The organism is Plantactinospora sp. A48 (assembly GCF_055793945.1).
On sequence record NZ_JBTIXF010000027.1, the window covers coordinates 1 to 57671 of the forward strand.

42 protein-coding genes are annotated in these 57671 nt (G+C 71.0%); 13 read left to right on the forward strand and 29 right to left on the reverse strand.

The genetic code is table 11. The features are described from left to right. The 9 genes from ACXN5W_RS15895 to ACXN5W_RS15935 all read right to left on the reverse strand — a co-directional run. A partial coding sequence (locus ACXN5W_RS15895; protein WP_473159061.1) for a non-reducing end alpha-L-arabinofuranosidase family hydrolase occupies window positions 1–1400 on the reverse strand: 1400 nt, incomplete at its 3' end. 393 nt (window positions 1401–1793) lie between these two features. After that, window positions 1794–3254: an RICIN domain-containing protein gene (locus tag ACXN5W_RS15900; protein ID WP_473159062.1), complete on the reverse strand. Its 1461-nt coding sequence runs from the start codon at window positions 3252–3254 to the stop codon at window positions 1794–1796. A 145-nt stretch (window positions 3255–3399) separates the two neighbouring features. Continuing rightward, the gene (gene iolB / locus ACXN5W_RS15905) at window positions 3400–4224 is read right to left on the reverse strand and encodes a 5-deoxy-glucuronate isomerase (RefSeq protein WP_473159063.1); all 825 of its coding nucleotides are present in this window, start codon (window positions 4222–4224) and stop codon (window positions 3400–3402) included. Between the two features lie 48 nt (window positions 4225–4272). Beyond that, a complete protein-coding gene (locus ACXN5W_RS15910; protein WP_473159064.1) occupies window positions 4273–5454 on the reverse strand; it encodes a glycoside hydrolase family 88 protein in 1182 nt (393 codons plus the stop codon). 163 nt (window positions 5455–5617) lie between these two features. After that, complete coding sequence (locus tag ACXN5W_RS15915) at window positions 5618–6313, reverse strand: hypothetical protein (protein WP_473159065.1); 696 nt, start codon at window positions 6311–6313, stop codon at window positions 5618–5620. A 4-nt stretch (window positions 6314–6317) separates the two neighbouring features. After that, complete coding sequence (locus ACXN5W_RS15920) at window positions 6318–7229, reverse strand: carbohydrate ABC transporter permease (RefSeq protein ID WP_473159066.1); 912 nt, start codon at window positions 7227–7229, stop codon at window positions 6318–6320. After that, complete coding sequence (locus ACXN5W_RS15925; RefSeq protein WP_473159067.1) at window positions 7226–8125, reverse strand: carbohydrate ABC transporter permease; 900 nt, start codon at window positions 8123–8125, stop codon at window positions 7226–7228. The genes ACXN5W_RS15920 and ACXN5W_RS15925 overlap by 4 nt, the downstream gene beginning before the upstream one ends. Further along, a complete protein-coding gene (locus ACXN5W_RS15930) occupies window positions 8122–9423 on the reverse strand; it encodes an ABC transporter substrate-binding protein (protein WP_473159068.1) in 1302 nt (433 codons plus the stop codon). Before ACXN5W_RS15930 ends, ACXN5W_RS15925 begins: the two co-directional genes overlap by 4 nt. Continuing rightward, window positions 9420–11480, reverse strand: a complete 2061-nt coding sequence (locus ACXN5W_RS15935) for a DUF2264 domain-containing protein (protein ID WP_473159069.1) — start codon at window positions 11478–11480, stop codon at window positions 9420–9422. The genes ACXN5W_RS15930 and ACXN5W_RS15935 overlap by 4 nt, the downstream gene beginning before the upstream one ends. A 384-nt stretch (window positions 11481–11864) precedes the next feature. Here ACXN5W_RS15935 and ACXN5W_RS15940 point away from each other — a divergent pair, with 384 nt between their 5' ends. Next, on the forward strand, window positions 11865–12983 hold the full coding sequence (locus ACXN5W_RS15940; protein ID WP_473159123.1) for a LacI family DNA-binding transcriptional regulator: 1119 nt from the start codon (window positions 11865–11867) through the stop codon (window positions 12981–12983). 24 nt (window positions 12984–13007) lie between these two features. Here the strand turns inward: ACXN5W_RS15940 and ACXN5W_RS15945 are convergent, their stop codons facing one another. Together ACXN5W_RS15945 and ACXN5W_RS15950 are read right to left on the reverse strand one after the other, a co-directional pair. Next, a complete protein-coding gene (locus ACXN5W_RS15945; RefSeq protein ID WP_473159070.1) occupies window positions 13008–13700 on the reverse strand; it encodes a type 1 glutamine amidotransferase domain-containing protein in 693 nt (230 codons plus the stop codon). Window positions 13701–13866: 166 nt separating this feature from the next. Continuing rightward, entirely contained in the window at window positions 13867–14358 is a 492-nt protein-coding gene (locus tag ACXN5W_RS15950) for a MarR family winged helix-turn-helix transcriptional regulator (RefSeq protein WP_473159071.1), read from the reverse strand. Between the two features lie 138 nt (window positions 14359–14496). Between ACXN5W_RS15950 and ACXN5W_RS15955 the strand changes: the two genes are divergently transcribed. From ACXN5W_RS15955 to ACXN5W_RS15965, 3 genes are all read left to right on the forward strand, one after another. Further along, a complete protein-coding gene (locus ACXN5W_RS15955; RefSeq protein ID WP_473159072.1) occupies window positions 14497–15546 on the forward strand; it encodes an LLM class flavin-dependent oxidoreductase in 1050 nt (349 codons plus the stop codon). Beyond that, window positions 15539–16573, forward strand: coding sequence for an LLM class flavin-dependent oxidoreductase (locus ACXN5W_RS15960; protein WP_473159073.1), 1035 nt, complete (start codon window positions 15539–15541; stop codon window positions 16571–16573). Before ACXN5W_RS15955 ends, ACXN5W_RS15960 begins: the two co-directional genes overlap by 8 nt. A 76-nt stretch (window positions 16574–16649) precedes the next feature. Further along, window positions 16650–17360 (forward strand): NADPH-dependent F420 reductase, encoded by a 711-nt coding sequence (locus ACXN5W_RS15965; protein WP_473159074.1) that lies wholly within the window; start codon window positions 16650–16652, stop codon window positions 17358–17360. Between the two features lie 70 nt (window positions 17361–17430). Here ACXN5W_RS15965 and ACXN5W_RS15970 read toward each other — a convergent pair whose 3' ends face one another. Then, entirely contained in the window at window positions 17431–18747 is a 1317-nt protein-coding gene (locus ACXN5W_RS15970; RefSeq protein WP_473159075.1) for a cellulose binding domain-containing protein, read from the reverse strand. A 215-nt stretch (window positions 18748–18962) separates the two neighbouring features. On the opposite strand from ACXN5W_RS15970, the gene ACXN5W_RS15975 reads away from it, so the two are divergent. Then, complete coding sequence (locus tag ACXN5W_RS15975; protein ID WP_473159076.1) at window positions 18963–21113, forward strand: amylo-alpha-1,6-glucosidase; 2151 nt, start codon at window positions 18963–18965, stop codon at window positions 21111–21113. A 118-nt stretch (window positions 21114–21231) separates the two neighbouring features. On the opposite strand, the gene ACXN5W_RS15980 is transcribed toward ACXN5W_RS15975, so the two are convergent. Together ACXN5W_RS15980 and ACXN5W_RS15985 are read right to left on the reverse strand one after the other, a co-directional pair. Beyond that, window positions 21232–21960 (reverse strand): tetratricopeptide repeat protein, encoded by a 729-nt coding sequence (locus tag ACXN5W_RS15980; RefSeq protein WP_473159077.1) that lies wholly within the window; start codon window positions 21958–21960, stop codon window positions 21232–21234. A gap of 184 nt (window positions 21961–22144) precedes the next feature. Next, window positions 22145–25333 carry an amino acid adenylation domain-containing protein gene (locus ACXN5W_RS15985; protein ID WP_473159078.1) on the reverse strand — a complete coding sequence of 1063 codons (3189 nt, stop codon included), beginning with the start codon at window positions 25331–25333 and terminating at the stop codon, window positions 22145–22147. A 366-nt stretch (window positions 25334–25699) separates the two neighbouring features. Here ACXN5W_RS15985 and ACXN5W_RS15990 point away from each other — a divergent pair, with 366 nt between their 5' ends. Beyond that, on the forward strand, window positions 25700–26842 hold the full coding sequence (locus ACXN5W_RS15990) for a helix-turn-helix domain-containing protein (RefSeq protein WP_473159079.1): 1143 nt from the start codon (window positions 25700–25702) through the stop codon (window positions 26840–26842). Here ACXN5W_RS15990 and ACXN5W_RS15995 read toward each other — a convergent pair whose 3' ends face one another. Both ACXN5W_RS15995 and ACXN5W_RS16000 read right to left on the reverse strand, forming a co-directional pair. Then, the gene (locus tag ACXN5W_RS15995) at window positions 26843–29116 is read right to left on the reverse strand and encodes an ATP-binding protein (RefSeq protein ID WP_473159080.1); all 2274 of its coding nucleotides are present in this window, start codon (window positions 29114–29116) and stop codon (window positions 26843–26845) included. Between the two features lie 78 nt (window positions 29117–29194). Further along, a complete protein-coding gene (locus ACXN5W_RS16000) occupies window positions 29195–29728 on the reverse strand; it encodes an RICIN domain-containing protein (protein ID WP_473159081.1) in 534 nt (177 codons plus the stop codon). A 169-nt stretch (window positions 29729–29897) separates the two neighbouring features. Between ACXN5W_RS16000 and ACXN5W_RS16005 the strand changes: the two genes are divergently transcribed. Continuing rightward, complete coding sequence (locus ACXN5W_RS16005) at window positions 29898–30530, forward strand: TIGR03085 family metal-binding protein (RefSeq protein WP_473159124.1); 633 nt, start codon at window positions 29898–29900, stop codon at window positions 30528–30530. Between the two features lie 25 nt (window positions 30531–30555). On the opposite strand, the gene ACXN5W_RS16010 is transcribed toward ACXN5W_RS16005, so the two are convergent. Beyond that, window positions 30556–31542: a zinc-dependent alcohol dehydrogenase family protein gene (locus tag ACXN5W_RS16010; protein WP_473159082.1), complete on the reverse strand. Its 987-nt coding sequence runs from the start codon at window positions 31540–31542 to the stop codon at window positions 30556–30558. Window positions 31543–31718: 176 nt separating this feature from the next. Between ACXN5W_RS16010 and ACXN5W_RS16015 the strand changes: the two genes are divergently transcribed. After that, window positions 31719–32903, forward strand: coding sequence for a low temperature requirement protein A (locus tag ACXN5W_RS16015; RefSeq protein WP_473159083.1), 1185 nt, complete (start codon window positions 31719–31721; stop codon window positions 32901–32903). Between the two features lie 3 nt (window positions 32904–32906). Here ACXN5W_RS16015 and ACXN5W_RS16020 read toward each other — a convergent pair whose 3' ends face one another. The 4 genes from ACXN5W_RS16020 to trpB all read right to left on the reverse strand — a co-directional run bounded on the left by ACXN5W_RS16020 (window position 32907) and on the right by trpB (window position 36945). After that, entirely contained in the window at window positions 32907–34094 is a 1188-nt protein-coding gene (locus ACXN5W_RS16020; RefSeq protein ID WP_473159084.1) for a low temperature requirement protein A, read from the reverse strand. Window positions 34095–34209: 115 nt separating this feature from the next. Then, the gene (locus ACXN5W_RS16025) at window positions 34210–34959 is read right to left on the reverse strand and encodes a GntR family transcriptional regulator (RefSeq protein WP_473159085.1); all 750 of its coding nucleotides are present in this window, start codon (window positions 34957–34959) and stop codon (window positions 34210–34212) included. A gap of 34 nt (window positions 34960–34993) precedes the next feature. Further along, window positions 34994–35791 (reverse strand): tryptophan synthase subunit alpha, encoded by a 798-nt coding sequence (gene trpA, locus ACXN5W_RS16030; RefSeq protein ID WP_473159086.1) that lies wholly within the window; start codon window positions 35789–35791, stop codon window positions 34994–34996. Then, window positions 35788–36945 (reverse strand): tryptophan synthase subunit beta, encoded by a 1158-nt coding sequence (gene trpB / locus ACXN5W_RS16035; RefSeq protein WP_473159125.1) that lies wholly within the window; start codon window positions 36943–36945, stop codon window positions 35788–35790. The genes trpA and trpB overlap by 4 nt, the downstream gene beginning before the upstream one ends. A 387-nt stretch (window positions 36946–37332) precedes the next feature. Between trpB and ACXN5W_RS16040 the strand changes: the two genes are divergently transcribed. Then, entirely contained in the window at window positions 37333–38295 is a 963-nt protein-coding gene (locus ACXN5W_RS16040) for a glycosyltransferase family protein (protein ID WP_473159087.1), read from the forward strand. Window positions 38296–38371: 76 nt separating this feature from the next. Here the strand turns inward: ACXN5W_RS16040 and ACXN5W_RS16045 are convergent, their stop codons facing one another. Beyond that, the gene (locus ACXN5W_RS16045) at window positions 38372–39247 is read right to left on the reverse strand and encodes an alpha/beta fold hydrolase (RefSeq protein WP_473159088.1); all 876 of its coding nucleotides are present in this window, start codon (window positions 39245–39247) and stop codon (window positions 38372–38374) included. A gap of 218 nt (window positions 39248–39465) precedes the next feature. On the opposite strand from ACXN5W_RS16045, the gene ACXN5W_RS16050 reads away from it, so the two are divergent. Beyond that, on the forward strand, window positions 39466–42621 hold the full coding sequence (locus ACXN5W_RS16050; protein WP_473159089.1) for a glycoside hydrolase family 2 TIM barrel-domain containing protein: 3156 nt from the start codon (window positions 39466–39468) through the stop codon (window positions 42619–42621). Between the two features lie 31 nt (window positions 42622–42652). Here ACXN5W_RS16050 and ACXN5W_RS16055 read toward each other — a convergent pair whose 3' ends face one another. Together ACXN5W_RS16055 and ACXN5W_RS16060 are read right to left on the reverse strand one after the other, a co-directional pair. Then, window positions 42653–44653, reverse strand: a complete 2001-nt coding sequence (locus tag ACXN5W_RS16055) for a beta-galactosidase (RefSeq protein ID WP_473159090.1) — start codon at window positions 44651–44653, stop codon at window positions 42653–42655. A gap of 5 nt (window positions 44654–44658) precedes the next feature. Continuing rightward, a complete protein-coding gene (locus tag ACXN5W_RS16060; protein ID WP_473159091.1) occupies window positions 44659–47616 on the reverse strand; it encodes a glycoside hydrolase family 3 C-terminal domain-containing protein in 2958 nt (985 codons plus the stop codon). Window positions 47617–48027: 411 nt separating this feature from the next. On the opposite strand from ACXN5W_RS16060, the gene ACXN5W_RS16065 reads away from it, so the two are divergent. The 3 genes from ACXN5W_RS16065 (at window position 48028) to ACXN5W_RS16075 (ending at window position 51757) form a co-directional block, all read left to right on the forward strand. After that, entirely contained in the window at window positions 48028–49722 is a 1695-nt protein-coding gene (locus ACXN5W_RS16065; protein WP_473159092.1) for a type 2 periplasmic-binding domain-containing protein, read from the forward strand. A gap of 68 nt (window positions 49723–49790) precedes the next feature. Then, window positions 49791–50813: an ABC transporter permease gene (locus tag ACXN5W_RS16070; RefSeq protein ID WP_473159093.1), complete on the forward strand. Its 1023-nt coding sequence runs from the start codon at window positions 49791–49793 to the stop codon at window positions 50811–50813. Beyond that, entirely contained in the window at window positions 50810–51757 is a 948-nt protein-coding gene (locus ACXN5W_RS16075) for a carbohydrate ABC transporter permease (protein WP_473159094.1), read from the forward strand. The genes ACXN5W_RS16070 and ACXN5W_RS16075 overlap by 4 nt, the downstream gene beginning before the upstream one ends. Window positions 51758–51803: 46 nt before the next feature. Here the strand turns inward: ACXN5W_RS16075 and ACXN5W_RS16080 are convergent, their stop codons facing one another. The 5 genes from ACXN5W_RS16080 to ACXN5W_RS16100 form a co-directional block, all read right to left on the reverse strand. Then, window positions 51804–52949 (reverse strand): RNA polymerase sigma factor, encoded by a 1146-nt coding sequence (locus ACXN5W_RS16080; RefSeq protein WP_473159095.1) that lies wholly within the window; start codon window positions 52947–52949, stop codon window positions 51804–51806. Then, the gene (locus tag ACXN5W_RS16085; protein WP_473159096.1) at window positions 52946–53350 is read right to left on the reverse strand and encodes a YciI family protein; all 405 of its coding nucleotides are present in this window, start codon (window positions 53348–53350) and stop codon (window positions 52946–52948) included. The genes ACXN5W_RS16080 and ACXN5W_RS16085 overlap by 4 nt, the downstream gene beginning before the upstream one ends. Before the next feature lie 115 nt (window positions 53351–53465). After that, window positions 53466–54605 carry an FAD-dependent oxidoreductase gene (locus ACXN5W_RS16090; RefSeq protein WP_473159097.1) on the reverse strand — a complete coding sequence of 380 codons (1140 nt, stop codon included), beginning with the start codon at window positions 54603–54605 and terminating at the stop codon, window positions 53466–53468. A gap of 166 nt (window positions 54606–54771) precedes the next feature. After that, the gene (locus ACXN5W_RS16095; RefSeq protein ID WP_473159098.1) at window positions 54772–55455 is read right to left on the reverse strand and encodes a TetR/AcrR family transcriptional regulator; all 684 of its coding nucleotides are present in this window, start codon (window positions 55453–55455) and stop codon (window positions 54772–54774) included. Between the two features lie 131 nt (window positions 55456–55586). Next, window positions 55587–57401: a DUF1996 domain-containing protein gene (locus tag ACXN5W_RS16100; protein ID WP_473159099.1), complete on the reverse strand. Its 1815-nt coding sequence runs from the start codon at window positions 57399–57401 to the stop codon at window positions 55587–55589. Between the last annotated feature and the right edge of the window lie 270 nt (window positions 57402–57671).

Consider the following 57671-nt stretch of genomic DNA (forward strand, 5'->3'; position numbering starts at 1 on the left):
TCGGGGTTGTTGCGGACCAGGTCACCGTGGCTGATGTCGTTGGTCCAGGTGGCCCCGCTGTTGGCCTTGCCGGCGAACGGGTTGCTCTCGCTGGCGGCGTTCGGGGTCCAGGTGCCACCCAGGCTGCTGGCGGTGAAGGACCGGAAGTAGCGGCCCTGCGCGCCCATCGACTCGACCAGCATGAGGTACTGGCTCTGGCCCGCGATCTTGTAGACCTGAACCCCTTCGAACAGGTTGGCCTGGGTGTCGCTCATGATCGTGGTGTAGTTGGAGCCGAAGTTGCCCGGGAAGTTGCCGATCGGCATGCTGGCCCGGTAGATCTTGCCGTTGTCGCCGGCGAAGAACAGGTACATGTTCTGGTCGTCACCGATCACCGTCTGGTCGATCGGAGCGGCCCCGGAGAGGCTGCCGGTGAACAGGGTCTGCGCCGCGGACCAGCCGTTGGGGTTGGTGGGGTCGCTGGAGGTCTTGTACATGAACGGCGACGGACCCCACTGGTACGCGAGCACCCAGATGTTCTTCGGGGCGAAGTAGAACAGCGTCGGTGCCACGGTGCCCTGGGACATCCCGGTCTGGGTGGCCGAGGCCATGTCCGACCAGTTGGTGAACGGGCTGAACGCCATCGACCCCCACGACGACCCGAAGTCGTGCGTGGTGGCGTAGACGATGTGCTTGCCGTTGTAGACCACGTTGGTGAAGTCCTTCAACGACACCCAACCCGACTTCGGGTTCGCCAGCGGACCCGTGGAGGACCACCGGTACGACGACGGCAGGCTGCAACCACCCGGCGGGGTGGTCGGCGGCGTGGTCGGGGTGCCCCCGCCGTCGACGCGGACGAGCTGCCACTGCTGGTTGCTACCACTGCTGTCGGTCCGCTGCACCACGGCGGCGCCGTCGGCGGTCGAGGCGCCCTGCACCTCCACCGCCTTGTTGCTGTTGCGGTTGATCAGCTTGACGTAGCCGCTGTCGGAGTCGGCCAGCCGGAACTGCTGGTTGGTGCCGCCGTTGTCGGACCACTGGATCACGGCGGCGCCGTCGGCGGTGGACCTGCCGTTGACGTCGGCGACCTTGCTGGAGTGCCGCGCGCGCAGCCGGTAGTAGCCGCCGCCGGAGTCCACGAACTGGAACTGCTGGTTGTTGGCGTTGCTGCGGGTCCACTGGATGAGCGTGGCGCCGTCGGCGGTGGACGCACCGTTGACGTCGAGGGCCTTGCCGCTGTTGCGGTTGAGCAACACGTACCACGCGCTCGTGTCCACCGTCGCGGCGGCGGCGGGCGAGGAGACCACCGCGGCGCCGATACCGCCAACCGCCAGCGCCGTCACGCCTGCGACGACGACCCGGGGCACCCATTTACGCCGCCGTGGCGGTGCGATCGATGGAGACCTATCAAGGGCGGACATGATCCTCCTTCGTTGACCGAGAGCCGAGCGGGCTACCCGAAGGTGGGCACACCGCCGCGCATGACCGGACACCGCACGACACCTGTTAGCGCTAACAGGATGCGCGCGGGTCCTGGAGCACGCCTGATTCCAGACCCAACGTGGCAGGTCTGCCCGATGAGTCACAAACATCGTCGTCCTTGACCATCGACTGTGAGCGATAACATGCCGTACGTCAAGACGTAATGTTCGGCCTCGACCAACGGTGGGCAGCGCCCGGACGGCGTCGTGCCTGGCAGTCGCCGGGACGGCGCCGGGACGGCAGCCTCAATCGTCGGGGATCGATGGACACCATGGCCCGGCGAACCGCCCCGCCATCGCGGAAGGGCGGTCCGCCGGGCCGGCCGGTGTCGCTCAGCCAGCGGCGACGATCTTCCACTGCTGGTTGATGCTGTTGGTGTCGCCGTACTGGACCAGGGCGGCGCCGTTGCTGCTGTTGCCGGCCCCGTCCAGGAAGAGGCCGGTGGCGCGGTTCTTGATCCGTACGTTGTTGGCGTCGGTCAGGACCGTCCACTGCTGGTTGTTGCTGCTCGAACTCGCGTACTGGCCCACCGCCGAACCGTTGGCGGTACGGCCCATGCCGTCCAGGTAGAGCCCGGTGGCGCGGTTCTTGATCCGCACGTAGGTGCCGTAGTTCTCGATCACCCACTGCTCGTTCGAACTGCCCGGGTTGCTGCCCTGGGCGACGTTCGAGCCGTTGCTGCTGCTACCAAGGCCGTCGACGTACCGGCTGGTGGCCGCGTTGCGGATCGACGTGTACGTGCCACCGCCGGTGCCGATCCCCCAGGCGTACTGCAACCGGCTCAGCCCCGAGGCGTTCGGCAGCGTGAGCTGGATGCTCGCCCCGCTTCCGGTCTTGTTGGTCATGCTGTACCAGTCACCGTCCCGCAGCCCGGGCCAGTAGACGCTGCCGATTCCCAGGCTGCGCAGCTGGCTGCTCACCCCCCGGATGTAGTCGGCGAAGAACGACCCGCTCGGGATGCTGTAGTCGATCGGGTCGTAGGTGACCCCGTTCTTGCTTCCCCGGGTCATCGGGCCGCCCCACTCGGTGACGACCGTGCGGCTGGCGTACGCCCCGATGTAGCCGTTGAGGTGGTTCGCCCAGGACGTCTCGTCCTCGTAGCCCGCGAAGAACGAGTAGTCGTGGATGGCGATCAGGGTTCCGTCCAGCCGGGAGTCCCGGCCGACCGGCGCGGCGCTCTGGGCGAGGCCGGACCCGTCGAGGATGACCCGCTCACGCGGCACGCTCGGGTACCGGTTCAGCCAGTCGTTGTACATGTTGGCCAGGTCGGTGGTGCTGTAGCCGGCCGGCTCGTTGATGACCTCGAAGTAGGCGTTGGGATTGCCGGCGTACTTCGCGACGATCTTGTCCCACATCTGGTAGAAGGCGCTGGTGTTCGGCGGCCGGCCGCCCGTGTAGGCCCAGTACGCCAGGAACACGTTGCCCTTGGTCAGCGCGGTGTCGATGGCCCCGGTGTAGGTGTTCCAGTAGTTGGCCACGGTCGGCTCGTTGACCGGCATCCGGACCGTGTTGGCGCCGGTGAGCGAGTACATCTGACCGATCACCCGGTCCGCCACGGTCGCGGCCGACGAGTACGTGTCGGAGGCGCTGAGCCCGGACACATAGAGCGTTCCGTTGACGAAGTTGTCCCGCTGGTCGGCCCAGTTGATCCCGCGGAACTGACTGGTGGCCGCCGCCTGCGCCGGGCTCGCACCGACGGTGACCACGCCCGCGACGAGGGTGACCAGGAGCGCGGTCAACGCTCCGCCCAGTCGGCGTAGGCCACCGGCCGGGACACGACTTGTTGGTCTCATCGAGACCCCTTTCCGGTTGATGCTGCTGAACTTTCGGTTCCGCCGGCGGCCGGGGCGTCTCCGCGCCCCGTGGCCGCCGCACCGCCAGCCGGGCGCCACGTCGTGCCCCGGTGTCCTGTCCCAGGTGCGTCCACGGTCGGTGCGCTCAGTGCCCGAGGTCACGCAGCATGGGTACGGTTCGTCCGACCCAGGCGAGGTCGGTGTCCTCGTGGGCGCCCTGGGTGCGCTGCCCCCCGGCGAGTGCCCACAGGTAGTAGGTGGTGTAACCGGGCGCGCTGACGACCGTGTGGTAGCCCTCCGGCATCAGCTGCATGCCGTGGTCGCGCGCGGTGAAGTTCTCCTCGTAGCCCTCGTCGGTGTACATCCGGCAGATGCCGAAGCCGTCGCTGGGATTGATCCGGAAGTAGTAGAGCTCCTCGTGCGCCGCCTCGGCCGGCAGGTTGTCGATCTTGTGCCGGTGCGGCGGGTAGGTGCTCCAGTTGCCGGACGGGGTGAACGTCTCGCCGACGATGAGCCGTTGCGCGGGCAGGTCGGGCTGGGCGATCTCGGTGAGGATCTGGTGGTAGTTCCGGGAGAAGTTGGCCGCGCCCCACCGGCCGGCAGCGACCCTCGCGGGTTCGATGACGTACGGCTCGACGGCGAGGTCGCTCGGAGCGCTCGGCAGCGCGATCTCCACGGCCGTCAACGCCTCGACCGTGACCGTGGCGCCGGCGGGGACATAGACCGAGTGTGGTCGGCCGGCGAAGACGTTGGGCCGACCGCCGACATCGGTGAACTTGTGGTCATCGATGGTGAAGGTGGCGGTACCACCGAGGATGACGGCGAGGATCTCCCGGTCGGCCGACTCGCCGGACCACGACTGACCGGCCTCCAACCTCAGGAGGCCGAAGTCGAGCAGCCGGCAGGGGTTGACCGGCAGGGCGTTGTGGCCCGGCTCGGCCGGGATGTAGCAGTGGAAGCGGTAGTCCATCTTGTCTCTGTCTCCTCCTCGTCGCTGATGGCTTGACTGCAACGGCGGCTACCAGGGGCTGATCCAGCCCGGGCGGACCGTACGGGTGAGGGCTTCCAGGTAGAAGTAGTCGCCCCACAGGGTGCCCTCGTCGACGCCGACGCCCTTGGGCTTGTCGTAGACGCCGTGCAGGATGAGCGCGTTCGATCCCGGGTCGCCCGCCGTCGAGTAGCCGTCGATCAGCGAGCCGAGGATGCGGCCGGCGGCGGTCCGGTACCGCTCCCCCTCGGGGCCGCCGCACGCCTCGGCCAGTTCGAGCAGACCACTCGCGGCGATGGCCGCCGCGGAACTGTCCCGTTCCTCGCCGCTGCCGTCGCCGAACTCCAGATCCCAGTAGACGACCTGGTCCGCTGGCAGGCAGCCGAGAAAATGGTCGGCACAGCGTCGCGCGGCCGCCAGCAGCGAAGGGTCGCCGGTGTGCCGGTGGTTGAGCGCGAAACCGTAGATGCCCCAGGCCTGACCACGGGCCCAGCACGAGTCGTCGGCCCGGCCCTGCTCGGTCTCGCCGCGCAGCGGCTCGCCGGTGACCGGGTCCCAGTAGAAGGTGTGGAAGGTGGTGTCGTCCGGGCGGATCATGCGGTCGCGCAGCTGCCCGGCGTGCCGGATGGCGGCGTCCGCGTAGCGCGGGTCGCCGCTGGTCCGGCTGGCCCAGAACAGCAGCGGCGTGTTCATCAGGCTGTCGATGATGGTGCGGCCACGCTGACGCGGGTCGTCCAGGTCGCCCCACGCCTGGATGATGCCGGCGGGTTCGAGCACCCGGGACATGAGGTGGTCCGCCGCCGCCAGCGCGGTCCGGCCGGCGGTCTGGTCCCCGCTGTGCCGCCAGGGTACGAGGCAGGCAAGGGTGTAGAGGAAACCGAGGTCGTGGGTGTCGAGGTCGATACGGCGTTCGATCCGTTCGGCGAAGCTGCGGACATGCGCGCTGGCGGCCCGGTGGAAGACCTCGTCGCCGGTCAGGTCGAAGGCGAGCCACACCATGCCCGGCCAGAAGCTGGTGGTCCAGCCCCGGTTGGTGCCGGCCGGCCACCCGTCCGCCGCGGGTCGCAGGCGGTACCGGTTGCGCACGGTTGTGTCGCCCGGATACCGGTCGCCGAACTCGGCCATGTTGGCCGCGATGGTGTCCAACGCGGCGCTCACCGCCCGGTCGGTGTCCTCGGCATCAGGACCGGATGGCACGTCGATCGCCGTCATGTGCGGTGTCTCCTTGTTCCGTGGCTGGCCCGGCTCGGGACATCCGGGCCGCGGACCCGGTGGCTGGCCCGGCTCGGTACATCCGGGCCGTGGAGCCGGTGGCTGGCCCGAGTGGCGGGGTGGAGTCGATGGGCCGACCCGGCGGGGCGTCCGCCCGGCGAAGTCATCCGGACATGGCACCCACCGACGTCGACGGGCCGGGCGCGGTCGGTTCCAGCACCGCCCGGAGCGCGAACCGGCTGTTGGCCCACACGACGTAGAGCATCGGCGCGGCGGCCAGACCCAACGCGATCGCCGGACGGCTCACCACCAGCGTCTGGAGCAGGGCGAGCACCAGCAGCGACAGCGCGGTGAGCGGCCAGTGTCGGACGGCCAGGTAGAGGCAGGCGCGGACCGTACGGCGGAGGGAAGCCGCCGGCCTCAGCGCGGTCGCCACCAGGGCCAGCATCGTGGTCGAGACGATCAGCAACCCGGCGGTGGCGAGGATCGGGATGGCGACCGCGCCGACCGGGTGGCCCCAGGCGGCACGGGCGTCGACACCGAGCACGACGAGCGCCGCCGTGGCAGCGGCGCCGAGCCGGACAGCGGGTCGCAGGGACGCCCGCCAGGCCCGGCAGAAGGTACCGGTGACCGAGGTGCGGCGACCCTCCTGGTACGCGGCGAACACCGCGTACGTGGCGCACAGTCCCGGCGCGCACAGCGGCGCGCACACCGCGAGGATCGGCCAGGATCGCTGGACATCGGTGGTGAACAGGCCCACCACCAGGGGCAGCGAGGAGGCCGCCAGGAGCAGGTTCGTGACCAGCGCCAGGTGGACGGTGTCGAAGAACGCGCCGATGGTCTCGGATCTCATGCGCATGTACTCAGCCCTTCAGTCCGGTGCTGGCCACACCCTCGACGAAGTGCCGCTGGCCGAGCAGGAAGATCACCGCGACGGGCAGCACCGACAGCACCGAGCCGGTCATGATCAGCGCGTACTCGGCGTTGTACTGCGAGATGAAGGTGGACAGGCCGAGCTGGATGGTCCGCAGGTCGGGGCTGCGCAGGTAGATCAGCGGGCCGAGGTAGTCGTTCCAGGTGGTGACGAAGGTGAGCAGGGTGAGGCTGGCCAGGGCCGGTACGGACAGCGGCAGCATGATCCGGCGGTAGATGCCGTACTCGCTCAGCCCGTCCAGCCGGGCGGCCTCGCTGAGCTCCTCGGGAATCGTCTCGTAGTACTGCTTCATCAGGAACACGCCCACCGCGCTGAACGCCTGCAACGCGATGATCGACCACCGGGTGTCGGCGAGGTGGAGCTTCGACATGAGAACGAACTGCGGCACCATGTACGACTGCCACGGCACCGCGATCGTCCCGAGATATGCCAGGAACAGCGCGTCCCGGCCGGGAAAACGGACCTTGGCGAAGCCGTACGCGGCGAAGCTGCCGGTGAGCACCTGCAACGCGGTGACGGCGACCGACAGCAGCAGCGTGTTGCCCAGCCAGGTCGTCATGTCCGACCGCTGCCAGATGTCGAGGTAGTTGCGCCACACGAAGGTGTCGGGCAGCCAGGTGATCGGGATCGTGAAGACCTCGTTGTTCGTCTTGAGCGACGACAGGACCATCCAGAGGAACGGCACCAGCAGGACCGCGCCGACGAGGATCAGCGCCAGGTAGCCCAGCGCCCGCCGGAGGCCGGTCACGCCGCCGCGCCGGCCCGGCGTTCCGGCCGGTGGTTCCGGGAGCGTCGCGACGGGGGCGGGCGCTCCGTCGGCGGAATCCAGTGTGAGGCTCATGACGCCCTCCGCTTGTTCACGGCGAACTGGGCCACGGTGATCAGAAAGCAGATGGCGAACAGCACCACGGAGACGGCCGAGGCGTAGCCGAACTGGTTCTCCTGGAAGCCCTTCTGGTAGATGTACTGGGACAGCACCAGCGTCGACTGGCCGGGTCCGCCGTTGGTCAGCAACAGGATCAGGTCGAACACCTTGAAGCTGCCGATGGTCAGCATGACCAGCACAAAGAACGTTGTCGGCCGTAACGAGGGCATGGTCACGAACCGGAGCCGGTGCCAGGCGTTCGCGCCGTCCAGCCGCGCGGCCTCGTACAGCTGGGTCGGGATGGTCTGCAGTCCGGCGAGGAAGATGAGCATGTAGTAGCCCATCTCCCGCCAGGTGCCGACGATGACGACCGCCGGCATGGACCAGTCCGAGGACGCCGTCCAGCCGGGCGGGTGATCGACGCCGACGAGCCTCAGCAGGGCGTTGATCGGGCCGTAGTCGGGGCTGAACAGCATGTTCCACACCTGGGCGATCGCCACGATCGAGGCGATGTACGGGAAGAACGCGACGGTACGGAAGAACGCCACCCCACGCAGTTTCCGGTTGAGCAGCACCGCCAGCGCCAGCGCCGCCCCCATGGTGAGCGGGATGTGGAAGGCGGTGTACCAGACCGTGTTCGTCAGCGCGGTCCAGAAGCTGTCGTCGTGGAGCATCCGGGTGAAGTTGTCCGCACCGACCCACTCGGCGACGCCGAAGACGTTCCAGTCGGTGAACGCGAAGTAGAACAGCGTCGCGACCGGCAGCAGCGTGAAGACCGCGAAGCCGAGGAAACTCGGCAGGATGAACGACCATCCCGCCAGGGTGTTGCGCCAGGCCGGTCCGGCCCGTCGGCGTCGGCTGAGCCGGATCATGACGTGAGGGCCTCGTTCCTGGCCCGGTCCTGCGCACCGCTGATGGCGGCGTCGACGTCCTTGGTACCGGACATCACCGCCGAGTGCGCGTCGTTGAGCAGGTTCTGCAGCGCCGCCGTGTGCTTCGACACCGGGTTCTCCGGCCTGGTGTCGTGGCTGGCGAAGCTGAACTTGGAAAGCTCGTCGGTGGGCATGCCCTTGACGCGGAAGATCTCCTCGCTCACCGCCGCCGTGTCGGCCGGGGTGATGCCGATCGTCGCCAGGGCCTTCGCGCCCTGCTCGCCGGCGGCGTAGGCGAGGAACTCCTTCGCCGCCGCCGCCTTCCGGTTGCCGATGGCCGGGTTGATGCCCAGGCCGGTCGGGTCACCGAAGGTCACCGGCCGCTTGGTCCGGCCGGTCGTGCTCGAGTCGAACTGCGGCGCGGGGGCGATTCCCCACTGGAATTTGTCGGCGTCGCCGGTGGCCTGCTGCTTGAGCAGGGTCGCGATGTACCAGGTGCCCATCGGCATCATCGCCACCTGCTGCTTGCCGAACTCGGCCTGGTAGGTGAGCTTGTTCGTGGTGGCCGTGCCGTACGTCGGCTGCGCACCCGCATCCTGCAGGTCCAGCGCGCGGCGGTAGTACGGCTTCAGGTAGCCGAAGTCGCCGCTGTCCAGCTTCGCGCCCGGCGTCTGGGCGAGGGCGAAACCCTGGACCGTCGACTGCCAGGTGTGCTGGTAGCTACCGACGGCGGTCGAGCTGGCACCCTTCAGCCCGGTGGTCAGTTTCTTGGCCGCGTTCGCGTAGTCGTCCCAGGTCCACGAACCGTCGGGGTACGCGACGTGTGCCTTGTCGAACAGCGCCCGGTTGTAGTAGAGCACCCAGGAGTCCTGCCGGTACGGGATGGCCCAGACCTTGCCGTCGATCCGGTAGTTCTCGATGCCCTCGGCCTTGCCGCCGAGCTGCTCGGCCACCTCGGACACGTCGAGCAACTGCTTGCCGGACTGGTAGGTGTAGAAGTTCCGCAGGTTCTTCTGCACGTAGATGTCGGGTGCCTTCTTCGCGGCCAGGTCGGCGATCATCTGCGTGTCGTAGTTGCTGGCGTCGTACTCCTTCAGCTCCACCGTCACGTCGGGGTGCGCGGCGTGGAAGCCGTCGGCCAGGACCCGGAACTCGGGTGTGGCGGACAGGGTCCAGCCCGCCATGGTGAGGGTCACCGGACCGGTGGCCGCCGAATCCGAATCGTCGCCGCCGCATCCGGCGAGCCCCAGCGACACGGCGGTGGCGAGGCTCAGCATCGCCGTTATCGAGCGCTTCATCCGTACTCCTTGGGAGGTGTGGTGGACATCGGGCCGGGGCCGCCGTCGAGCGTTTCGGCCGGTTCCGGTGGCAGGAAGGGATCGATGCTGGTCTCGGTCCGGACCCCGTCGGGCCAGTCGACCCGGACGTTGAGCCGGTCCGTGGTGGTGAGCACGGCGGCACCTGTCGGTCGGTGGGCCGGTTGGTCGTCGGCGGACAGCTCGACGAACGTGGCGATCCAGGCGCCGACCGTCACCGGCCGGTCCAGCCACGGGACCCGGACCGGCCGGCCGAGCGGCCCGCCGCCCTGGTGGACGAGCAGGCCGGGATCGCCGGGTCGGACCTCGTCGCCCCCACCCGGTGCTTCGGTGAGTCGGGACACGAGACCATTGCCGGTCACCGCCGCCGATCCGGGCGACAGCGCGACGACGCCGCCGTGCCCGGCGACCGCCCAGCCGCCCACCCGGAGCCGCGTCCCGGCCGGGTCGACCCCCTCGGCGAGCCGGTCCACCCGAACGAGCCGGAGCTCCCACGCGCGTCGGACCAGCGAGAACACCGTCAACCGGCCGGCCGGCTGGGCCCGCCCGGCGCGGGCGCCGCCATGGTCGCGCTGGCCGGGGTCCACGTCCACCCAGTGGGCGTCAGTGACCGAGCCGGCCACTCCGACGCGGTCGGTTCCGCCATCGGCGACGTCCACCGCCAGCGTCCGCAGGCCGGTCCGGTGGGTACACCGCCCGGTGCCGTCGACCAGGACGACAGACTGGTCCACCGGTGCGGTCCAGCCGCTCTCGGTGAGCACCGGAGCGGTCGCGGTCGAGTAACCCAGCCGGGCGTACAGCGGGGAGTCGGCGAGCCGGGACCCTTCGACGGCATGGTCCGTACCATGGTTGACCACCCGGACGATGCCGTCGGACCGGGTGCCGGAGACCACCCAGCCGGGTGCCCGGACGGCGCGCAGGACGTCCCCGCTGCGCACCGGGAGCGGTCGTGGCGGCGCCGTCCACACCGGGTGGTCGGCGGGCAGCGCGATGCCGAGCAGTCCCTTGCTGGCCCAGTAGGGCGAGCCTGGCCCGGAGTACGCCTGGGCCAGGCGTGGCCAGGCCGCGTGCCAGCCCATGGTCAGCAGCCCTCGTTCGTCCGGAGCGCCACGCTCGGCGAAGTGCCGCACCACGCACTGTGCCGCGTACCGTAGCTGGCCCGGCGTCAGCGACGGCACCTCCGCGAACACGCCAGCCCAGAACGGCGCCGCCGCGGCGAACCGGTAGATCAGGCTACGGCCCTGGAGCAGCGGCGAGCCGTCGGCGCCGATCAGCGTCACCGCGTCCTGGAGGAACCGGTCGAGCGCGGCGACGTCCCGGGCCCGGCGGCCGGCAGCGAGGTCGGCCGCGCCCGTCATCCGTGCCCACAGGATGGGGTAGAGGTGCAGGGCCCATCCCGCGTAGTGGTCGTAGGCGCGCTCGGGTCCGTCGGAGAACCAGCCGTCGGCCCGGCGGAACGTGTCGTGGGTCGCCAGGTCCTCGGCCATCTCGTCCGGTGACCACGGCCCGCCGACCGAGCGCAGGAAGGTCTGGACGACCAGGCGGAACCACACCCAGTTGATCCGGGGATACGTCGGGTCGCCGACGGCCGGCGACAGGTAGTCCACGATCCGCTCCTGCGCCGGCCCGGAAAGCCGGTCCCAGATCCACGGCCGGGTCAGGTCCAGGACCAGGGCGATGGACGCGGCCTCCACCTTGGCCTGCGGGTGCTCGTCGAGCCGCACCCAGCGCTCCGGTGACGCCGGATCGGTCCCGGTCACCAGGCCGCGGGCGTACCAGTCGGCGAGATCGTCCAGTCCGACGCCGCGCTCGCCGGCGATCCGGAACCCGGCGAGCAGGAAGGTACGGGCGAAGCCCTCCAGACCGTCGACCGCCCCGCCGTAGCCCCCGTCGCCACCGGGCAGGCTGATCCGGGCATGGCCCGCGGAGGCGTACGCCCGTACGGAGTCGAGCATCCGGTCGGCGAGGCGCAGCCAGTCCGCACGGGTCCACTCGTCGTGCGGCGACCCGTCGTCGATACCTGGGCGATGCTCTGCCACGTTCCCTCTTCGGTGCGATCTGGCTCCCGCGGCGGGTCGGGTCGGAAACAGGTCGGCCATGAACGCCGCATTTCTGGGAAGTAAAACGCTCACGACCGTTCATGTCAATGCTTCAATCGAACGGAAGTGCTCCCGAACGATCGGTACCGGATCACCCGCGACCGCGTACGGCCCCCCACCAGGACATCCGCGTGGCTGGGTACGCCTTGAGGCGGTGCCGGGCAGCGGCGGTCCCGGCCGGCCACCGGCCGGCGACGGCCGCCTCGGCGATATTCGACCGACTCAATCGATCTGATACGATCGCAATCGCTCACAATGCGGCAACGCTGGACCCGCGAGCCGATCGACCCCTCCACCCACGACCGAGGAGCAGCGGTGAGCACGATGGACAGGCGCGGACCCCTGCAGGTCGCGCGCCGGAACCGGCTGCTGGAGGCGCTGCATCGCGACGGCGTGCTGCGCATCTCCGACCTCAGCGACACCCTGGGCGCCGCGGCCGTGACGATCCGCCGCGACATCGCCCAGCTCGCCGCCGAAGGACTGGTGCGCCGCGTCCATGGCGGGGTGGCGCTTCCCGACCTTTCCGGCCCGGCGACCGGGGAGGGTACGTCCGTCGAGGACGGCATGCCCGGCACCGGTGGTGGCTCGATCGGCATGCTGGTGCCGTCGTTGGACTACTACTGGCCCGCCGTGGCCCAGGGCGCCGAGGAGGCCGCGCGGGAACTCGGCCTGCGGGTGGTCCTGCGCGGCTCGTCGTACCGGACCGAGGACGACCGGCCGCAGCTACGCCGGCTGGTCGACCCCCTCGGTGCCGACGCGCTGATCGTCGCGCCCCGACTGGACGCCCCCACGACCGAGGAGACCATCGCCTGGCTGGCCGGCAGCGGCATCCCGGTCGTCCTCCTCGAACGCACCGCGACGGTCGGCCCCCACCACGCCGTCCTGGAGTCCGTGGTGACCGACCACGCGCTGGGTGCCGCGATGGCCGTCCGACACCTGGTCGCCCTCGGTCACCACAAGGTCGGCGTGGTGCTCGCGGCGAACAGCCCGACCGGTCCGCACGTCCATCGGGGCTGGGTCGAGGCCACCACCGAATGCGGCCTCGACCCGACCCGGATGGTCGACGCCGCCGTTCCGGACGCCGGGTCACCCGATTACGGTGCGGCGCTCGATGCCGTTCTCGACCGGTGCTTCGCGACCAACACCACCGCGTTGCTCGTGCATGCCGACTCCGAGGCGATCGCGCTGTTGCAACGCTGCGAGGACCGCCGGCTCACCGTGCCGGGTGACCTGTCCATCGTCGCCTACGACGACGAGGTCGCGGGGCTGCTCAGCCCGCCACTGACCGCTGTCCGTCCGCCACGTCGGTCCATCGGCCGGGCCGCGGTGCGGCTCGTCGCCGACCGCATGGCCGATCCCGATCGACCAACGCACCGCGTGGTGATCAGCCCGTCGCTACGGGTACGGGCTTCGTCCGCGCCACCGCTGAACCCCGCCGGCTGACCGGTCCGCTCGCGCCGCACCGTCCTACGACCCGCGCTGCTCGACCAGCGAGATCAGCTCGTCCGCCGCCGGGCCCGAGGACGCCGGGTTCTGCCCGGTGATGAGCAGCCCGTCGGTCACCACGTACGGCTCGAAGTTGCCGACCTTCGAGTAGTCGGCGCCCTTGTCGACGAGTTCGTCCTCGACGAGGAAGGGCACGACCTTCGTCAGGCCCATGGCCTCCTCCTCGCCGTCGGTGAACCCGGTGACCCGCCGGCCGGCCACCACCGGAGTTCCGTCCGACCGTTTGGCGTGCCGCGCCGCGCCCGGCGCGTGGCACACCATGACGAGGGGCTTACCCGCCGCCACGGTCCGTTCGATCACCTTGATCGACACCGGATCCTCGGCCAGGTCCCACATCGGGCCGTGGCCGCCCGGGTAGAAGACCGTGTCGAAATCGTCGACGGAGACCGCGTCCAACCGCGCCGTCGCGGCCAGTTGGGCCGCCGCGTCGGCGTCGGCCTCGAACCGGCGGGTCAGGTCCGTCTGGAAGGTCGGTTCGTTGCTCTTCGGGTCGACCGGCGGGTGCCCGCCCTTGGGCGAGGCCAGCGTGACATCCCAGCCGGCGTCCTTGAACCGGTAGTACGGCGCGGCCAGCTCCTCAAGCCAGAAGCCCGTCTTGCGTCCGGTGTCGCCCAGCTGGTCGTGCGAGGTCAACACCATCAGAACCCTGGTCATCTCCGTCCCCCGCTCCTGGTGATCGGCCGAGATCGACTGGTCGAACAACCACACGATATCGCCCGCAATCGGACAGGGGATGCCGTTCGGTTGCGCTGGCCCGGCTTCCGTCGGCGTGATCCGGGAGGGCCCGCACGGCCGTGCGGCGGCGTCCACCGGCCCGCGATCAGCTCTCCGGCCGGGTGTCGAGGTGCGCCCGCAGCGCCGCCACGATCTCCCGTGCGGCGTCGAGCTGGTCCGGCGTGAGCGCGTCGACGAAAAGCTCGCGGATGGCGCGCAGGTGCGGAAAGGTGGACCGCCGGAACGCCTCCGCTCCGGCCGGCGTGAGGATCACCTCAGCCCCCCGGGGAACGGTCGCGCACTCCTGGCGACTGATCAGTCCGCGCCGTTCCATCCGGCCCAGGTGGTGGGAGAGCCGGCTCCGTTGCCAGCCGATGTGCGCCGCGAGCTCGGACGAGCGCAGCTGCCGGTCCCGCGCCTCGCTGAGCGCGAGCAGCACGACGTAGTCCCCCGGCGACAGCGAGGACTCGGCCAGGAGCCGGGCCGTGAGCCGGGAGCTGAGCGCCTCCGTCGTCTCGATGAAATCCCGCCAGATCCGCAGTTCGGCCTCGGTCGGCAGCCGACGCCCACCCGGCCGGCCAGCTATGGCCTTCGTCATAACGCCCCCAGTTGACGCATCAATTAGCAGGCTAGCATGGTTGACACGTCAACAGCGGCCGGCGATTCCGGCGCGGGAGGCCAGCCCGGGAGATCAGCCCGGGACAGGCGCCGGAACGATCGGAGGAGGAGACAGAAGATGACGTCCGAGGGCTTCGAGTTGGGGCTCAACTCGTTCGGGGAGGTGGCCACCGACGGCGACCGGATCCTGAGCGACGCGGAGACCCTGCGGCTGCTGGTGGACGAGGCCCGGCTCGCCGAGTCGGTCGGACTCGACGTGTTCAGCGTGGGCGAGCACTACCGGGAGGGCTACAACGACTCGGCGACACCCGTGCTGCTCGCGGCGGTCGCGACGGCCACCGAACGGATCCGCCTGGGCACCTCGGTCACGGTGCTCAGCACGAACGATCCGGTACGGCTCTACCACGAGTTCGCCACCCTCGACGCCGTGTCGGGGGGTCGCGCCCAACTGGTTCTCGGGCGCGCGTCGGCGACCGAGTCGTTTCCGCTGTTCGGCTACGACCTGGCCGACTACGAGCGGTTGTTCGAGGAGAAACTGGACCTCTTCCTGCGGCTTCAGCGGGAGGAATCGGTCACCTGGTCCGGCACCACCCGCAGTCCGCTGGTCGCGCAGCGGCTGCATCCACGGATGCGGCCCGGTGGCATCCCGACGTGGATCGGCGTCGGCGGGAGCCCGAACTCGGTGATCCGCGCCGCCCAGCACGGGCTGCCGCTCATGCTCGCGATCATCGGCGGGCGCCCCCAGCGGTTCGCCGGCCACGTCGACCTCCACACCCGGGGACTCGAACAGTTCGGGCAGCCCCAGCAGCCGGTTGGCCAGCATTCGCTCGGCCTTGTCGCCGACACCGACGAGGAGGCGGTGGAGACCTGGTGGCGATACTGGCAGCCGGTCGTGATGCGGCTCGCCGAGGAACGCGGCTTCTACCGGCCGGACCGGGCCCGCTACGAGGCCGAGATCAGGTCCGGTGCGCTGTTCGTCGGATCACCCGACACGGTCGCGCGGAAGATCGCCACCGTCGCCCGCGACCTCCGGCTGAGCCGATTCGACCTAAAGTACGACATCATGCACCTGCCCCGCGAGGCGCGCTCGCGCACCATCGAACTGCTTGGCCGCGAGGTCGCGCCACGGGTCCGGGAGCTGCTGGCGAAGGAGCCCACAAATGTCTGATCTCGTGTTCGGCCTCGACACCTTCGGCGACGTACCGGAGGACGACGCCGGCCGGCCCGTTTCGCACGCCGAGGCGATCCGGCAGGTCGTCGACGAGGCGGTGCTGGCGGATCAGCTCGGCGTCGATGTCATCGCCCTCGGCGAGCACCACCGGCCGGAGTACTCGATCTCCAGCCCGGAGACCGTGCTGGCCGGGATCGCCGCCCGTACCGAACGGATCCGGCTCTCCTCCGGGGTGACCGTGCTGAGTTCGGACGACCCGGTCCGGGTGTTCCAGCGGTTCGCGACGGTCGACGCGCTGTCGCGGGGCCGGGCCGAGGTGATCCTCGGTCGCGGCTCGTTCACCGAGTCCTTCCCGCTGTTCGGCTACGACCTGCGGAACTACGACGCGCTGTTCGAGGAGAAGATCGAGCTGTTCGTGAAGCTGCTGGACGAGAAGCCGGTCAGCTGGCACGGCAGCGTACGTGCCCCGCTCGAGAACGCCGACGTCTACCCGAAGACCGAGTCGGGACGCCTCACCACCTGGGTGGGGGTCGGCGGCTCGCCGCAGTCGGTGGTGCGTACCGCCCGATACGGTCTCCCGCTCATGCTCGCGATCATCGGCGGCGCCCCCGAGCGTTTCGCGCCGTACATCGAGCTCTACCGGAGGGCGGCCGAGCAGCTCGGCACGACCGCGCACCCGGTCGGGATGCACTCCCCGGGCTTCGTCGCCGACGCCGACGAGGAGGCGAAGGAGCTGTACTGGCCGCACTACCGGATCATGCGGGACCGGATCGGCGCACTCCGGGGCTGGCCACCGATCCGCCGTGCGGAGTTCGACGCCGAGGTGGAGCACGGTTCCCTCTACATCGGTTCCCCGGAGACCGTGGCCCGCCGGATCGCCCAGGCGATCCGCGGCCTCGGGGTCGGCCGGTTCGACCTCATCTATACCGCTGGCGCACAACCGGTGAGCGCCCGGACGCGCGCCGTGGAGCTGTACGGCACGCGGGTGATCCCCCTGGTCCGGGACATCCTCGCCGGCTCCTAGCCCCTCGGACGCGGATCGGGCTCCCTCGGACGCGGATCGGGCTCCCTCGGACACGGATCGGCAGCGGAAGGAAGACATGAACGACATCGACCGGAACCGGCCACAGACCCTCGGTGTACTCGGGGCCGGCAAGGTGGGCACGGTGCTCGCTCGGCTCGCCATCGCCGCCGGTTACCGGGTGCTCGTCGCGGGCTCCGGTGACCCGGCGAGGATCGCCCTCACCGTCGAGGTGCTCGCCCCCGGGGCGGAGGCCACCACGGCGGTGGAGGCGGTCACCGGCGCCGACATCGTCATCCTGGCCCTTCCGCTCGGCAGGTACCGCGCGATACCCGCAGAGGCGTTACGCGGCAAGCTCGTCGTGGACGCGATGAACTACTGGTGGGAGGTCGACGGCATCCGCGACGACCTCACCGACCCGCACACCTCGTCGAGCGAGATCGTCCAGGCGTTCCTGTCCGACGCCCGGGTCGTCAAGGCGTTCAACCACATGGGATATCACGATCTTGAGGACGAGGCGCGACCAGCCGGAACGGCTGGCCGGAAGGCCATCGTGATCGCCGGCGACGACCCCGCCGATCTCGCCGCGGTCTCCTCCCTCGTCGACACGCTCGGCTTCGATCCGGTGGTCGCCGGCCCGCTCGCCGAGGGGGTACGGCTACAGCCGGGCAGCGAGTTGTTCGGCGCCAACGTGAGCGCCGCCGAGGCGCGTGCCATGCTCGTCCGCTTCGCGGAGTCGGAGCAGGGCCGGACCATCGCCGCGGCCCGATCCGAGCCCGACGCCGACTAGGCGGGCCAGGCCGATCCAAGCCGGACGCCGGCCAGGTCAAGCCGGGCAGGCCAGGCAGGCCGGCCAGCGGTCAGAGGGTGAGGTTCTTCTGCTGGACGGTCCACTGGGTGTTGCTGCACAGGCCGCAGTTGCTGCCGACGAAGTTCTGGCCGGCGGTGCGGTCGCCCAGGAGGCGCCACTTGAGATAGAGCACCGCGACCCGGCCGAACTCGCCACCGTTGGTCTGGGTGTACGTCCCGCCGTGCCCCACGGGAAGGTTGCCCATGAAGGCCGGCAGACCGGCGGGCAGCTTGCCCCAGTCGTCCATGCCGTTCGGGTACGCGATGTCGCTGGGACCACCCATGAAGTACGCGATGGGCCTGGTCAGCCGCCGCAGCTGGTAGTCGTTGTTGTCGTCCAACAGCCCACTGCTGAAGATCATGGTCGTGGTGATGCGGGCGTCGTTGGAGACCTCGTACGCCTCCAGGCCGCCACAGGACCAGCCGGCCACGGCGATCTTGCTGGTGTCGATCCGGCCGTAGTAGTAACTGCCCTGCCGGCTGTTCTCCGCGACGGCCCAGTCCATCGACTGGGTCAGCATCACCGAGGTCTCCGAACCGGATCCGCCGCCCGGCCGGCCGTTGGCGAGCACCAGGAAGCCCTGTGAGGCGATCTCCCGCAGGAACGGCAACGAGTCGGTTCCGTTGCCCGAGCATCCCCCGTTGCCCCAGAGGAAGATCGGCAGTTGCCGTGCCGGGAAGTTCGCCGGCCGGTAGATGGTGTGGTTGGCCAGGCCGCTCACGGTCTCGTAGCCCGCCGGGTAGGGACCGGATCCTCCGACGGAGGTGACGGGTGGCGGCGTGGGACCGGTGGGCGGCGTGGAACTGCTCGGCGGCGGCGTGGGGCTGCTCGGCGGCGGCGTGGGGCTGCTCGGCGGCGATGTCGTCGGGTTACCGGGTGAGAACGAAGGCTGCGGCGACTCACCGACAGAACCGGTGCAGACGACGCCGTTGAGGGTGAAGCTGCCCGGCTTCGGGTTGCTGCCGTTCCAGGAACCGTTGAAGCCGAACGAGGCGGTGCCCCCGGTGGCGATGGTGGCGTTGTAGGCGACGTTGGAGACGCTGACCTGCGATCCGGACTGGGTGACCGAACCGTTCCACAGCTGCGTGACGGTTTGCCCGGCGCCGAATGACCAGGCCAGCCTCCAACCGTTCAGCGGGTCACCGAGGTTGGTGATGGTGACCGCCGCGGTGAACCCGCCAGGCCACGAGCTGGACACCGTGTAGTCGACGCCGCAGCCCGCCGCGGCCTGGGCCGCGGTCGTGCTCAGCACGCCGGCCGCGGCGGCCATGGCCAGACCGACGGCACCGGCGAGCACGACGCGGGACCGGTAGCGAGCGGGTGCCATCAGAGTCCTCCGGTGGGGTGCGGCGGCCGGGACAGGAGTCGTCGCTGTCACAGCCAGTCTCATCATGACCGCACCGCCCCGTCAAGTGAAGCTTGTCGATTTGTCGGGACACCCGGGCCTCCGGCCGACCCTTCGATATCGCAGCGAGGGCGACTTTTCCGGTCCTAGACTGCGAACGGATCGGCAGGGCGGTCTCGAACCGGCGGGAGGAAGGCATGCGTTCTCGGTCGGTGCCGTCGGATTCCCCGCCCACCTCCTCGTCGACGGAACGACCCGACCAGGCGCACAGCGGCGCCAATCGGGAGATGCCGCCGGAACTCGGCCCGGACGCCGTGGGCGTATTCGAGGGCCGGACATTTATGTTGTCCGATTCGGCCGGCAACGCGCTGAAGGACTCCATCGCCGGCCTGGTACACGACGACACCCGCTATATCAGTCGGTGGGAGATGACCATCGACGAACACGCCCCGCTGGTGCTCGGTTCGAGCACCGTCGACGCGTACTCGGCGGCGTTCTTTCTCGCGAACCCGGACCTTGAGGACCTGCCGGCGAACCGGATCGGCATCCGGCGGGAACGGTTCGTCGGAGACGGGATGTGCGAGCGGATCGCGGTGCAGCACTTCGGCGCCGAGCCGGTCTCGCTGCGTCTGCGACTGACCGCCGACACGGACTTCGCCGATCTCTTCGAGATCAAACGGGCCGGGCGTAGCCGGCTGGCCGAAATCCAACGGGCTCACCGGCCGGACGGCTCCGGCCTGCGTTTCTCCTACCGGAATTCACGGTGGTCGGCGGTCACCACCGTGGCGGCCGAACCACCTGCCGACCGGGTCGAGGGCGACACACTGGTCTGGGACCTGCGTCTGGGCCGGGGCGAGATCTGGCACTGCGAGCTGCGGGTGCTGCTGAACTGCCAGGGTGAGGACCTCCAACCGGTCAGCCGCACCTTCGGCGAGCCGCACGACCCGGGCGAGGACGATCCGGCATCGCGGTGGCGGGCGAACAAACCGCACCTCAGCACCGATTCGGACCTGCTGCGCGACGTGTACCACAAGTCCGCCGCCGACCTGGTGTCCATGCGGATAGCCAAGAAGATCCGTGGCGAGCCCGTCGTCCTGCTGGCCGCCGGCATGCCCTGGTTCCTGACCATCTTCGGGCGCGACACGTTGATCACCGCCTACCAGAGCATGGCCTGCGGACACGGCGTCGCCCGGGGAGCGCTGATCACGCTCGCCGACCATCAGGGCAACACCGTTGACGAATTCAGCGACGAGGAACCCGGAAAGATACTCCACGAGCACCGCTCGGGTGAGCTGACACAGCTCGGAATCGTGCCGTACGGCCCCTGTTTCGCCGCTTCCGACACCACCCAGCTGTGGCTCATCCTGCTCTCCGAGTACTGGCGATGGACCGGCGACGACGCGTTGGTCCAGCGGTTGCGCCCGAACGCCGACGCTGCGCTGCGCTGGATCGACGAGTTCGGCGATCGCGACGGTGACGGCTACGTCGAGTACGCCAGCCACTCGTCCACCGGCCTGCGCAACCAGTGCTGGCGTGATTCACCCGACGGCGTGCAGTTCGCCGACGGCACCCTCCCGACCCTGCCGGTCGCCACCTGCGAGATCCAGGGCTACACCTACGACGCGAAGGTCCGCGCCGCCGAACTGGCCGACGGACCGTGGGCCGACGCCACGCTGGCCCGGCGGCTGCGCGCCGAGGCCGCCGACCTGCGGGACCGGTTCAACCGGGACTACTGGCTGCCCACCCGCGGCGGCTACTACGCGATCGGCCTCGACGCCGACAAGCGCCCCATCGACTCGATGACCTCGAACATGGGCCACCTGCTGTGGAGCGGCATCGTCCCGCCCGACCGCGCCGCCGTGGTGGCCCGGCAGTTGATGTCCGACTCGATGTTCTCCGGCTGGGGCATCCGGACCCTGTCCACCGAGGACATCGGGTACAACCCCATCGGCTACCACCTCGGCACCGTGTGGCCACACGACAACTCGATCATCGCCGCCGGCCTCGCCCGGTACGGCCACCGGGAGGCCGCGAACCGCATCGCCATGGCGATGCTCGAAGCGGCCGCCCACTTCGAGTACCGCCTGCCCGAGGCGTTCTCCGGATACGACCGCTCACTCGGCCGGCGGCCCGTGCCCTACCCCACCGCCTGCAATCCCCAGGCCTGGGCCAGCGGGGCACCCCTGCTGCTCCTGCGGACGATGCTCGGGGTCAATCCCGACAACGGGACCATCTCCAGCGATCCGCACATCCCCGAGGCGCTGGGGCGCATCCGGGTGACCGGTATCGCCGTACACGGCACGCAGCACACCGTCGACGCCACCGGATCGGAACGATTCCCCACCTGACCCAGCGCGGCGCTGCCCGAACGCCGGGCCGACGCCGCCGGGCCGCAGTGTCAACGCCGCCCGGCACCGTCCGGTGCCGGCCGCCGGCGTACCGGTGTCGAGGAGCCGGTGCGGAACCTCAGTGGCCTTCGTCGGCGAACGCCGTGAGCGGATCGAGGCGCTCCCCCCGGGCGTGCTCCCGGGCGAAGACCGCCGCGCCGAGCGCCCGCACCCCGGCGGTACGCACGGCGGTGAGGTCGGCCGCGTCATCGGGATCCGGCACCTGGCCGAGTGCCGCGAACGCGGCCGCCGCGACACCGCTCAGGAGTGCCGCCCGGGCATGGTCCCGCTCGGCGGAGGCGAGCGCGGCGCCGGCCAGGCAGACGTAGGGGAAGAAGTCGGTCCAGGCGTTCCGGAACACCCGCTCACGGTTCTCGGCGAGCAGTCCCCGGGCCGTGTCGAGGTTGCCCAACCCCAGCTCGCAGAGGGCCAGGTTGTGCAACTCGGAGGCGACCGTCCGGGGCCGGTTCAGGGCCTCGTTGAGGGCGACACTCTCCCGGTACAACACCCGGGCCCGGCTCAGGTCGCCGGACATCCGCGCCACGGCGGCCAGCACGTGCCTCGGCCGTTCTTCGAGGCTTCGGTCACCGGAGCGCTGCGCGACCGCGAGGGCCTCCCGGGCTCGGGCCGCTCCGCCGGGCAGGTCACCGCCGCGGAGGGCGACTCTGGCCAGGCTGTACCGGGCCTCCACCTCGCCGGCCGGGTCGCCGGCCGCCCGGGCCCGCTCGATCTCGGCCTCGCTCATCCGGACCACGGCATCGGTCTCGCCACGCCGGAAGGCCGAGCGGACGTCCTCGCTGAAGCTCACGGGTGTTTCCTCGTCTTCCGTCGGTCGCCGTCGGGCGGGCGCACGCAGACGGTAGCCGGACCGATCTGACGGGCTCCTACCGGCGCGACTACCCGGGTTGACCTCGCCGAAGCCGCGCGACCGCGGTTGTCGCGCCGCCCGGGTCAACCGGATGCCGGTGGGCGAGGGGACAGCCTCGTCGCCGTCATCGCCCCCGCTGGTCCACCAGCCGGGTCACGCCGGCCAGGGTGGGATCCTTCACCAGGCGTTCCACGTCCAGCAGCACCTCGAACCGGGCCTCCATCGCGGTCAGGAACTGCGCCAGCGCGAGCGAGTCCCCGCCGGCGGAGAAGAAGTCGGTGTCCGGCCGGATCTCGCCGGGCGAGAGACCCAGGCTGGCGGCGAACAGCTCGGCGACCTGCCCGGCGGGGCCGGACAGCTCGGCAGCGGCCCCGGCCAGCTCGGCGGTCCCGGGCAGCTCAGCAGCTCCGATTGCCCCGGCCATCCCAGGGGTCCCGGGCGCCCCGGCGCCGGGCGCCGGGCGGTCCGGGTCCGGCGCGCGGTCCAGGGGCGGTCGGGGCGCCGCGGCCCGTTTGCCGGTATCGGTGAGGGCGATCCGGTCGCGCAGCACGAACCGCGCCGGGATCATCCCGGTGTGCAGGTGCGCCCCGAGGTAGGAGCGGACCTCGGCCTCCTGCCACTGGTCCGGCCGGACCACCACGGCGGCCACCAGGCGCCCGTCGTGTACGTACACCTCGCAGGAGTCGACTGCGGGGGCCCGCTCCAGGACCCGTTCGACCTCGTCGAGCTCGACCCGCTGGCCACGGATCTTGACCTGACGGTCACGCCGGCCCCGGTATTCCAGCGTCCCGTCCGGCCGCCAGGCACAGACGTCGCCGGTCCGATAGAGCAACCGCCCGGGTTGGGCGCTGAACGGGTCCGACACGAAGGCCGTGGCCATCAGCTCCGGCCGGCCGAGGTAGCGCCCCAACCCGGTGCCGCCGATATACAGCTCACCCTCGCGGCCGATGGGCACAAGCTCACGTTGATCATCGAGCACGTACACGCGCTTGCCGTCGATCGGACGCCCGATGGGCGGGTCCGACCTGTCCGGATCGTCGGAGCCTCGGGCGTCGGCACCACCGCACTCGTGCCAGGTGGTCCAGATCGCCGCCTCGGCGGGCCCGTAGAGGTTGAGCAACCGTCGGCCCGGCGCACGCCACCGGTTGACCAGACCGGCCCGCAGCCGCTCACCGGCGAAGGCGACCATCCGCAACGCGGGCAGGGACTCGTCCGGCAGGGCCTCCCACACCGACGGCGTCACCACGACCGCGGTCACGTCGCGCTCGCGCAGCGTCCGGGCCAGTGGCGGCCCCGGGGTCAGTCGCGCTCCGTCGGCCATCACCAGCGTCGCGCCGGACAGCAGCGCCAGCACCATCTCGAAGACGCAGCCGTCGAAGTTGAGGGAGAGGAACTGCAGGACCCGGTCGGTGGGACGCAGCCGGAACACCCGCCGCTGGGCGAGGTGCAGGTTGACCAGGGCCTGGTGATCGGTGGCGATCGCCTTCGGCCGCCCGGTGGTCCCGCTGGTGAACACGATGTACGCGGTGTTGCCCTGGTTGACGCCGGTGACCGGCGGTTCGGCCGAACCCGGCGTGACGTCCGGCGACACCACCTCGGCCGGGAGATCCAGCGCGCCGAGTCGAGTGGCGGTCGCGCCGTCGGCCAGGACCAGCCGGGCGGACGCCTCACCAAGCATCGTCCGCAGCCGTTCGCCAGGGCAGTCGGCCGCCGCGAACATGACCGCGCCGCCCGCCTTGGCCACGGCCAGCATCGAGACGATCAGCCACGCGGACCGTTCCCCGCAGATCGCCACCGTCGTCTCGGGTTCGACCCCCCGCTCCCGCAACCGTTGGGCCAGCCCGTTCGCCCGGGAGTCGATGTCCCCGTACCGGTGGGAGCCGTGCTCGTCCTCGACGGCCACGGCGTCGGGGTCGAGCCGGGCCATTCGTTCGAACAGCAGATGCCAGCACTGCGGGTTGCCGGGTCCGGTGTCCGGCTCGTTCCATTCGGCGAGGATCCGGTGCCGGGTCCGCTCGTCGACGGCGAGTGGCTGCCGCCCCACGACGATCCGGGCCGAGGTGCGGCAACGTGTGTTGGCGTGCGGTCCCCACTCCTGGAAGTTGCCGGCGGCGGGGGCGAAGTGCTCGTAACGGTCGAGAAAGCCGAGGATCGCCCAGCCGGCGAGGCGTTCGGCGAACGGCGCTCCGACGCAGTAGTGCGGGCCGGAGCCGAACCCGAGGTGGCGACCCTCGTTACGGCCGATGTCGAACGCCGTGGGGTTGGTGAACTTCCGCGGGTCGCGGTTGGCCGCGCCCAGCAGGAGCAGCACACTCTCCCCCGCCTCGATCCGGACCTCTCCGATGCGGGCGTCCCGGACGGCCTGCCTGCCCACGTACTGGCTGGATCCGTCGATCCGCATGACCTCGTCCACCGTCGAGTCGATGAGCCCGGGGTCGGCGCGCAGCCGGCGCAGTTGGTCCGGGTGCCGGTGCAGTTGCAGCAGCGCGCTGGACACCAACTGGGTGAGGGTCTGGTATCCGCCGGCGACCAGCACCAGCGCGTTGGCCGCGACCAGGCCGAGCGGGTCGGGCTCATCGTCCAGCGCCGTCACCATCATGCTGATCAGGTCATCGCCGGGCGAGTCCCGGCGTTCCCGTGCCACCTCCCGGAGCGCGTGCAGCGCCGCGTCGAGCACGGGTACCGCCGCCAGGTCCGCGCGGCTGGGAAAGGTGGAAAGGCTACCCAGCAACTGTTCGTACGCCCCGGCCCAGTCGGTGAGTTCCGCCACCCGCTCCCGCAGATTGAGAAGGTGTCCGATCAGCCGGGCCGGCAGTATCTCGGCGAAGTCCCGTACCAGATCCAGGGTGCCGGACTCCGGGAGTGTTTCGAGCACCTCGTCGGCGAGCTGGCGTAACACCTTGTCGTGGCGGGCCAACGCGGCCGGGGTGAATTCCTGTTTCAGGGTGTCCCGCAGTCGCGTGTGCCGTGGTGGATCGGTGAACAGGAGCTGCCGGGAAAGCAGCTCCGCGGTGGGTACGAGATCCGACATGCCTCGTGTGGACAACTCACCGCTACCGTGCTGCCGGGCGGAGGAAAACGTCCGGTGATTGGCGAGAATGCTTATGCACTCCTGATATCCGGAGCAGACCCACACCCCTCCGACCTGGTCATAGAAGAGTGGGGGCAGCTCGGAAATCGCCGTCCAGTAGCCGGTGGGGTCGGTGATCACCGCCGGGTTGCGCAGGTTGTGGACCCCGTGCCGCGCACGGTCATAGGCGGCCACGGGATTCACCCTGGACACGTCGGCCAGGTCACTCTGATCCAAGGTCATTTTGGGTTGTCCCAGCTCAACGCACGATCACGGAAAACGGGCCGCTCTGTTCGGGGGCGACGAGAGGTCGCGGTGCGTGCTGAACCAACCCGCCACCCGCCGGGCGTCGGTCGATCCACACTGGACGATCCTAAACCGTCCGGCCATCGGGTCGACACGCCCGTGCCGTTCGGAAAAGCGGCATCAGGATCGGCGACACCGCCCGAACCTATAAATATGTCAATGTGATTGACCGGGGAATACAAGTCCGCGACAACCGCACCGGACACTGGTTCACCCTCGCGCAGTCCCCCTCATCCGCGGCTTGTTGGCCGTCGAGCACATATCCTGGGCACGACGACCGCCGAGGACTGGTGGGAGTGTGGGGTGCGGAACAGCGTGGAGGAGAACGTTCACCCGCTGCGTTCCCTGCGGAACGCCGCCGGTCTGACCATCGAGGAACTTGCCGCGCGCTCGGGGGTGAGCCCTCGGACGATCAGTGGGATCGAGCGGCGCCGGATCCGGCGTCCGCAGAACGCCACCCTGCGAGCCCTGGGCTCGGTGCTGGGCCTGGACGCCGTGGCCCGCGACCGGCTCGGCGCGGCGAGCGAGCAGGCCCCTGGACTCACCGGACTGCCCCGGGTCACACCGCACTTCACCGGCCGGCGTGACGACCTGGCCTGGCTGACCTCACGAGTGGAGCGGACCGGCGTGGTGCAACTGCTCGGCCTGCCCGGGGTGGGCAGGACCGAGCTGGCTGTCCGGGCCGCGACCCTGTTGGCCGGGCGGTTCCCCGACGGTGTGCGGTTCCTCCGGCCGGCCGGGGACGGTGGCGCGGGCACGATCGCGCGGCGACTGCTGCGGACGCTCGGCGAGACCTCGACCGCGTCGGACGTGGCGGCCGTCCGGGCGTACCAGGAAATGGTGCGTAACCGGCGGATGCTGATCGTGCTGGACGACGCCTCGGGCTGGACCCAGGTCGAACCGCTGCTGCCAGCGGGCGCCCACACCGTCACCCTGATCACCGGCGGCCCACCGCTGGCGAACCTGCCCGCGGCCGACCGGCGGCTGGTCGCGCCGCTGCCCCCGGCCGATGCGCGGGCCGCGCTCACGGCCATGCTGGACACGGCCGTCCCCGAGCCGGCCGTCCCCGAGCCGGCGGTGGCCGAGCTGGCCGCGTGCTGTGGCGGCCTGCCGCTGGCCCTGCGGGTTACCGCGAATCGGCTGCTGACCCGTCCGCAGTGGACGGCGCAGTGGCTGATCGACCGGCTGGCCGAGCCGAGCCGGATCCTGGACGCGCTGGTCACCGGTGACCTCTCGGTACCGGACGCGTTCGCCCGGGCATATGCCCGGCTGCCGGCGCGGGCCCGCACCGCCGTGCGGATGCTGCCCCGGCTGACCGGTCCGGTCCCGGCGGAGGCAGGCTTCGTCGACCTGGCCGAGCGGGGTTGGCTGACCGTCCGCCAGGACCACCGGTACGACCCGCATCCGCTGGTGCTCGCCTTCGCCCGCGTCGCCCCCGATGCCTGATCACCGCTGCGGCGTCAAGCCGATCCTGGAGAGCTCGACGAGCATCGCCCCCGCCCGGTGGGCCAGTTCCAGGTCGTCGCACGCCTCGGCCAGCTCGATGGCCCGGACAAGATGGGCCGGCGCGTCCCGGGTCGCTCCCGTCTGCCGCAGCGCTTCCGCCAGTTCCACCGACACGAGGGCCTCGGTCGCCGGCATCGCGGCCGCGCGCAGCCGATACACGGCCTCCCGGCGGATGGTGACGCACTCCGCCCACCGGCCGAGCGCGGCGAGGTCGTTGCCGATCCGCCAGCAGGTTATCGCGTCGGTGCAGACCCGCGCCCAGTCCGCCATGGGATAACTCGGGTCCCGGAGCAGGCGCAACGTCCGACGATGCACGCGCAGTGCCTCGGCGGGCCGGCCGAGCGCCAGCAGTGAGGTACCGAGCGATGCCATGGCCTGCGGCAGTCCCTCCCGGTCGGTCGATCGACGCAGCATCACCCAGGCCCGCTGCCGCAGCCGCAGCGCCGTGGCGTGGTCACCCAGACCGGTTCGTCCGATCGCGGCGTACAGCAGCGCCCAAGCCTCCTGGGTCGAGTCGCCGGCGACCACCGCCCGGTCCAGCGCCCGCCCGGCGGTGGCCAGGCTCCTCTGGTGGTCGCCCTGGCAGATCGCCTGCGCCCAGGCCAGATAGTTGAGATGGACCGCCTCCTGAACCGGGTCGCCCAGCCGGGCGGCGGCCTCGGCGGACAGCTGGAAGACCTCCGGCCAGAGGTCGAGGTGGATTCGACTGTCCGAGAACCAGTGCAGCGCGTCCGCGGTCCTGACCACCAGGTCGTGGCGGCCCTGGGCGGCCGCCAGGCGCAGCGCCGCGAACCAGTTGCCACGTTCCCCGTCGAGCCAACCGGTCGCCTCCTCGCGGTTCCGGAACTCCGCCAGCGGTGCCGGCCCGGCCGGCTCGGAATGCCGCCCGGCCGGTTCGAAATGCCGCCCGGCCGCGATGGTCCGCTCAAGTAGCCATCGCAGCAGGGCCGTACGCAGCCGCCGAACCGAGTTCGGCTCCGCCACGGCCATCCGGTCAGCGGCGAAGTCCCGCACCAGGTCGTGCAGGCCGTACCGGTCCGGTGGCACGACGGCCACCAGGCCGCCCTCGACCAGGGCATCCAGCCGCCGCTCGGCATCCTCGGGACGGTGCCCGGCGACCACCGCGACCAGATCCGGACCGAAGTCGGGACCGACCATCAGGGACAACCGCCGGAAGGTCCGCCGCACGTCGGTGCCGAGCCGTCGGTACGACAGGTTGAGCGCCGCGTGGATGCCGGACCCACCGGCGTCGATGATCGCCAGTCGCGTCCGTTCCCCGGCGAACCGCTGGTTCAGCTCGGCCACGGACAGGCCCGGCTCGTCCCACAGCCGCTGCCCGGTGACCCGCAGGGCCAGCGGCATGTGGCCGCAGTGCCGGGCCAGCTCACCCAGCTCGGCCGGGCTGGCGGCCAGACCGGGCTGGCCGATGGCCCGCAACATCGCGGTGGACTCCTCCTCCGGCAACGGCTCCACCGGGATCCACCGCGCGTCGTCGAGACCACTGAGCCGCCGCCGGCTGGTGAGCAGCACGAGACTCTCCCCGGCACCGGGCAGCAACGGCCGGACCTGCGCCTCGTCGGCGGCGTTGTCCAGGACCACCAGGGCCCGGCGCGGGAACAGCGCCGACCGGTACGCCGTCGCCCGCTCGTCCAGACCGGACGGGATCCGCCGTTCCGGCACACCGAGCGCGAGCAGCAACCGGTGCAGCGCCTCGCCGGGCGCGGTCGGTACGTCGTCCATGCCACGCAGATCGACCAGGAACCGGCCGTCCGGATAGTCCGCCGCCAGGTCCGCCGCTGCCCGCAGCGCCAGGCTGGTCTTGCCCACCCCGGCCGGCCCGGTGACGACGACCACCGCGGCCCGCCGTTGGTCGTCGGCCGGTCGGCGCGCGATGTCCCGGAGCGTCCGCAGCGCCGCCGCCCGGCCGGTGAAGTACCGCGGCGGACCGGGCAGCTCGCACCCTGGCGGCACCGCCGGTCGGACGGTCCCGGTCGCGACGAGTCGGCGGCGCTGGTCGTCCGGTACGGCGAGGACATCGAGCAGGGCGGTCAGGGTGCGGCGCTGCGGACGGCGGACCCGGTCGCGCTCGATGTCGCTGATCGCCCGGGCACTGATCCCGGACCGGTCGGCGAGCCCTTCGATCGACAGCCCCGCCGCGACGCGACAGGCCCGCAGAACAGTGCCCAGGGACGGCCGCTCGGGTGTGCTCGGCATCGACTCCACCGAGCACACCCTCACAGATCACCGCCCGGCACACCAGGCGTCGAGCGGTGACCTACCGCACCGGTCGGATCACCGACCGTTCAGCCGCCACGTCTGGTAGCCCCCGTAGTTGCACGCCCGGGCGTACGCGTCACCGCTGCCGTGCGTGTCGAGGCAGATGTACCGGGTATCGAAGTAGTTGAGCCGCAGTACCACCTGGTTCCAGCTCGGCCCGTCGCCCTCCAGCCGCTGCGTCAGGTCGCCGTCACAGGCGAAGGCGTGCAGCTGCGGGCCGCCGAACTCCCACATCTCCAGACACAGACCCGTCTGCCGGTTGCGGACGGTCACCCAGTCGTACCCGGACGGGGCCTTCCCGCCGGTGGAGGTGACGGTCCAGGTCTGCCAGTTGTTGCCGGCCTGGCACGGCAGCGTGTAGACGTAACCGTCGCTGTTGCTGTCCAGGCACATCCCGGTCGCGTAGTTCTGGAACTGCCCGGTGAAGGCGTAACCCGCCGCTGCCGCCGGCGACGAGGCCACCGCCGTTCCGCCACCGACCAGCGCGACCACCACGACCAGCCGAGCGAGGATCCCCCGCCACGTCGTCCTGCCAACCTTGCCTGACACCCTTGGTCCTCCCGTTGCCGGTCCGAGCCTCGGCTCAGCGCCGAGGCTCGCCGCGCACAATCCGCGCACAACGAGTACAGCGTCGTGCGCGCCGGGTGACCATGCAGAACGACAGGCAAGAATCACCGGGCTCACCGGGTTGGCGGCTAGACTCCGGTTCGTGGCCGAGATGCTTCTCGATACCGTCGAGCGCGCGCGGTTCGCTGACCTGCTCACGGAACTCGGCCCCGATGCGCCGACGCTCCTCGTGCCGTGGACCACCCGCGACCTCGTCGCGCATCTGGTCCTGCGCGAGCACGATAACCTCGCCGGCCCCGGGTTGGTCCTGTCCGGAGCGTGGGGCCGGCTCGCCGAACGCCGACAGCGAGACCTCGCCCGGAGCGACTTCAGCCGGCTCGTCGCGACGTTCCGCTCGGGTCCGCCGCCCGGGTTCTTCCGGATCCCATGGGTGCGCCGGCTCCCCACGCTCAACGAGTTCTTCGTCCACCACGAGGACGTCCGCCGCGCCAACGGCCGTGGGCCACGGACCAACGGGTACCCGATGGACGCCGCCCTGTGGCGCAACGTGACCTGGAGGCCCTGGTTCCTCACCCGCCGACTGCACGGGGTGGGTCTCGAACTGGTGTGGGCCGAAACGGGGAGAACCGTGCGGGCCCGCCGGGGAACACCCACCGTCCGGCTCAGCGGAACCCCTGGCGAGTTGCTGCTCTACCTCTTCGGCCGGCAGGGCGCGGCCCAGGTCGAGGTGAGCGGACCAGCGGCGGCTGTCGAAGCCGTACGACGGACGCACTTCGGCATGTAGACGCCGACCGCCGACGTGGCCGGGTTCAGCCCTCGATGTCGATGACCACCTTGCCCTCCGCGCCACCGCCGGCGACCAGACCGTACGCGTCCATCACCGTGCTCAGGGTGAAGCGGCGCGGGTCCAACCGGGGCCGCAGGGCGCCGTCGTCGGCCAGCGCCGCCGCCTCGCGCAGGATCTCGCCATGGTGCTCACGCCCCTGGCCGGTCAGCATGGGCAGCAGCGTGAACACCCCGGAATAGGTGGCACCCCGGAACGACAGCGGGGCCAGTGAGTGCGACCCCCAGCCCAGCGCGCTGACGACGTGCCCGTGGTAGGTGCGCACGGCCGCGAACGACGCGTCGAGCGTCGCCCCGCCCACGTTGTCGGCGACGATGTCGAACCCCTGCCCCTCGGTGTACCTCGCGACGTACTCCTGCACGCTGGTGGTGGTGTAGTCGATCGGCACCGCGCCGAGGTTCTCGATCACCCGCAGGCTCGACGGACCGCCCGTCGCGTACACCTGCGCACCCCGGGCGCGGGCGAGTTGGATGCCCACGTGCCCGACGCCACCGGCACCGCCCTGCACCAGCACCTTCTGCCCGGCGTGCACCCCGGCCCGGTCGACCAGCCCCTCCCAGGAGGTGATGACGGCCAGCGGCAGCGCGGCGGCCTCCCGCATGGAGAGTGCGCGTGGCTTGCGCGCCACGAGCCGGGCGTCCACGGCGGCGTACTCGGCCAGCGATCCCGGTAACTCGCCGACGCCGCCGGTGAGCCCGTACACCTCGTCGCCCGGGTCGAAGCCGGTGACGCCGGGGCCCACCGCGACGACCACACCCGCGAGATCCAGGCCGAGCACCGCCGGCGGTCGTACGCGGGCATGCGGCGCCTTTCCCGCCTGGATCTTGGTGTCCAGCGGGTTGACGCCGCTGGCGACGATCCGTACGAGCAACTGGCCGGCACCGGCGGTGGGCTCGGCGATCTCCTCGACCCGCAGCGGGGCGTCGAATTCCGATAGCAGTGCGGCACGCATGGCAGTCCGAACTCCCTGTGATCGAGGCGTCACCGGGAAGCTACTGCGCCGGGTTGCCGGCCGGGCCGGTTCGCCGGTTCGGCCTCCCACCGACCCGCCGTTTTGTACGTTGTCGGGAGAAGCCCTGGGTCCGGTGCCTCCACTGTCCGAGGGACGTGCCGAAGGAGGCAGTCGCGGTGACGCCCAGCCCGCTCCCCGGAATCCTCCGCCGGCGCGGCGAGCCCGATCACCCGACGTTCCTGGAACTCTTCTTCGACCTGATCTACATCTTCATGCTCTCCAGGTTCTCGGCGGGACTGGCCGGAAACCTCACCGTTCTGGGTGCCGCCGAGACCACCGTCCTGCTGATGGCCGCCTGGTGGGTCTGGGTGCTCACCGCGTGGCTCACCGACCTGTTCAACCCGCGGCTGCCGATCATCCAGGCGACAGTCGTGGCGGTCATGTTCGGCACCCTGCTGATGGCCATCGCGGTGCCGTACGCCTTCGCCGACTACGGCTGGCTCTTCGTCGGGGCGTACTTCGGCATCCACCTTGTCCGGGACGCCGTCCTCATCCCCGGCACCCGGGTGAACCGCCCGATCCAGGCCAGGAGCATCCGGGTCTTCTTCTGGTTCGTCGTCACCGCCACGCCGTGGGCGGTCGGGGTGTTCGTGTCCGGAACGGCCCGGCTGGCGCTCTGGTCGATCGCGGTGGTGGTCGATCTCGGGTCGGCCCGGATAGGTTGGCCGACACCGAAGCTCGGCCACACCGAACTCGCCAGCCAGATCTTCACCGGCACCCACCTGTCCGAGCGGCATCGGGAGATCTTCATCATCTCGCTCGGCGAGCTGATCCTGAGCGCGGGCCTGGGGCTGGCCGGTAGCGGCTTCCAGGCCGGCCGGGTGGTCGCGAGCGCCGTCGCGTTCGCCAGTGCGGTGCTGCTCTTCCAGCTCTACCTCCACCGGATACGACAGCTGCTGGCACCGACCGGCGCCACGTCGGTGGAGCGGGTCCGTTCGGGCACCTACACCTCGTACAGCCATCTGGTGATGGTGGCCGGGGTACTCGTGGTCTCGACCGGCGTCTCGCTGGTCATCGACCGGCCGTTCGGTACGACGCCGCCGGCCTGGATCACCGCCATCCTCGCCGGGCCGGCCCTGTTCCTGCTCGGGAGCTGTCTGTTCGACGCCGTGCTCACCGGGCGGGTCCTCTGGTCCCGGGCGGTCGGGATCGTGGTGCTGGGCGCCCTCGGGCCCGCGGTGGCGCCGCTTCCACCGGTGGCCGTCCTGGTCGCGGCCAACCTGGTCCTGCTGCTCACGCTGGTCTGGGAGACGCTGCCCGCACGCGCGCGGCCGGTCCGGGCGACCGTGCCGGCCGGGTGAGGTTCAGCCGATCGCCGGTGGCATCGGCGTGCGGGCGTACACGCGGGTACTCACCAGGTTCACCACGGCGATCACGGCCAGGACGCTCATGGTGAGCAGGGCGACCATGATCGGCGGCAGCAGGCTGCTGGCCGGCGCCGCGCCGGCCAGCAGCACCAGCCCGGCGAGCCTGGACCGGGAGAGCCGGCCGAAGACCGTGTAGTCCAGCAGGCCGCGACCGGCCAGGAACAACGCCGGCCCGCCGAGGATGGCCGCGGCCCACGAGGCCGGGGTGTCCCCGAACGGACGCGTCACGACGAGGCGGCTGGTGACCGTCATGCCGCCGATGCCGGCCACCATGATCAGGTGGGTGATGGCGGCGGACTGCGAGAGCACCGTCGGGTTCGCCGATCGGGCGATGGCCTCGGTCAACAGCTCACCGGCCCGGTAGATGTAGATCCGCCAGGTCAGCACCACGATCATGAACACCACCAGCAGCGCCCAGGCCCGATCGGCGGTGTACTCGCCTCCGCTGAAGGTCGACCCGGCCACGAAGATGGCCGCGCCGAGCGCGACGATGACGAACTGCCGGTACCGCTCGGCCACCCGCTCGCCGACCAACCGCCAGCCCTGCGGTCGTGACCGCCCCATCCCCGGCAGCGGCCAGCCGAGCCAGGCGACGGTGTACTCCAGGCCGACGGTCACCGCCCAGATCAGGAGCCGGGTGGGGCCGGTAACCAGCGCACCGCCGAGCCAACCGATCGCGGCGATGAGATACCAGAACGTGATCCGGCCGCTGATGTCCGATCTGGTGGCGATCGGCCGGAGCAGGAGGTAGTAGACGCTCGACCCGAGATGGGTGGCCAGGTAGGTGACCGCGAAGAGCAGGCCGCGCCCCTGGTACGCCTCCGGCGTCGCCGCCGCCAGCAGCAGGCTGGCCGCCGCCAGCCCGATGAAGTGCGCCTGGATCGCGGGCCGTCCCAGGTCGAGGGTGTCGACGAGCCACGTGGACAGCGCCCAGACCAGGGTGATCGCGAGCAGCAGGATCAGTGACTCCCCGACGCCGGTCCAGCTCAGGTTGCCGCTGAGGGTCTCGGCCAACGAGATCATCGCGAAGACGTAGGCCAGGTCGAAGAAGAGTTCCAGGAACGCCGGACGGCTCGGATCCGGTGCGACCGGGGCCGCCAGACCGGCGCCACCATCCCTGGCCATCGACGCCCTCCGGACCCACCGCACCGTCCTCGCCTGAGGACAGGCTACGGTCGCCGGCCCGGTCACATGCCGCCATCGCCGTAATACGCAACCGCCCTCGTGGCGTTCCGGCTCCCTAGGCGGCGCCCCAGTTCAGGGACAGCCCGGTCGCGGCGCGTTCGGTGCGGATCTCCATCATGCTGCCGAGGATCGTGGCCCGGTCGGCGACGACCGCCGTGCCGTCGAGGGTGTACGTGACCCGGTCGCTGACGAACACGGGACCGCCGACGGGCTCCTGGAGGTGCCGGGCTACGGTCGCGGCGAGGCTGCCGGGCCGGATCGTCTCGGTGGCGCGGGCGACTGCCACTGCGGCGTCGGCGAGCGCGCCGTACAACGAGATCGCGCCGAAGTCGCGGTCCCGGATCTGGTCGCCGTACGGCTGGCGGACCCAGGACACCTGGTGGACGGCCGGCCGGCCGGCGAACTCGCGCAACCGCTCCAGCCGGAGCGCGGTGTCCCCGGTCCGGATCCGCAGCTGGCTGACGACTGTCGCCGGCGCGCGGCGCACCGTGCGGGCGAGCACGACGGTACGGACGTCGTGGCCCTGCTTTCGCAGGTCGTCGGCGAGGCTGTGCAACGCGCCCAGCTGGTAGGCCAGGTGCGGCGGGGCGACGAACGTCCCGAGGCCGGGCCGTTGGACGATCAGACCATCGTCGCTGAGCTGCCGCAGCGCCTGCCGCAGCGTCATCAGCGTGACCCCGTACGCGGCGCTCAGCTCCCGCTGCGGGGGAAGCGCCTCCCCGGGGGTGTATTCGCCGGCCCGGATCTTCGCGGCGAGGTCGGCGGCGATGGCCCGGTACCTGGCCCCGGGCCTTGCCTCAGACACGGAACCGCCTCACCTCAGGCACGGGAACCACGGGTCACGGCGGGCCGTCCTCCTCGTCGAGCGCTCGGCGCATTTTACCGAGGTACGCCGCGACCTCGGCCGGGGTCGCCCCGTCGAGGATACGGCGCAGCACCGCGGCGCCGACGATGACACCGTCGGCGCTCCGGGCACCCGCCGCGGCGTGCTCCGGCGTCGACACGCCGAAGCCCAGCAGCACCGGAAGGTCCGTAACGGCCCGGACCCGCGCGACGAGTTCCGCCGCCGAGCCGGCCAGCTCGGCCCGCTGTCCCGTGGTGCCCATCACCGACACCGCGTAGACGAAGCCACGGCTGCGCCGTCCGATCTCGTCCAGGCGCGGGCGCGGGGTGACCGGCGCGGCGAGCAGGGCCAGGTCGACGCCGGCGCTCGCGGTGCCCGCCGCCAGCTCGTCGGCCTCGTCGAGCGGCAGGTCGGGCACGATCAGGCCGGCGACCCCCACAGCGCCGAGCGCCGCTCCGAACCGGTCCGGGCGCTCGCGCAGCGCCAGGTTGGCGTAGGTGCTCACGACCAGCGGCGGCAGGTCCGTGGCGAGGCGGGCGAGTTCGGCGAGGATGCCGTGCGCGGTCGCCCCGTGGGCCAGGGCCGTCCCGGTGGCCTCCTGGACGGTGTCGCCGTCGAGCGTCGGGTCGGAGAACGGCAGACCGACCTCGATCGCGTCGGCCCCCGCGTCGGCGAACGCCCGCAGGTGGTCGGTCCAGTTCGGGGTGACCTGACCGGTGAGGTAGGGCATCAGCACCTTGCGGCCGGCGGCCCGGCGGGCGCGCAGGTGGCCTTCGAGGCGGCGGGGTGTCACATCAGCTCCATCAGGGTCGCGGTGTCCTTGTCGCCCCGCCCGGACAGGGTCAGCAGCACCGTCGTCTCCGGTGGTAGTTCGCCGGTGCCGGCCGCGCGGATCACCCAGGCGACCGCGTGCGCCGATTCCAGCGCCGGGATGATGCCCTCGGCCCTGGCCAGGCGCACCGCGGCGTCGACCGCCTCGGCGTCGGTGACCGTCTCGTACCGCGCCCGGCCGAGGTCGCGCAGGTGTGCGTGCTCCGGCCCGACGCCGGGATAGTCGAGCCCGGCGGCCACCGAGTGCGCCTCGCCGATCTGGCCGGTTCCGTCCTGCAGGAACAGCGACCGCGCGCCGTGCAGCACGCCGACCCGACCGAGGCTGGCGCCGGCACCGCCCGCCGCCTCGACGCCGATCAGCCGGGCGGACGTGTCCACGAACCCGGCGAACGTGCCCGCGGCGTTGGATCCGCCGCCCACGCACGCCACCACGTGCTCGGGCACCCCGCTGCCCAGCTCCGCCGCGCACTGCCGGCGCGCCTCGTCGCCGATGACGCGCTGGAACTCCCGCACCATCCACGGGTAGGGGTGCGGACCCACGACCGAGCCCACGCAGTAGTACGAGTCCTCGGTCGCGCCGACCCAGTGCCGCATCGCCTCGCTGGTGGCGTCCTTGAGGGTGCGGCTGCCCGTACGGACCGGAACCACCTCGGCGCCCAGGACCCGCATCCGGACCACGTTGAGCGCCTGCCGCTCGATGTCGCGTTCGCCCATGAAGACGGTCGCGCCGAGGCCGAGCAGCGCGGCGGCGGTCGCGGTCGCGACGCCGTGCTGGCCGGCGCCCGTCTCGGCGATCAGTCGGGTACGGCCCATCCGCCGGGCCAGCAAGGCCTGCCCCAGCACATTGTTGATCTTGTGTGAGCCGGTGTGGGCCAGGTCCTCGCGCTTGAGCAGCAGGTCGATGCCGAGTTCGGCGGACAACCGCCAGGCCGGGGTCAACGGAGTCGGCCGACCGGCGTGCGCGGCCAGCAACGTCGCGAGAGTGCCCCGGAAGGCCGGGTCCGCCCACGCGTCGTGGAACGCCTCCGCGACCTCCTGACAGGCCGGCACGAGCGACTCGGGAACGTAGCCACCCCCGAATTCGCCGAACCGGCCGCGCGCCGACGGGTCGCTCATCAACCCCGGCCGTTGCCGCACCTCGACCTCACTCACGACGCCTCCCCAGAGTTCTATATCTAGCCCTAGAGTTCTAGAACTGTATGAAAGGAGTGTGGCACGGCACGGCCCGGCACGCCAGCCCGGGGTCGGCGGTCAGGCGGGGTTCGGCGGTCAGGCGGGCAGGCGGGCAGGCGGGTTCAGCCGTCAGGCGGGTCCGGCGGTCCGGCGGCGAGGCCGTCGGGCGGATCGAGGACCTCGACCTGCTGGGCTCGAGCGGTACCCGAGTCCGGCTCGTCGGGTTTCCGGGCGAGCGTGCGGAGACTGGCTCTGCCCCGCGTACCACCGGGGACCACGCCGGGCCACCCACCTGCCCGGCGGCGGAACGACATGCGGAAAGGCCCTGGCATGGCAGCCAAGCGCGGCGTGTACTTCCTGGCGAACGACGCCATCCTCGATTCGGCGATCGCGTTCCTCAACAGCGTTCGCCGGCATGAACCGGAGGTGCCACTCCAGCTGATCCCGTACGCCGACGACATCGCGCGGCTGTCCGAACTCAGCGAGCGCTACCGCTTCACCATCTGGCCCGACGGCGACATCCTGCGCGCCTGCGACGAGATCAGCCGCGCCTTCCAGGGCGAGGTGAAGGGGCAGTACCGCAAGCTCGCCATGTGGGAGGGCGAGTTCGACGAGTTCGTCTACCTCGACAGCGACACGGTGTTGCTGCACGACCTCGACTTCGTCCACCCCCACCTCAGCGACCACGGCTTCGTCACCTCGAACTCGAACATGCCGTCGACCCGCCGCTGGGTGTGGCGGGACTCGATCGAGTCCACCGGGGCGCTGTCGGCCGAACAGATCGCGTACGCGACCAACACCGGCTTCATCGCCTCGCGGCGGGGAAACCTTCCCTTCGCCGAGATCACCGCGAAGATCCCGGCCGCGCTGGAACTGGCTCCGCACATGGAACTGCTCTGCTGCGAACAGCCGCTGTTGAACTACCTGATCGTCACCTCGGGCCGCTCGTACACCAGCCTGAGCGCCATCTCGGCGGCGACCGGTGACTGGTCCATCCCGCTGGAGCGATGGGGTGGCAACGAGCTCGGCCCGACCCGCGACGGTGCCGTGGTGCAGCCGCCCTGGGCGCCGCCCGTCCTGCTGGTCCACTGGGCGGGCCGGTGGGATCGCCCGATGCCCAACCAGGAGCTGTGGGACCACTACCGGTCGCTGGATCTCAACGCGGCGCGCCCCGCGCTGGCGGGCGCGGCCCGGAGCGCCGGACCAGCGGGCGCCGGACCAGCGGGCCGCCGACCGACGGGCGCCGGCGGCTGGGCGGACGCCTGGCACCGGGCGGCACGCTCCGCGAGGTAGCCGGCGCGGCTCACGGCCCCGGGCTGATCGCGGCCGGAGTCCGGTTTCCGGCGGCGTGAGCCGGGCGTGGCTCGACTCAGGGTTGTTGAAGGAACCGCACGACCTGCGTGGCGAGTTCGGCCGGCTGCTCCTCGAAGATCCAGTGACCGGAGTCCTCGATGACGCCGCCGGTCACCGTCGTGGCGTACCGCTCGACCTGGGTTGCGACCGCCTCTGCGAGGCTGGCCCGGGCGCCGAGCGCCAGCACCGGCATGGTCAGCTTCGTCCTGCCGTACTCGCCGTTGTCGGTGACATCCTCGGGCAGCGCCCGGAAGTACTCGAAGCTGGCCCGCAGGTGCGCGTCGTCCCGGAGGAACCGGGCGTACTCCCGGACGTCGTCATCGCCGATGCCGTCCCGCTGGACCTTCATCGAATCGGTGAACCGATCCACCCACAGTTCCTCGCGACCGGCCACGATCTGTTCGGGCAGGCCGTTGCGCAGGCTGAAGAAGCCGATGTTCCAGAACCCCGGGCCCTTCGGGGTCAGCGTCGGAATCTGGTACAGGCCCTGGTCCGGGACGGGGGCCTCGGTGAGCACGAGTTTGCGCACCTCGTCGCGGTGGGCGGCGGCATAGGCGTACGCCACCATGGTCCCGATGTCGTGCCCGACGACGCTGACGTCCCGGTCGAGGCCGAGCTGGGTGAGCAGGCCGTACACGTCGGCGGCGAGGGTCTTCTTGTCGTAGCCCCCGGCCGGGGCGTCGCTGCCGCCGGCGCCCCGGAGATCTGGCGCGATGACCGTGTGCTGCCTGGCGAACTCCGGCAGCACCTTGCGCCACATGTACCACGTCTGGGGATAACCGTGCAGCAGGACGAGTGTGCTGCCCTGACCGCCCCGGACATAGTTGATCGTGACATCACCGACCCGCGCGGTCTGCTCGGTGAAGGAATCCGGAACCCGCCCGCCGCCCATCGCCACTCCCTCCGCCGACAGAAGTGGTCGTGGCTACCCGGCCGTGGGGCTCCTACACCTCATCCGGTGCCGGTTCACGCGCCTCGCTCAGGCACCCGTTGACGAGCCGAAGAGCAGGTCCGCCCGCCATTCTGGCACCCCCGCCGTGGACCGCCGTCACATCGACACCGGTCGGGGTACGGTCACTTCCGAACGTTTCTCGACAGCGGAGGAGCAACATGTCCGGTCGCTATTTCGAGGATTTCTCGCCCGGACACGGCTACGCCGCGCCGCGGGCCCGCCTCTCCTCGGACGCCCCCCGGCTCGATCTGAGCGGTGACTGGGCCTTCCGGTTCTCCCCGCTGGGGCTGGTGGACTCCGACGGGTTCGAGTCGCCGAGCTTCGACGACGCCGGCTGGGATCGGCTTCCCGTGCCGTCGCACTGGCAGTTGCACGGGTACGGCCGGCCCGCGTACCTGAACGTCAGTTACCCGATCCCGGTGGACCCGCCGTTCGTCCCGGACGAGAACCCGACCGGTGACTATCGCCGCGTCTTCCAACTGCCCGCGTCCTGGCCGGACGGCCCGGCCGTGCTGCGCTTCGAGGGGGTGGACTCCTGCGCGCGGGTCTGGCTCAACGGCACCGAACTGGGGGTGAGCCGGGGTAGCCGGCTGGCGGTGGAGTACGACGCCTCCGCCGCGCTGGGACCGGGCCGCAACGTGCTGGCGGTACGGGTCCACCAGTACTCGTCGGGCAGCTATCTGGAGGACCAGGACACCTGGCGGATGTCGGGGATCTTCCGGGAGGTGACGCTGCTGGCCCGCCCGGTGGGCGGGATCCGGGACGTGTTCGTACACGCCGACTACGACGCCGCGACGACCGCCGGCCGACTGCGCTTCGACGTGCTCGCCGACGGCCCGGTACGGGTGAGCGTCCCGGCCCTGGACGTGGTCGACGCGCCCGCCGAGCGGGTGTTCGACCTCGACTCGGTACGCCCGTGGAGCGCCGAGGACCCGTTCCGGTACGAGGCGGTGCTCGCCACCGACACCGAACGGGTACGGCTGCACATCGGCTTCCGGACGGTCACGATCAACGAGGCCGGGGTGCTCACCGTCAACGGCCGGCGGGTGCTGCTGCGCGGCGTGAACCGGCACGAGTTCGACCCCGAGCGCGGGCGGGCGGTCACCCGCGAGACGATGCGCCGCGACGTGGAGCTGATGAAGCGGCACAACGTCAACGCCGTGCGGACCTCGCACTACCCGCCCCATCCGTGGTTTCTGGACATCTGCGACGAGCTGGGCCTGTGGGTCGTGCTGGAGTGCGACCTGGAGACACACGGGTTCGAGTACGTCGACCCGGAGCGCTGGAGCCGGAACCCCTCGGACGATCCACTGTGGCTGGACGCGTACCTGGACCGGATAACCCGGACCGTGGAACGCGACAAGAACCATCCCAGCGTCATCATGTGGTCCCTGGGCAACGAGGCGGGCGACGGGCGGAACCTCGCGGCGATGGCCGCCTGGGTGCGTCGCCGCGACCCCTCCCGGCCGATCCACTACGAGGGCGACCGGTTCGGCCGGTACACCGACGTCTACGGGGAGATGTACCGCACGCCGGCCAACGTGCGGCGGATCGGGCAGGGCCGGCTGCGACCGGGTGAGTGCTTCTACCCCGCCATCGACGGTGCCGGCGATCCGGCGGACGAGCCGCGCAACCGGATGCCCTTCCTGCTCACCGAGTTCGCACACGCCATGGGCAATGGTCCGGGCGGGTTGACCGAATATCTGGAGCTGTGCGATCGGTACCCCCGGGTGCAGGGTGGCTTCGTCTGGGAGTGGATCGACCAGGGCCTGCGGACCACCGACGCGCGGGGCCGCGAGTTCTTCGGCTACGGCGGGGACTTCGGCGAAGAGTTGCACGATGGCAACTTCATCTGTGACGGACTGGTTTTCCCGGACCGGACCCCGTCGCCGGGCCTGGTCGAGTACGGCAAGGTCATCGAGCCGGTGCGCATCGGTGCCGGGCAACGCCCCGGCACGATCTCGGTCGAGAACCGGTACGACTTCCAGGATCTGTCCCAGTTGCGGTTCACCTGGTCGCTGAGTCAGGACGGGACACCGATCGCCGACGGCGTCCTCCCGGTGCCCCCGCTCGGCGCCGGCGAACGCGCGGAGCTGCCGGCACCCATGCCCGGCACGCCACCCGCCAACGGCCAGGCAGCGGCGGACGGCCAGGCAGCGGCGGGCGCCGCCGGTGAGCTACCGGCCGACGGACAGCCGGCGACGGACGGTGCGGGCGAGTGGTGGCTGACCGTGTACGCCGAGCTGGCGGAGCCGACCGCCTGGGCGCCCGAGGGCCACCGGGTGGGCTGGGGCCAGATCCGGATGCCCGCCCCGACGGACCGGCCGTCCACCGTCGGCGGGGTGGCCCGTGCACGGCTGGACGGTCCGGCCGTGGCCGCCACGGTCGGCGCCGACCACCTCGGGCTCGGTCCGGCCCGCTTCGATCGGCACACCGGGAAGCTGGTCAGCCTCGGCGGGCTGCCGTTGGACGGCCCCCGGTTGGCCCTGTGGCGGGCACCCACCGACAACGACCGGGCGGGCGCGCAGCGCGACGCGGAGTACTGGCAGGCGAGAGGACTGCACCGGCTGCACGACCGGACCGTCTCGGTCGACCTGGACGACGACGCGCTGACCGTGGTGGTACGCAGCGCCGCCGCCGCGTCCGGGTGCGGCTACCTGACCACGTACCGTTGGGACGCCGACGAGCACCGGGTACGGGTGCGGGTCCGGACCGGGCCGGTGGGGCACTGGCCCGAGCGGGGCGACGTGTTCGGCGAGATCATGGTGGATCCGGACCTGCCGCCGGAGCGGTACGCCGAACTCGTTCGACGGGACAAGGCTCCCTCGCTGGCCCGGATCGGGCTGCGGTGGTTGCTCCCGGCCGACTGGTCCCGGGTGAACTGGTTCGGCGCCGGGCCCGGTGAGGCGTACCCGGACTCCCGGCGGGCGGCGCGGACGGACCGCTTCACCGCCACGGTCGAGGAGTTGCAGACCCCGTACGTCCGCCCGCAGGACAACGGCAACCGCGCCGACGTGCGGTGGGCCGAGTTGACCGACGCCGGGGGCCGGGGCGTACGGGTCGAGGGCGACCCGTTGTTCAACCTCGCCGCCCGCCGCTGGAGCGACCAGCAGCTCGCCGCCGCGCGCCACCCGGTGGATCTGGTCGCCGAGCCGCACGTGTGCCTGCACACCGACCACGCCGTGCAGGGCCTCGGGAGTGCCGCCTGCGGTCCGGGCATGCTGCCCGAGTACCGCCTGGAGGTCCGGGCAGCCGAGTTCACCCTCACCCTCACCCCGCTGCTGCCGCCGAACGCCGGTCCCGGTGCCGACTGACCCGCTCAGTCGCCGGCCCAGCCGGATCCGCTCACCCGAGGTGGCGCCCCGCACCAGCCGCCTCGCGCACCACCGCGACGGCGCCCGCTGCCAGCGTCAACGTGCCGGCCACCCGCCGGCCGGTCAGCAATTCGTGCCCGTCCGCGGTCACCTCGACGGCGTCGTCGCGATGGTTGAACACGAACAACCACGAGCGGCCGTCCTCGGCGTACCGCCGCACCGCAGCCACGCCGGCGGGAGCGCCGGGAAGCTCCGGTGCGACACCCGCCTCGTCGAGTACCCGCCGGACCAACCCGCTGGCCGAGCGGTCCCCGAGCCGGGTCGACACGTACCACCCGGTGCCCGCGCCGGAGCGGTGCCGGGTGACCGCCGGTCGGCCGTCGAGGACGCCGCCCCGATAGTTGGCGAGTGCCTCGGCTCCCCGGCAGGTGAGGTCCTCGCTCCACAGCCGACCGGTCCCGCCGTCGCTGAGCGCGACGGCCTGGCCGGGCGGGAGCGGATGGAACTCCTCGACCCGGATGCCGAGCGTCCCCAGCAGGCCGCCCGGGAAGCCACCGAGCCACGCCTGATGGCGCTCGTCGACGACGCCCGAGAAGCAGCCGACCACGAGATGGCCACCGGTCTCGACGTACCGGGCCAGTGATTCGGCGGCGACGCGGGAGAGCAGGTAGAGGCTGGGCGCGAAGACCACCGCGTAGCGGGACAGGTCGTCGTCGACCCGCGCGAAATCGGTGAGGACGCCCGCCTCCCACAGCGCGCGGTGCGTCTCGCGCAGCGCCGGCACGTACCGCAGCTGGGCCGAGGGAGTCACCGGCAGATCCAGCGCCCAGCGGGTGTCGGCGTCCCACAGGATCGCCACCCGGGCCCGTGGTGCGCTCCCGGCGACCTCGCCGAGCCCGGCGAGGGTGTCCCCCAGCGCCGTCACCTCGCGGAAGACCCGGGAGTCCGGGCCGGCGTGCGGCACCATCGCGGCGTGGTGCAGCTCCGAGCCGGCCCGGCCGGCCCGCCACTGGAAGAACAACACCGAATCCGAGCCCCGGGCCAGGTACGCCAGGCTGTCCCGCAGCATCCGGCCGGGTTCCTTGGTCACCACCACGTCCGAGTCGGCCGGCCGGATCGTGCTGGTGGCCTGCTCCATCAGCAGCCACGGGCGGCCACCGTTGAACGAGCGGGCGCGATCGGCGCCGAAGGCCACGTCGGCGCTGCCCGGCACGCCCGTCGCGGCCAGGTAGTGGTCGACGGCGACCACGTCGACCTCGTCGCTCCAGCGCCAGAAGTCCAGCATCTGGTAGTCGTCCGGCAGCATGAAGTTGGTGGTGACCGGGATGTCCGGGGTGCGGGCCCGCAACAGGTCACGCTGCTCGGTGAACGCCGCCAGCAGCTCGTCGGACCAGAACCGGGAGAAGTCGAGCGCGTGGGTCGGATTGGGCAGATAGGTGGTGTCCCGCGGCGGCAGCACCTGTTCCCAGTCGGTGTAGCCCTGGCTCCAGAACCGGGTGTACCAGGCGTCGTTCAGGGCCGCGAGGTCGCCGTACCGCCGCCGTAGCCAGCGCCGGAACGCCTCGGCCGCGTGCTCGCAGTAACACGCGGAGCCGTACTCGTTGTGCACGTGCCACAGCGCCAGCGCCGGATGGCCGGCGTAGCGCTCGCCCAGCGCCGCGGCGACCCGCCGGGCCGCCGCCCGGTACGCCGGAGCTGCCGCGCAGTAGGTGTCGCGGCTGCCGTGCCACAACCGGGTGCCCTGCCGGGTGACCGGCATGGCCTCCGGGTGCGCGAGGGTGAACCACGGCGGCGGGGACGCGGTGGGCGTCGCGAGGATCACCCGTACGTCGTTGGCGTGCAGCCGGTCGAGCGTCCGATCCAACCAGTCGAAGTCGTACCGGCCCTCGGTCGGCTCGATCGTCGACCACGCGAACACGCCCACGGTCGCCGTGTTGACCCGGGCCTCGCGCATCAGCGCGTCGTCCTCCGCCCAGACCTCGCTGGGCCACTGCTCGGGGTTGTAGTCGCCCCCGTACCACAGCTCGGTCATCGCGGTCACCGTGCGTCGATCCGGAACGAGTCGAGCCGTTGCTCCCCGTCGAGCACCAGGTACAGGTCGTAGGTGCCGGCCGGTGCGGCCAGGTCGCCGGTGACGGTCGTCCACCGGTACCGGCCGCCGGTGGCGCCGATCCGCAGCCGGCCCAGGACGGCGCCGTCGACCGGGTCGTCCCGGCGCACCGTGAGGGTGGCCTCGCCCGGCTCCGAGCGGCTGACCCGGGCGGTCAGCCGGCGGGCGGTGTCGGCGAGGCGGGCCGCGCGGAACAGGAGCCAGCCCTCGCCCGGCCCGGTCACGGCCACCGCGTCGCCCGCCTCGCGGGTCGTGTCGACGAGCGTCACCCGCTGGTAGTCATCGAAGTCGACGGCCCGCACCTCGATGCCGAGCAGGTCGCGCCCGCCGCTCGGCTCGCCGGGTACGACCAGCTCGGTGCTGACCTCGGTCGCCGCGCTGGACCGGCCGATCATCAACTCGTACCCGCCGGGGTCGACCCGGTAATCCCCGGTGGACACGTCCCAGCAGGCCAGCCCGGACAGCGGGAACGTGAGGTCGACCCGGCGGGTCTGGCCGGCGGCCAGTTCGACCCGCGCGTACGCCTGGAGTTGCCGCGCCGGGCGGTCGGGCGGCGGGGCGACCGGCCTGCTGTAGAGCTGGACGACCTCGACCCCCTCGCGCCGGCCGGTGTTGGTGACCTCCAGCGTCACCGTGACGGTCGCGTCGTCCAGGGTGGCCCGCGGCGGCCCGTAACGGAACGTGGTGTAGGTCAGCCCGTGCCCGAACGGGTAGAGCGGCTCCCCGGCGAAGTACAGATAGGTGCGGCGGGTCTTGATGATGTCGTATTCGAGCAGGTCCGGCAGGTCGGCGTCGCTCCGGTACCAGGTCTGCGGCAGCCGGCCGGTCGGCGCGTGGGCCCCGAGCAGCACGTCGGCCAGGGCGTCACCGGTCTCCTGGCCGGCGTGGCTGGTCCAGACCACCGCCGGGACGAGGGCGTCGTCGAACCTGTACGGGTAGCTGCTCATCACCACGAGCACGGTGTGCGGTTGCGCGGCGGCGACCGCGCGTACCAGTTCGTCCTGGCCCGGCGGCAGGGCGAGGGTGTCGCGGTCCAGGGTCTCCCGGGCGATGAGGTGCGGGTCGTTGCCGACGACCACGACCGCGACGTCCGCGTCGGCGGCGAGCTGGGCGGCGTGCGCGACGCCGTCGTGGACCAGCCGCATCGCGAAGTGTTCGGCGTCCTCCATCTGCTGGGCCGTGGCGGTGAGGTCGCCGGTTTCCGGATCCACGGCCACGTACGTCCCGAGGTGCCGGTGGCGCAGCACCCGGGTACCGCCCAGCCGCTCGACGAGCGTGAAGGTCTCGTGCACGAACCAGCCGGTCGGCTGGATCTGCTCCGCCGCCAGCCGCGCCACCGGCGCTGCCGCCGCACCGGCACCCACGGCGTCACTGCCGGGTTCCACGGCGCCTGACTCGACGGTGCCGGTTTCCACGGTGCCGGGTTCGCTGTCCACGGTGCCGGCGTTCACGACGGCGGCGGCTTCGGTCCGTACCGTCACGTACCTGCCGCTGGTCGAGCTGCGCAGGGTGCTGACGTCCGGCCCCCAGTGCCGCAGGTCGAAGGGTTCGCCCGCGCCGTCCGGCCCCGGTGCGCAGCTGAGCGTGCCGTCGGCCGCCAGCCGGACCGGCCGGCCGGTGCTGGTGGCCACCAGCACCACCCGGTCCGCCCCGCTCGCGCTGGTCGCCTCGCCGCCGACGGGTGCGAGGGCACGTCGCAGGCCGTCGGCGACGGTCGTGCGGTAGGGCATCGTGCCGCTGTACGCGTCGGCGCGCAGTTCGTCGGCGAACGGCCCGACGACCGCGACCCGCAGCCCGGCGCGGGCGGGCAGCGGCAGCAGTTCGTCGGCGTTCTTCAGCAGTACGACCTGCTCCCGGGCCGCCTGTCGGGCGAGTGCCCGGTGCTCCGGCTGGTTGAGCGCGGATTCCGGGATCGAGGCGTACGGGTCGAGGTCGGGGTCGAGCTCTCCGGTGCGGATCCGCACCGCGAGCGCCCGGCCCGCCGCGCGATCGAGGTCCGCCGGCCCGATCAGGCCACGGTCCAGCGCGTCGTTGAGGCGGGCCACCGTGACGGAGGGATCGTCGCCGTGGTCGGTGAAGCTGTCCACCCCGGCCCGCAGCGCCGCGGCGGCGCCGGTCTCGTGATCGTCGTGGTAGTGCTGGGAGCCGGCCAGGTTGCTCGGCGCCGAGGCGTCGCTGACCACCAGCAGGTCCCGGTCGGTCACCGGCCGCAGGTCGCTGTTCAGGTATGGGCTCAGGTGGGCGGGGCGGCCGTTGACCAGGTTGTACGCCGGCATGATGGCGTCGACCACGCCGGCGGCGACCGGCCGGGTGAAGACCGGCAGATCGTATTCGCGCAGCACTCGCGGGCGCAGCGTCGAGGAGGTCAGGTCGCGCTCGACCTCGTTGTTGTAGGCGAGGAAGTGCTTGAGGGTCGGCGCGGTGCGCGCGTAGTACGGGTGGTCCCCGCGCAGTCCCCGGCAGTAGGCGATCGCGGTCTGGACCGTGAGCAGAACGTCTTCGGAGTACCCCTCCTCGTTCCGGCCCCATCGCGGGTCCCGGAGCAGGTTGACCACCGGCGCCCACACGTTGAGGCTCACCCTCGGATCCCGGGCGTGCAGGGCGCGTACCTCGATCGCCACGGCCCGGCCGACGGCCTCGACAAGTTCCGCGTTCCAGGTCGCGCCGAGGCCGACTGCCTGGGGGAAGACGGTGGCCTCACCGAGCCACGCGGCACCGTGCAGCGCCTCGGTCCCGGTGCGGAACTCGGCGAGACCGAACCGGGGCATCGCGGGAGCGTACTGGTGCAGCAGCTCCACCTTCTCCCGCGTCGTCAGCCGGGACAGGAGGTCCTCGACCCGCCGCTCGACGGGAAGGCTGGGGTCGCGGAACGAGGGCCGGGTCATGGCATGCTCCCATCGCGCGTCTGAGGGCCGGCGCGATGCGCCGGGGCGGGGCGCCGGGCACATCGAAACGCTTCGACAAACTGGCATGATGATCGGATCGTGTCAAGGACGGCCGGGCCAGCCCAGCCGGCGCGACCCATTGATGCCCGACTACCCGATGGTCAGCGAGTTCGTCCCCGGCGGGCCGTTGCATGCGGACAGCCGCTCACGTAGTCTCCGGAAATCGAAGCGCTTCGACGGCAGCGTTCGGCCGCGCTCCCGGCCACGTCTGCGTTATCTGTGTCGACCGTCGCGGTCGTGCTCGTCGCCGAGACACCGCTTGATGCCCACCTGATCAGCGTGTCCGGCCCGGGCTCGTCCCACGCCGCACACCCCTACTCAGGTTCCTGTTACGACGAGAAAGGCCACCCCATGGGAATCGGCGACATGGCACTCAGCCGCAGAAGGCTGCTGCGCAACGCCGCGCTCGGTCTCGGCGCCGCGGCGCTGACCACACCGGCGCTCTCCGCGTGCGGCGACAGCAAAGGCGGCAGCGGGGGCGTCAGTTCGAACGGGCTGAAATCGGTACAGCCCGACTACGTGCCCCTGTCCGGGAGCGTGAAGCCGGACATCCCCAGCGTGCCGGGCGTCAACGGGGCCTTCAGCGATCCGGGGTTCCTGTCGTACCCGACCGACCTGGCCAAGACCGTGGCCCAGACGCCGGGCTCGGGTGGGACGTACCGGGCCATCACGCCGCTGTGGGGTTCGATCCCGCCAGCGAACAACAAGTACCTCCAGGCGGTCAACAAGGCGTTGGGCGCCACAATCGAGATGAGTCCCGCCAACGGCGCCACCTACGACCAGACGATCCCGACGCTGGTGGCCGGCAACAAGCTGCCGGACTGGATTCAGCTTCCCGGCTGGTGGAACGCGGCGTTCAACGTTGGTGGACTCGCCGCGACCCGGTTCGCCGATCTGACTCCGTACCTGTCCGGCAGCAACATCCGCAAGTACCCGAACCTCGCCGCGATCCCCACCGGGGGCTGGCAGTCCGGCGCGTGGGACGGCAAGCTGTACGGCATCCCGTCCTTCACCACGGGTGAGTCGTTCGCCGCCGCCATGTTCTACCGGAAGGACGTCTTCGACGCCCAGGGCATCAACCCGGACGACATCAAGACCGCCGACGACCTCCTTCACCTGGGCGGCCAGCTCACCGCCCCGAAGTCGAACGTCTGGGCCTTCGACACGCTCTGGTTCTCGATCCAGCAGATGTTCAACGTGCCGGTCAACCCGGGGTTCTACGTCGACGGCGGCAAGCTGGTGAGCGCGTTCGAGTCGCCGCAGATGGCGACGGCGCTGGAGTTCGCGTACAAGCTCGCCAAGTCCGGCTACGTCCACCCCGACGCCCTGGCCAACGACACGAGCAACACGAAGCAGCGGTTCTACAGCGGCAAGGAACTCGTGACGGCCGACGGCACGGGTACCTGGAACGCGGGCGACGCCCAGCAGGGCCGGGCGGCCAACCCCAAGTTCGAGCGCGGCGCCTTCAAGCTGTTCGCCTTCGACGGCTCGACCCCGACGATCCCGCTCGGCTACCCCACGAGGGAGCTCAGCTATCTGAACAAGAAGCTGTCCAAGGAGCAGATCGAGGAGTGTCTGCGGATCGCCGACTTCCTGGCGGCCCCCTTCGGATCCGCCGAGTACACCCTGATCAAATTCGGCAGCGAAGGCACGCACTGGACCCGGGGCGCGACCGGACCCACCTACACCGCGACCGGGCAGAAGGAGTCCAGCCTGGACACCTTCACCTTCCTCTGCTCGCCGCAGGCCGTGGTGAGCAACCCCGGCTTCGAGGACGTCACCCGCGCCTACTGCGAGTGGTCGGCCGACGCGGTCAAGCATGTGGTGAAGCCGGTGTTCTGGAACATGAACATCACCGTGCCCACCCGCTTCGCCAGTGCGCTGTCCGCGCAGCAGGTCATCGACACCATCCTTCAGGTCACCCACGGCACGAAGACCGTGAGTGACTTCCAGTCCGCCGTCAAGTCCTGGAAGGCCAGCGGCGGCGACGCGATGGTCGCCTGGCACCAGACCGAGGTTCTCGACAAGTACGGCACCGGACAGTAACGACGGACGCCCTCGTCCCGGGCTCCGATCGCCCGGGACGAGGATCGAGTGGTGGAGAGGAAGTGCCGGTGGCGACCATCACCACGGGCGGTCCGGCCGGACCCGACAGTCTGCGACCGGTCCCGGCGGACGAGTCGAAGCCGAGGACCCGCCGGCGCCGGCGGGTCAGGCGACCGAGGCTGAGCTGGCGGATCCGGCTGCGCCGCGACAAGAGCCTGATCATCATGACGTTGCCGGCACTGCTGTTGATCATCGCCTTCAACTACCTGCCCATGTTCGGCACGGTCACGGCGTTCCAGTACTACGACTTCATCTCCGGCGTTCTGCACAGCCCGTGGGCCGGGGTCGACAACTTCCACCAGCTGTTCGTCGACCCGGCTTTCTGGCACGCGTTCCAGAACACCCTGGTGCTCAGCTTCGTCCAGCTCGTGCTGTTCTTCCCCATCCCGATCGCGCTGGCCATCATGCTCAGCTCGATCCTCAGCTCCAAGGCCCGCTCCTTCGTCCAGGCCGTGGTCTACCTGCCGCACTTCTTCTCCTGGGTGCTCGTGATCACCCTGTTCCAGGAGATGCTCGGCGGCGCGGGGGTGCTCAACCACTTCCTGAACACGCACGACCTGTCCCCCTGGAACATCATGACCAGTCCGGGCACGTTCAAGTACCTGATCACGGCGCAGGCGGTCTGGAAGGAAGCCGGCTGGGGCATCATCGTCTTCCTCGCGGCGATCGCCGCGATCGATCCGGAGCTGTACGAGGCCGCCGCCGCCGACGGCGCCGGGCGCTGGCGTCGGATGTGGCACATCACGCTGCCCGGGATGAGCGGCGTCATCGTGCTGATGCTGGTGCTGCGGCTGGGCAACGCCCTGAGCGTGGGGTTCGAGCAGTTCCTGATCCAGCGCTTCGCGGTCGGCTCGGACGCGGCCGAGGTGCTCGACACCTACGCCTACTACTACGGGGTCGTGGCCAACAACTTCGGCCTCGGCGCGGCGGCCGGCCTGTTCAAGGGGGTCGTCTCGCTGATCCTCATCTTCGCGGCGAACAAGCTGGCCCACCTTCTCGGTCAGGACGGCCTGTACAGGAGCAGCAAATGAGCATCCCCGCACTGATCCAGAACCGCGCGACCAACCCCCGCCGCCGCCCGAACCGGCCGGCCTGGGAGGAGAAGCCCACCGTTCTCGGTCAACTCGGGAAGATCGCGAGCCTGGCCGTCATCCTCGCCCTCGTCCTCTTCCCGCTGTACTGCGTGGTGATCACCAGCTTCTCCACCCAGGGCTCGATCAACATCGCGGGCGGCATCGTCATCGTGCCGCACGGTCTCACCATCAACGCGTACCGGGCGATGCTCAGCGGTGACGTCGTCACCCGAGCGATGATCATCGCCTTGCTGATCACGTTCGTCGGGACCGCGGTCTCGATGGTGGTGTCCGTGCTCTGCGCCTACGGCCTGTCCCGGCAGGGTTCCTTCGGCCACCGGACCATCCTGATGACGTTCATCGTCACGATGTTCTTCAGCGGTGGCCTGATCCCCACCTTCATCGTGGTCGCGAGCACCTTCCACGGCTACGACCAGTACTGGGCGCTGATCCTGCCCAGCGCGGTCTCGGTGTTCAACATCCTGATCATCAGGGCGTTCTACATGAACACGGCCCGCGATCTCATCGACGCCGCCCGGATCGACGGCGCGGGTGACTGGCGGACCCTGTGGTCGGTGGTGCTGCCCACCTCCAAGGCGGTCAGCGCGGTGATGGCCCTGTTCTACGGGGTCGGATACTGGAACAGCTGGTTCAACGTCATGCTCTACATGCCCGCCGACAGCCAGAAGTGGCCCATCCAGTACGTGCTCTACGAGTACGTCAACCAGGGTGCCAGCATGCCGGGCGTGGCCGCCCAGGACGTGGCCGGCCATTCCAGTCCCGCACCGCTGTCGTTGCAGATGGCCGTGGTCGTCCTCACCCTGATTCCGGTTCTCATCATCTATCCGTTCGTGCAGAAGCACTTCGCCAAGGGCGCGCTGACCGGCGCCATCAAGGGGTGACCCGCGGGGGCGCCCAGCTTCCGGGCCGCGGACCGGGCATCCCGGCTCACCGCCGCGGCAGTTGGCGCACCCGGGCGGCCTCCCGGGTGAGATGGTCCCGCTCGGCCACGCTGGTGGCGACGCGGGAAGCCTCGACGTAGAACTCGACGGCGCGTTCGGGTTCTCCGGCGCGTTCGTGCAGATATGCCCGCACCGCGGCGTACCGGGGCAGGTCGGGAGGCACCTCGGCCAGCGCCGCCAGGCCGGCGCGTGGCCCGTCGGCCTCGCCGACCGCCACCGCCCGGTTGAGCCGGACCACCGGGCTGCCGGTGAGCCGCAGCAGTTCGTCGTACCACTCGACGATCTGCACCCAGTCCGTCTCGGCGGCGCTGCAGGCGTCCGCGTGCAGGGCGGCGATCGCGGCCTGGGCCTGGTATTCGCCCAGCCGGTCGCGGGCCAGCGCGGCCTGCAGGATCGTCACCCCCTCGCTGATCAGGCCGGTGTCCCAGCGCGATCGGTCCTGCCGCCTGAGCGGTACCAGCCGGCCGGTCGGGTCGGTGCGGGACGCGCGCCGCGCGTGGTGCAGCAGCATCAGCGCGAGCAGCCCCGCGACCTCGGGCTCGTCGGTCAGGGCGACGAGCTGGCGGGTCAGCCGGATCGCTTCGGCCGCCAGGTCGACGTCTCCGCCGTACCCCTCGTTGAAGACGAGGTACAGCACGCGAAGCACCGTCCCGGGGTCGCCGGGCCGGTCGAGCGGCAGCCCCGCGATCCGCCGCTTGGCCCGGCTGATCCGCTGCGCCATGGTCGCCTCGGGAACCAGGTACGCCGCCGCGATCTGCCGCGTGGTCAGACCACCGACCGCGCGCAGGGTCAGGGCAACGGCCGAGCCCGGCGGCAGGGTGGGATGCGCGCACAGGAAGTAGAGCCGCAGCGTGTCGTCGGTGGCGGGCGCCGGACCAGCGGGAGGTTCGAACCGCACGGCGAGTTCCCGCCCCCGCCGCGACGCCTCGGCCCGGGCTGCGTCGAGGAACTTGCGCCAGGCGGTCGCGACGAGCCACGCCAACGGATCGCGCGGTGGATCGTCCGGCCAGGTCTCCAGCGCCCGGATCAGGGCCTCCTGTACGGCGTCCTCGGCCGACGCGAAGTCCGCGCCGCGCCGGCCGAGGACACCGATCACCGCGGGCACGAGGTCCCGCAGCAGCGACTCGTTCACTCGCTGGTCGCGGGCGACCCGGTGAGAAAGGGTCGAACCTCGAGCCACTCGTGGATCGGTCGTCCGCCGGCCCCGGGCGCGGCGGACAGTTCGCCGGCCAACTCGACCGCGCGGTCCCAGGACTCCACGTCGATGACGTACCAGCCGGCGATCAGGTCCTTGGTCTCGGCGAACGGGCCGTCGGTCACCGGAGGGCGTCCCGGGCCGTCGTACCGCACGAACGCGCCATCGGGGGCCAGCGCCTGGGCGTCGACGAACTCGCCCGTCTCCTCCAACCGGGCCGCGAAGTCGTTCATGAACCGCATGTGCGCGTCGACCTCTTCCGGCGTCCACTGGTCCATCGGTACGTCGTCGACCGCAGCCGGGCCACCACGGTAGTGCTTGAGCAGCAGGTACTTCACGGTAGTTCTCCCTCTTCGTCGGATGGCCCGTCGTGGCCACCGTGCCCCTGGGACGAAGCCAGCACCACATTCTCGACATCCGTCGGGCGCCGATCTTTCTGATCCGCCGAAATCCTCACCCCCCGTTCCCGAAGGCGGCGAAGATGTCGAGCAGACCCTGCGGAGCGTCGTCCCGGAAGCACACGTCGAGGATGGTCGCGGCCTCGGCGGCGCAGTCGGCGCTGCGCGAGAACATCGGCTGCTCGTACGCGTTCAGCGCGGCCTCCAGCTCGCCGGGGTGCTCGGCGATGGCCCTGCCGAGTTCGCTGCCGTCGAACATGGCGAGGTTCGCGCCCGCCCCCGCGAACGGCGACATCAGGTGCGCCGCGTCGCCGATCAGGGTCACCCCGGGCACCCGGTCCCAGCGGTGGCCGATGGGCAGGGTGTGGATGACACGTGGGACCAGCGCGCTGTCGGCCTCGCTGATCATCGCCCGCAACTCGGGCGCCCAGCCACGGAACTCCGCCAGCAGGACGGCCCTGGCCCTGTCCCGGTCGCTCCAGTCGATCCCGGTGATCCAGTCCTCGGGCTTGCGCAGGGCGATGTAGACGTGCAGGCTCCCGTCGGGCTCCCGATGGGACAGGAAGCCCCGGCCGGGACCGAGGGCGAAGAGCATGCCGGTGCCCGCCGCCGCGGCCGGGACCGGGTGGCGGGAGTCGGCGTCGTGCAGGTCGACCTCGACGAACGAGATCCCCGCGTACGCCGGGGTCGCGGCGGAAACCAGCGGTCGTACCCGCGACCAGGCGCCGTCGGCGCCGACCAGCAGATCGCAGGTGGCGGTGGTGCCGTCGGCCAGGACGATCTCATGCTGGCCGGTTCCCAGCGCGCGGACCTCGGTGACCTTGCTGCCCCAGCGGATGGTTCCGGCGGGCAGTGAGTCGAGCAGGAGCTGCCGCAGCCGGCCACGTTCCACCTCGGGCCGCCCGCCGGAGCCGTCGTCGGTCTCGTCGGTGTGCACGGTGCCCTGCCGGTCGAGGATCCGCATCGCCTCACCGCCGGGACTGATGATCTCGCGGAACCGGTCGTGCAGGCCGGCCTCCCGCAGGGCCACCTGGCCGTCCTCCTCATGGATGTCCAGCATCCCGCCCTGGGCGCGGGCGTCCGGGGATCCGTCCAGCTCATAGACGGTGGCGGCGATGCCGTGCACGTGCAGGACCCTGGCCAGGGTCAGCCCGCCGAGGCCAGCCCCGACGATGGCGATGGATTGCATGGTCATGATTCCTCTTCCCTCGAACCCTCTCGACGGCGCCGCCCCGACCCGGATGGTCGCGGTCCCGTCGCGTCGTCTCGAACACGTTCCTGACGAACATGTTCGTCATAGTTGTGACTGTGCCACTGGCTGCGACGCCGAGCCTGTCCCGACGCCGAGGTGGCCGTGATTCCTACCCGACGGGCTCCACCGTGGCGATCCCGTGGATGAGCGCGGCGAACTGCCAGCGCAACCGGCTCTCCCCGCTGCCGGAGAACAACTCGGCGCGCACCGACCCGATGTTCGGGTAGTCCTCCGACACCTCCGTTATGGCGGTGACCAGCCGGCGTCCCTCGCCCTCGGCATCGGCCGACTCGTCCCGGGTACCCTGTTCGGCCGCGGTGGCGGTGGCGTGCTGGATCAGCACGTCGACCCCCCAGGCCGCCTGCCGGGCCGGCACGCCGGCGACCCGCAGCAGCCCGAGAACGCTGTCGATCAACCGCAGGTAGTGCGGACCCGACGGCCACAACGCGAGGACGGAGCGGGCGAGGCTGGGATGCCGCAGGAGCAGACCGGTGTAGTCGCACAGCAGCCCGACCAGCACCTCGCGGGCCGTGTCCGGCTGGGCCGGGCGGGCCAGGTCCAGCTCACCGAGCAGCCGGTCGAGCAGCGCGCCGTGCAACTCGGCCATGTTCTCGACGTATACGTACAGCGACGCCGGCCCGGTGTCCAGTTCGCTGGCCAACCGGCGCATGGTGACCCGCTCCAGCCCGTCCTGCCGCATGACGCCCAGCGCGGCCTCGATGATCCCGGCACGGCTCAACGCGGGCTTGGCCGGCCGCTCGCGGCGACTGACTGGAGTACGTCGAGGAACCATGAACGCGATCGTAACGAACATGTTCGTCAACCGCCAGCGGCCGGCCATGATCCGCCGCGACCCGACCCGGCGTTGGGGCCGGCCCCGCCCACCATGGCGGGACCGGCACTACGCGGCCGACCCGGCCGGACTCAGCGGCAGGATCTGCCGTTGTTGATGCAGTTCGCGATGCGCTGCATGGTCCGAACGGAATTGACGTTGATGAAGTCGTTGTGGTCGGAGAACGGGTTGTGGTTCTCCTCCGGGAAGGAATCCAGCGCGTACTGACCCTTCACCTGCACGTCGCGCGGAATGTCGTACGAGATGGTGATGCGCAGCTGCGGGATGGCCATGAAGCCCTGCGGGCAGGCCCCGGTGGTCTTGTCGGCGAAGGCCAGGTGGCCGCGGTGGTTGGCGCTGTCGATGTTGACGCCGTCCCAGCAGCCGGGGAAGTCCTGCACCCGCTGCACCTGGCTGCCCCGGGGACAGATCGGGTACTTGTCGGCCAGCCGGTCGGCGAATCCGGAACAGGTCCAGGTGGCGCGGGCGTTGGCCGGGCCCCGACTGGTGGGTTTGGCGTCGCCGGTGAGCGCGCGCAGGAACTTCGGCATCGGCACGACCCGGCTGGTCGCGTTGCCGCGATACTCGATGAGGACCTTGGCCGGGCGGACGATGCCGCCGGTGTTGTTGGGCAGTTCCAGGTTCGGTCCCTGCGGCTCGGGCAGCGGGGATGCGCTGGCCACGGCCGCGCTGGCCGACGGGCTCGGACTGCCCGGCGAACCCGGGTTGACCGACGGGCTCGGGTTCACCGGCGGGCTGTCCGGCACCTGGTTCAGGCCGCAGGCGGCCAGCGCTTCGAGACCCTGGGGGCGGGCCGCCCGGCGGCCGATCGCGGTGGCGATCCGGTCGAGGGTCGCGCTCCGCCGGGCGCGCAGCGGCCCGAGAATGGTGTTGTCGACGAAGGCCGCTCCGCCCTGTCCCCGGGTGGTGACCAGGCGCTGGTTGGCCTCGGCGATCTGCCGGTCGAGTTCGTCGAGGTTCCGGTTGACCTCGGCGAGGGCCTGGGCCGGTACGCCGGGCAGTTTGTCGCGAACGCTGGGGCAGCTGACCTGGGGCGTCGCCACCGGAGACGACCCGGCGTCCGCGCCCTGGTGGGACCCGTGCATCATCACGTGCATGCCGTCGTAGCTGACGTCACAGTCGACCAGCGAGACCAGGCCGGTTGACCGGTTGCCGCCGGCACCACGGATCATGGCGCTGATGTCCTTGATCAGGGCGGCCCGGTTGTCCCGCAGCCAGTCGAGAACCTGCGCGTTGAGCCCGGTGTCGATGCGTCCCCTGCTGGCGGCCATCCGCTGGTTCGCGGTGGCCTCCAGGCTGTCCAGCTGTTCGAGCCGACGGTTGACCCCGGGCCACACCTTGGCGTCGACGGCCGGCAAGCGGTCCCGGACCCGTGGGCAGGAGACGGCCGGCTGGGTCTGGGCGAGGGCCTGCTGGATGTTCTTGCCACTCCGGACGGTCCTGTCGATGCGGACCACGGGCCAGAAGTACGACGACTTGTCGCCGTTGCGGCAGGTGGTGCCGGAGGCGTCGAGAGCGGCGTCGGAGGTGTTCGCGGTGATGGCGAGGTTACCGACGAAGTCGTGCACGTGCTCGGCGCCGTTCTTGATGCCGGGCTGTGCCACCGGGTTGTCCGGGCTGAACTTCCGGTTCCGGTTGGTGCCGCAGTCGACGGTGAACACGCCGCTGGACCCACCGGCCCGCACCCTCGGGGTGACCACGTTGGGTTGAACCTTCTCGATCGGCACGTACTGGTTGAGGCTGGTGGTGGCATCCGCCGAGTTCTTGCCGCTACCGGTGACGAAGGTGGCGGTCAGGCCACCGGTGGCGGCGATCACCGCTGCCACCATGGCCAGTCGGGCCGGCCGGGACCCGTTCAGTGGGAGTCGGTTCCTGCTGCGTCTCATCGGTGCTCTCCTCAGTTCCCGAACACGTCGGCCCCGGTCAACTGCCGACGCACCGGAGTACGGCGGTGGCGTGCCCAACGGTCAGTCGAAGCCGGGTACGTCATCGGTCGGTAAGAACTCGACAGGCCACCGCACGAGGGTTTCCGGGGCGGTCACCGGGGCGCGTCACCGGGGCGGAGCTGCCCGGCCATGACGCCCGGGTGGCGGGCGTATCGCGGGCGTATCCGAAACCGCATACGCCACCGCTACGGTCCACCGTTTCTAATAGGG

Bases quoted from the DNA above. Each gene is read 5' to 3' on its own strand.
- ACXN5W_RS15955 (WP_473159072.1), top strand. From the start codon at position 14,497: ATGACGTCCGAGGGCTTCGAGTTGGGGCTCAACTCGTTCGGGGAGGTG.
- ACXN5W_RS16040 (WP_473159087.1), top strand. From the start codon at position 37,333: ATGGCAGCCAAGCGCGGCGTGTACTTCCTGGCGAACGACGCCATCCTC.
- trpB (WP_473159125.1), bottom strand. From the start codon at position 36,945: ATGAGCGACCCGTCGGCGCGCGGCCGGTTCGGCGAATTCGGGGGTGGC.
- ACXN5W_RS15985 (WP_473159078.1), bottom strand. From the start codon at position 25,333: ATGACCTTGGATCAGAGTGACCTGGCCGACGTGTCCAGGGTGAATCCC.
- ACXN5W_RS15915 (WP_473159065.1), bottom strand. From the start codon at position 6,313: ATGCGCATGAGATCCGAGACCATCGGCGCGTTCTTCGACACCGTCCAC.
- ACXN5W_RS15900 (WP_473159062.1), bottom strand. From the start codon at position 3,254: ATGAGACCAACAAGTCGTGTCCCGGCCGGTGGCCTACGCCGACTGGGC.
- ACXN5W_RS15945 (WP_473159070.1), bottom strand. From the start codon at position 13,700: ATGACCAGGGTTCTGATGGTGTTGACCTCGCACGACCAGCTGGGCGAC.
- ACXN5W_RS16055 (WP_473159090.1), bottom strand. From the start codon at position 44,653: ATGACCGAGCTGTGGTACGGGGGCGACTACAACCCCGAGCAGTGGCCC.
- ACXN5W_RS15950 (WP_473159071.1), bottom strand. From the start codon at position 14,358: ATGACGAAGGCCATAGCTGGCCGGCCGGGTGGGCGTCGGCTGCCGACC.
- ACXN5W_RS16045 (WP_473159088.1), bottom strand. From the start codon at position 39,247: ATGGGCGGCGGGCGGGTTCCGGATTCCTTCACCGAGCAGACCGCGCGG.
- iolB (WP_473159063.1), bottom strand. From the start codon at position 4,224: ATGGACTACCGCTTCCACTGCTACATCCCGGCCGAGCCGGGCCACAAC.
- ACXN5W_RS16065 (WP_473159092.1), top strand. From the start codon at position 48,028: ATGGGAATCGGCGACATGGCACTCAGCCGCAGAAGGCTGCTGCGCAAC.
- ACXN5W_RS15970 (WP_473159075.1), bottom strand. From the start codon at position 18,747: ATGGCACCCGCTCGCTACCGGTCCCGCGTCGTGCTCGCCGGTGCCGTC.
- ACXN5W_RS15975 (WP_473159076.1), top strand. From the start codon at position 18,963: ATGCGTTCTCGGTCGGTGCCGTCGGATTCCCCGCCCACCTCCTCGTCG.
- ACXN5W_RS15940 (WP_473159123.1), top strand. From the start codon at position 11,865: ATGGACAGGCGCGGACCCCTGCAGGTCGCGCGCCGGAACCGGCTGCTG.
- ACXN5W_RS15910 (WP_473159064.1), bottom strand. From the start codon at position 5,454: ATGACGGCGATCGACGTGCCATCCGGTCCTGATGCCGAGGACACCGAC.
- ACXN5W_RS16010 (WP_473159082.1), bottom strand. From the start codon at position 31,542: ATGCGTGCCGCACTGCTATCGGAATTCGACGCCCCGCTGCGGGTCGAG.
- ACXN5W_RS15995 (WP_473159080.1), bottom strand. From the start codon at position 29,116: ATGCCGAGCACACCCGAGCGGCCGTCCCTGGGCACTGTTCTGCGGGCC.
- ACXN5W_RS16005 (WP_473159124.1), top strand. From the start codon at position 29,898: ATGCTTCTCGATACCGTCGAGCGCGCGCGGTTCGCTGACCTGCTCACG.
- ACXN5W_RS16020 (WP_473159084.1), bottom strand. From the start codon at position 34,094: ATGGCCAGGGATGGTGGCGCCGGTCTGGCGGCCCCGGTCGCACCGGAT.
- ACXN5W_RS16075 (WP_473159094.1), top strand. From the start codon at position 50,810: ATGAGCATCCCCGCACTGATCCAGAACCGCGCGACCAACCCCCGCCGC.
- ACXN5W_RS16090 (WP_473159097.1), bottom strand. From the start codon at position 54,605: ATGACCATGCAATCCATCGCCATCGTCGGGGCTGGCCTCGGCGGGCTG.
- ACXN5W_RS15960 (WP_473159073.1), top strand. From the start codon at position 15,539: ATGTCTGATCTCGTGTTCGGCCTCGACACCTTCGGCGACGTACCGGAG.
- ACXN5W_RS15925 (WP_473159067.1), bottom strand. From the start codon at position 8,125: ATGATCCGGCTCAGCCGACGCCGACGGGCCGGACCGGCCTGGCGCAAC.
- ACXN5W_RS16050 (WP_473159089.1), top strand. From the start codon at position 39,466: ATGTCCGGTCGCTATTTCGAGGATTTCTCGCCCGGACACGGCTACGCC.
- ACXN5W_RS16095 (WP_473159098.1), bottom strand. From the start codon at position 55,455: ATGGTTCCTCGACGTACTCCAGTCAGTCGCCGCGAGCGGCCGGCCAAG.
- ACXN5W_RS15965 (WP_473159074.1), top strand. From the start codon at position 16,650: ATGAACGACATCGACCGGAACCGGCCACAGACCCTCGGTGTACTCGGG.
- ACXN5W_RS15920 (WP_473159066.1), bottom strand. From the start codon at position 7,229: ATGAGCCTCACACTGGATTCCGCCGACGGAGCGCCCGCCCCCGTCGCG.
- ACXN5W_RS16060 (WP_473159091.1), bottom strand. From the start codon at position 47,616: ATGACCCGGCCCTCGTTCCGCGACCCCAGCCTTCCCGTCGAGCGGCGG.
- ACXN5W_RS15930 (WP_473159068.1), bottom strand. From the start codon at position 9,423: ATGAAGCGCTCGATAACGGCGATGCTGAGCCTCGCCACCGCCGTGTCG.
- ACXN5W_RS16100 (WP_473159099.1), bottom strand. From the start codon at position 57,401: ATGAGACGCAGCAGGAACCGACTCCCACTGAACGGGTCCCGGCCGGCC.